At 45.4% G+C, this 57,671-nt stretch carries 42 protein-coding genes and 1 pseudogene; 27 read left to right on the forward strand and 16 right to left on the reverse strand.

Annotation, left to right across the window (positions count from 1 at the left end; all coding sequences use genetic code 11):
• Nucleotides 1-387: 387 nt before the first annotated feature.
• The 7 genes from K4039_RS15860 to K4039_RS15890 all read left to right on the forward strand — a co-directional run bounded on the left by K4039_RS15860 (nucleotide 388) and on the right by K4039_RS15890 (nucleotide 7,031).
• A complete protein-coding gene (locus tag K4039_RS15860) occupies nucleotides 388-633 on the forward strand; it encodes a hypothetical protein (RefSeq protein ID WP_265236419.1) in 246 nt (81 codons plus the stop codon).
• A gap of 343 nt (nucleotides 634-976) precedes the next feature.
• A complete protein-coding gene (locus K4039_RS15865) occupies nucleotides 977-1,321 on the forward strand; it encodes a hypothetical protein (RefSeq protein ID WP_265236420.1) in 345 nt (114 codons plus the stop codon).
• 263 nt (nucleotides 1,322-1,584) lie between these two features.
• Nucleotides 1,585-2,610, forward strand: a complete 1,026-nt coding sequence (locus K4039_RS15870; RefSeq protein WP_265236485.1) for an ABC transporter permease — start codon at nucleotides 1,585-1,587, stop codon at nucleotides 2,608-2,610.
• A 431-nt stretch (nucleotides 2,611-3,041) separates the two neighbouring features.
• A complete protein-coding gene (locus tag K4039_RS15875) occupies nucleotides 3,042-3,764 on the forward strand; it encodes a hypothetical protein (protein WP_265236421.1) in 723 nt (240 codons plus the stop codon).
• A 92-nt stretch (nucleotides 3,765-3,856) separates the two neighbouring features.
• A complete protein-coding gene (locus K4039_RS15880) occupies nucleotides 3,857-4,927 on the forward strand; it encodes a hypothetical protein (protein WP_265236422.1) in 1,071 nt (356 codons plus the stop codon).
• A gap of 164 nt (nucleotides 4,928-5,091) precedes the next feature.
• Entirely contained in the window at nucleotides 5,092-5,865 is a 774-nt protein-coding gene (locus tag K4039_RS15885; protein ID WP_265236423.1) for an ABC transporter permease, read from the forward strand.
• 260 nt (nucleotides 5,866-6,125) lie between these two features.
• On the forward strand, nucleotides 6,126-7,031 hold the full coding sequence (locus tag K4039_RS15890) for an ABC transporter ATP-binding protein (RefSeq protein WP_265236424.1): 906 nt from the start codon (nucleotides 6,126-6,128) through the stop codon (nucleotides 7,029-7,031).
• A 176-nt stretch (nucleotides 7,032-7,207) separates the two neighbouring features.
• Here K4039_RS15890 and K4039_RS15895 read toward each other — a convergent pair whose 3' ends face one another.
• Nucleotides 7,208-8,167, reverse strand: a complete 960-nt coding sequence (locus K4039_RS15895) for a GNAT family N-acetyltransferase (protein WP_265236425.1) — start codon at nucleotides 8,165-8,167, stop codon at nucleotides 7,208-7,210.
• A gap of 758 nt (nucleotides 8,168-8,925) precedes the next feature.
• Here K4039_RS15895 and pap point away from each other — a divergent pair.
• Nucleotides 8,926-10,413 (forward strand): polyphosphate:AMP phosphotransferase, encoded by a 1,488-nt coding sequence (pap, locus tag K4039_RS15900; RefSeq protein WP_265236426.1) that lies wholly within the window; start codon nucleotides 8,926-8,928, stop codon nucleotides 10,411-10,413.
• Between the two features lie 262 nt (nucleotides 10,414-10,675).
• On the opposite strand, the gene K4039_RS15905 is transcribed toward pap, so the two are convergent.
• Nucleotides 10,676-10,867: a hypothetical protein gene (locus K4039_RS15905; RefSeq protein ID WP_265236427.1), complete on the reverse strand. Its 192-nt coding sequence runs from the start codon at nucleotides 10,865-10,867 to the stop codon at nucleotides 10,676-10,678.
• Nucleotides 10,868-10,906: 39 nt separating this feature from the next.
• On the opposite strand from K4039_RS15905, the gene K4039_RS15910 reads away from it, so the two are divergent.
• Nucleotides 10,907-11,896 (forward strand): YdcF family protein, encoded by a 990-nt coding sequence (locus K4039_RS15910; protein WP_265236428.1) that lies wholly within the window; start codon nucleotides 10,907-10,909, stop codon nucleotides 11,894-11,896.
• Between the two features lie 38 nt (nucleotides 11,897-11,934).
• Here K4039_RS15910 and K4039_RS15915 read toward each other — a convergent pair whose 3' ends face one another.
• Nucleotides 11,935-12,237, reverse strand: a complete 303-nt coding sequence (locus tag K4039_RS15915) for a hypothetical protein (protein WP_265236430.1) — start codon at nucleotides 12,235-12,237, stop codon at nucleotides 11,935-11,937.
• Nucleotides 12,238-12,688: 451 nt separating this feature from the next.
• Between K4039_RS15915 and glsA the strand changes: the two genes are divergently transcribed.
• Nucleotides 12,689-13,612, forward strand: a complete 924-nt coding sequence (gene glsA, locus K4039_RS15920) for a glutaminase A (RefSeq protein WP_265236432.1) — start codon at nucleotides 12,689-12,691, stop codon at nucleotides 13,610-13,612.
• 160 nt (nucleotides 13,613-13,772) lie between these two features.
• On the opposite strand, the gene K4039_RS15925 is transcribed toward glsA, so the two are convergent.
• The 3 genes from K4039_RS15925 to K4039_RS15935 form a co-directional block, all read right to left on the reverse strand.
• On the reverse strand, nucleotides 13,773-15,584 hold the full coding sequence (locus tag K4039_RS15925) for an adenylate/guanylate cyclase domain-containing protein (protein WP_265236433.1): 1,812 nt from the start codon (nucleotides 15,582-15,584) through the stop codon (nucleotides 13,773-13,775).
• Nucleotides 15,585-15,763: 179 nt separating this feature from the next.
• Nucleotides 15,764-16,858: a FecR family protein gene (locus K4039_RS15930; protein WP_265236434.1), complete on the reverse strand. Its 1,095-nt coding sequence runs from the start codon at nucleotides 16,856-16,858 to the stop codon at nucleotides 15,764-15,766.
• A gap of 249 nt (nucleotides 16,859-17,107) precedes the next feature.
• Nucleotides 17,108-17,536, reverse strand: a complete 429-nt coding sequence (locus K4039_RS15935; protein ID WP_265236436.1) for a hypothetical protein — start codon at nucleotides 17,534-17,536, stop codon at nucleotides 17,108-17,110.
• Here K4039_RS15935 and K4039_RS15940 point away from each other — a divergent pair.
• The 3 genes from K4039_RS15940 to K4039_RS15950 all read left to right on the forward strand — a co-directional run bounded on the left by K4039_RS15940 (nucleotide 17,530) and on the right by K4039_RS15950 (nucleotide 19,926).
• Complete coding sequence (locus K4039_RS15940) at nucleotides 17,530-17,730, forward strand: DUF2862 domain-containing protein (RefSeq protein WP_265236438.1); 201 nt, start codon at nucleotides 17,530-17,532, stop codon at nucleotides 17,728-17,730. The genes K4039_RS15935 and K4039_RS15940 overlap by 7 nt on opposite strands.
• A gap of 230 nt (nucleotides 17,731-17,960) precedes the next feature.
• Nucleotides 17,961-19,055: an ArsA family ATPase gene (locus K4039_RS15945; RefSeq protein WP_265236440.1), complete on the forward strand. Its 1,095-nt coding sequence runs from the start codon at nucleotides 17,961-17,963 to the stop codon at nucleotides 19,053-19,055.
• 154 nt (nucleotides 19,056-19,209) lie between these two features.
• Nucleotides 19,210-19,926, forward strand: coding sequence for a Uma2 family endonuclease (locus K4039_RS15950; protein ID WP_265236442.1), 717 nt, complete (start codon nucleotides 19,210-19,212; stop codon nucleotides 19,924-19,926).
• Nucleotides 19,927-20,423: 497 nt separating this feature from the next.
• Here the strand turns inward: K4039_RS15950 and K4039_RS15955 are convergent, their stop codons facing one another.
• On the reverse strand, nucleotides 20,424-22,490 hold the full coding sequence (locus tag K4039_RS15955; RefSeq protein ID WP_265236444.1) for an elongation factor G: 2,067 nt from the start codon (nucleotides 22,488-22,490) through the stop codon (nucleotides 20,424-20,426).
• A 448-nt stretch (nucleotides 22,491-22,938) separates the two neighbouring features.
• On the opposite strand from K4039_RS15955, the gene K4039_RS15960 reads away from it, so the two are divergent.
• Genes K4039_RS15960 through K4039_RS15970 form a run of 3 tightly spaced genes read left to right on the forward strand, consistent with a single transcriptional unit; the run spans nucleotide 22,939 to nucleotide 26,959 of the window.
• Nucleotides 22,939-25,881 (forward strand): CHAT domain-containing protein, encoded by a 2,943-nt coding sequence (locus K4039_RS15960; RefSeq protein WP_265236445.1) that lies wholly within the window; start codon nucleotides 22,939-22,941, stop codon nucleotides 25,879-25,881.
• A gap of 20 nt (nucleotides 25,882-25,901) precedes the next feature.
• Complete coding sequence (locus tag K4039_RS15965; RefSeq protein ID WP_265236447.1) at nucleotides 25,902-26,573, forward strand: hypothetical protein; 672 nt, start codon at nucleotides 25,902-25,904, stop codon at nucleotides 26,571-26,573.
• Nucleotides 26,570-26,959: a HEPN domain-containing protein gene (locus tag K4039_RS15970; RefSeq protein ID WP_265236448.1), complete on the forward strand. Its 390-nt coding sequence runs from the start codon at nucleotides 26,570-26,572 to the stop codon at nucleotides 26,957-26,959. Before K4039_RS15965 ends, K4039_RS15970 begins: the two co-directional genes overlap by 4 nt.
• Before the next feature lie 89 nt (nucleotides 26,960-27,048).
• Here K4039_RS15970 and K4039_RS15975 read toward each other — a convergent pair whose 3' ends face one another.
• Nucleotides 27,049-29,121, reverse strand: a complete 2,073-nt coding sequence (locus K4039_RS15975) for a heavy metal translocating P-type ATPase (protein ID WP_321161617.1) — start codon at nucleotides 29,119-29,121, stop codon at nucleotides 27,049-27,051.
• Nucleotides 29,122-29,203: 82 nt separating this feature from the next.
• On the opposite strand from K4039_RS15975, the gene K4039_RS15980 reads away from it, so the two are divergent.
• On the forward strand, nucleotides 29,204-30,304 hold the full coding sequence (locus K4039_RS15980; protein WP_265236451.1) for a precorrin-8X methylmutase: 1,101 nt from the start codon (nucleotides 29,204-29,206) through the stop codon (nucleotides 30,302-30,304).
• Between the two features lie 103 nt (nucleotides 30,305-30,407).
• On the opposite strand, the gene K4039_RS15985 is transcribed toward K4039_RS15980, so the two are convergent.
• Nucleotides 30,408-30,620, reverse strand: coding sequence for a hypothetical protein (locus K4039_RS15985; protein WP_265236452.1), 213 nt, complete (start codon nucleotides 30,618-30,620; stop codon nucleotides 30,408-30,410).
• Between the two features lie 230 nt (nucleotides 30,621-30,850).
• On the opposite strand from K4039_RS15985, the pseudogene K4039_RS15990 reads away from it, so the two are divergent.
• A pseudogene (locus K4039_RS15990) lies at nucleotides 30,851-31,077 on the forward strand (molybdenum cofactor biosynthesis protein MoeB); the annotation flags it as partial.
• A 46-nt stretch (nucleotides 31,078-31,123) separates the two neighbouring features.
• On the opposite strand, the gene K4039_RS15995 reads toward K4039_RS15990, so the two are convergent.
• From K4039_RS15995 to alaS, 4 genes are all read right to left on the reverse strand, one after another.
• Nucleotides 31,124-32,674 (reverse strand): hypothetical protein, encoded by a 1,551-nt coding sequence (locus K4039_RS15995; RefSeq protein WP_265236454.1) that lies wholly within the window; start codon nucleotides 32,672-32,674, stop codon nucleotides 31,124-31,126.
• Nucleotides 32,661-33,035 carry a hypothetical protein gene (locus K4039_RS16000; RefSeq protein WP_265236456.1) on the reverse strand — a complete coding sequence of 125 codons (375 nt, stop codon included), beginning with the start codon at nucleotides 33,033-33,035 and terminating at the stop codon, nucleotides 32,661-32,663. The genes K4039_RS15995 and K4039_RS16000 overlap by 14 nt, the downstream gene beginning before the upstream one ends.
• Nucleotides 33,036-33,418: 383 nt before the next feature.
• Nucleotides 33,419-36,631: a CHAT domain-containing protein gene (locus tag K4039_RS16005; RefSeq protein ID WP_265236458.1), complete on the reverse strand. Its 3,213-nt coding sequence runs from the start codon at nucleotides 36,629-36,631 to the stop codon at nucleotides 33,419-33,421.
• A gap of 532 nt (nucleotides 36,632-37,163) precedes the next feature.
• Nucleotides 37,164-39,815, reverse strand: a complete 2,652-nt coding sequence (alaS, locus tag K4039_RS16010) for an alanine--tRNA ligase (RefSeq protein WP_265236460.1) — start codon at nucleotides 39,813-39,815, stop codon at nucleotides 37,164-37,166.
• 1,204 nt (nucleotides 39,816-41,019) lie between these two features.
• Between alaS and K4039_RS16015 the strand changes: the two genes are divergently transcribed.
• The 7 genes from K4039_RS16015 to K4039_RS16045 all read left to right on the forward strand — a co-directional run bounded on the left by K4039_RS16015 (nucleotide 41,020) and on the right by K4039_RS16045 (nucleotide 53,948).
• Nucleotides 41,020-41,628, forward strand: a complete 609-nt coding sequence (locus K4039_RS16015; protein ID WP_265236462.1) for a hypothetical protein — start codon at nucleotides 41,020-41,022, stop codon at nucleotides 41,626-41,628.
• 6 nt (nucleotides 41,629-41,634) lie between these two features.
• Nucleotides 41,635-44,481 (forward strand): OmpA family protein, encoded by a 2,847-nt coding sequence (locus K4039_RS16020; RefSeq protein WP_265236464.1) that lies wholly within the window; start codon nucleotides 41,635-41,637, stop codon nucleotides 44,479-44,481.
• Nucleotides 44,482-44,483: 2 nt separating this feature from the next.
• A complete protein-coding gene (locus K4039_RS16025; protein WP_265236466.1) occupies nucleotides 44,484-45,020 on the forward strand; it encodes a Rab family GTPase in 537 nt (178 codons plus the stop codon).
• Nucleotides 45,017-46,561, forward strand: a complete 1,545-nt coding sequence (locus K4039_RS16030; protein WP_265236468.1) for a PAS domain-containing sensor histidine kinase — start codon at nucleotides 45,017-45,019, stop codon at nucleotides 46,559-46,561. Before K4039_RS16025 ends, K4039_RS16030 begins: the two co-directional genes overlap by 4 nt.
• Before the next feature lie 346 nt (nucleotides 46,562-46,907).
• Entirely contained in the window at nucleotides 46,908-49,706 is a 2,799-nt protein-coding gene (locus K4039_RS16035) for an adenylate/guanylate cyclase domain-containing protein (protein ID WP_265236469.1), read from the forward strand.
• Nucleotides 49,707-49,840: 134 nt separating this feature from the next.
• Entirely contained in the window at nucleotides 49,841-52,831 is a 2,991-nt protein-coding gene (locus K4039_RS16040; protein ID WP_265236470.1) for a PAS domain S-box protein, read from the forward strand.
• Between the two features lie 4 nt (nucleotides 52,832-52,835).
• Nucleotides 52,836-53,948: an ATP-binding protein gene (locus K4039_RS16045; RefSeq protein WP_265236471.1), complete on the forward strand. Its 1,113-nt coding sequence runs from the start codon at nucleotides 52,836-52,838 to the stop codon at nucleotides 53,946-53,948.
• Between the two features lie 76 nt (nucleotides 53,949-54,024).
• Here the strand turns inward: K4039_RS16045 and K4039_RS16050 are convergent, their stop codons facing one another.
• Nucleotides 54,025-55,221, reverse strand: coding sequence for an FAD-binding oxidoreductase (locus tag K4039_RS16050; protein WP_265236472.1), 1,197 nt, complete (start codon nucleotides 55,219-55,221; stop codon nucleotides 54,025-54,027).
• A 210-nt stretch (nucleotides 55,222-55,431) separates the two neighbouring features.
• Here K4039_RS16050 and K4039_RS16055 point away from each other — a divergent pair, with 210 nt between their 5' ends.
• On the forward strand, nucleotides 55,432-55,710 hold the full coding sequence (locus tag K4039_RS16055) for a hypothetical protein (protein ID WP_265236474.1): 279 nt from the start codon (nucleotides 55,432-55,434) through the stop codon (nucleotides 55,708-55,710).
• Between the two features lie 52 nt (nucleotides 55,711-55,762).
• The gene (locus tag K4039_RS16060; RefSeq protein ID WP_265236476.1) at nucleotides 55,763-56,302 is read left to right on the forward strand and encodes a DUF2231 domain-containing protein; all 540 of its coding nucleotides are present in this window, start codon (nucleotides 55,763-55,765) and stop codon (nucleotides 56,300-56,302) included.
• 48 nt (nucleotides 56,303-56,350) lie between these two features.
• Here the strand turns inward: K4039_RS16060 and cutA are convergent, their stop codons facing one another.
• Both cutA and K4039_RS16070 read right to left on the reverse strand, forming a co-directional pair.
• The gene (gene cutA / locus K4039_RS16065) at nucleotides 56,351-56,695 is read right to left on the reverse strand and encodes a divalent-cation tolerance protein CutA (protein ID WP_265236479.1); all 345 of its coding nucleotides are present in this window, start codon (nucleotides 56,693-56,695) and stop codon (nucleotides 56,351-56,353) included.
• Nucleotides 56,696-56,764: 69 nt separating this feature from the next.
• The gene (locus tag K4039_RS16070; protein WP_265236481.1) at nucleotides 56,765-57,664 is read right to left on the reverse strand and encodes a pentapeptide repeat-containing protein; all 900 of its coding nucleotides are present in this window, start codon (nucleotides 57,662-57,664) and stop codon (nucleotides 56,765-56,767) included.
• Nucleotides 57,665-57,671 lie beyond the last annotated feature (7 nt).

Consider the following 57,671-nt stretch of genomic DNA (forward strand, 5'->3'; position numbering starts at 1 on the left):
CCTTAATCGTTCACTGTTCATTTAGGGAGTGGATAGGTTTTATTTTTCACCCTCATTCTCTCCCGGCGCGGTGGCTCTAGTTCTTCTTTTGCCACCGTTCTCATCTTTAGTTAGTCTAAACTACAGTTTTTTAATAACACTATAGAATAATATTCTATGATCATCGATTTTTACTCATTTTTCAACCATGCAGGGGCGGGTTCACCGAGCTATTTGACACCCACTGACAAATGATAAAAACCCGCCCCACCCAGAAGTTAACAATTAATTTAATTTAACCGTTACGAGGAGAAGGTTTATAACAGTTATCAGTTGGGTTGAGGCGGGTTTATGAATGTTATCGATGGGTGACAAAATTTATCATTGCGGTAGCCGGCTGCTCAAAACTTGGCTGAGCTTTCAACCGCTACTGCAAAAACTTGTAATATTAATCATGGCACTATTTGGCTGAATCTGGCGATCGTCGCGATCGAGGACTCGCGCCCCAAAACTCACACCAGGTCAAAAAAGAATACAACTGCTTTGCCCGTGCTGCAAACCCTTAATTCATCAGTCATTCCCAATTCTACAATCTTTAATCTAACATCGTATCACTTGATCTGGGTGCAGGTGGCTCACCTTACCGCTGCTTAATAAAAATTAAATTTGAATTTTCAAGGGCTGGGTATCTCAAAAATGTAAGTTATTTGACAACAGTCTGTGAAAAAATTTGCTATTGATAGAATAAGCCCGCAAAATTGCGATCCACGCCAAGAGGGTAATTGAAGCATCTCTGGTTCATCGAGGGCAGCAACGTCAGTCGATTTGAGATTTACTCCACAGATTTATCTGGGAGCTTGAACAGGAGTCTCAAATTTTGGGTTCGACTCTCCCATGAGCGTCGGCTGCTTGTACCTATTTTTGGGTAATGTCAAGTGTTTTTGGCTTTTTCGGACGCGATCGACCTTTGACCAAAATAATACTTCTGGAGGATGACATGAGCTATACATTTGAAATCCTGGGCGTATCTCCAACTTTAACGTTTTTTAACCAACAGCAAGAATTACTGCAACAAAAGCAGCCGTCCGGTGTAGAATATTTGGGAAACCGGAAGTGTACTCTCGATTCGTTTGTGACATCCGTAGAGATAGTTTCTCCCTATCGTGGCTGGGATGTCGATCGAGTCGTAAACACCGTGATTAGTTTCTGGATGAACAACTCGGAGAGCATCCAGTATTGGAAGGATAGGCTACAGGATGCCGGCACCGAAAACTTGTTAGTCGCCAGAGTAGGCGATATCAAGTCTTTGCAAGCCGCATTTGAATCGCTGTTGGGCGAATAGGAAGGAAGCATCTCATTTTCGTAAAAAGCATTTTTTTGTTTGAGTGCGATCGTTCCCGGTCGCTTATTACAATACGCGATCGGGACAGCACTATCAAAACAAAATTGAGATGCTCCCAATCAGAAAATTGGGAATTGGGAAAAACTCGATCGACAATCGCTAAAATCAACTCAAATTTCTATTCCCAATTCCCGATTTCCCATTCCCAATTCCCAATTCCCAATTCCCAATTCCCAATTCCCAATTCCCAATTCCCAATTCCTATGTCTCGTTCAAAAGCCCTGCAATCTTATATTTTTCTCCGCTTACTCCTCGCACCGCTAATGTTGTGGACAATCACCACAGCAGTATTTTTGCTGCTGCGAGCCACTCCGGGCGACCCCATAGATGCGATTCTCGGCTCACGAGCTCCCGCAGCCGCCAAAGCAGCAATGCGAACCCAACTCGGCCTCGATGCACCGCTGTGGCAACAATATCTCAAATACATGAAAGACTTGTTGGGCTTAGACTTAGGAACCTCCATCACTACTCGCGGACAAACCGTTTGGCAAATTATCGGAGACTATTTCCCCGCCACAGTGGAATTAGCAGTTTGTAGCATGGCCATAGCTTTAATTGTCGGCATCAGTATCGGTTCCCTGGCAGCATCGCGCCCCAATACTATTTTCGATGCTGCTGGCCGTTTGTTTGGCATTATTACTTACTCGCTGCCGGCTTTTTGGGCCGGCATGGTTTTACAATTAATTTTCTCGGTGCAGTTGGGCTGGTTTCCCTTGGGAACTCGCTTTCCGGTGACATTAAGAGCCCCCCAAGGCTACACGGGACTTTACACTATAGACAGTCTTCTGAGCGCTAACCTTGGTCAGTTTTTCACAAGTTTGCATTATTTGGCACTCCCAAGTTTGACGCTGGGCATTCTTTTGAGTGGCATTTTTGAGCGAATTGTTAGGGTAAATCTGAAGCAAACTTTGCAAGCAGATTATGTTGAAGCAGCTAGAGCTCGCGGCATTCCTGAATTGCAGATTTTATGGGCTCATGCTCTGAAAAATGCGCTAATTCCAGTGATTACTGTCTTAGGATTAACTTTTGCTGCTCTGTTGGGTGGTGCTATTTTAACTGAGGTTACTTTTTCTTGGCCGGGGCTGGCAAATCGACTGTACGAAGCGATTAGCTTGCGTGATTATCCAACAGTACAAGGTATTGTGGTGTTTTTTGCGGGAATTGTGGTAATTGCTAGCATTGCAATTGATGTTTTGAATGCTTACATTGACCCGCGAATTCGGTACTAAATTAATGAAGAGTTGACAGTTGATAGTTGACAGTTGATAGTTGACAGTTGACAGTTGACAGTTGACAGTTGACAGAAGGAATAATGAAGAAGCAAGAATGAAGATGTTCGCCCTCTCCCCCTCTCCCAATCTCCCCCTCTCCCGCTATCTGCTCCTTTGATATGCGTGGAAAATTATCAGGTGCGATCGACTAAAATATGGAACTCATATCAACAAGTAGAATTAGTTGCAGCACTGAATGATTTTGCCAGAAGAGGCGACTGTGGCAGTCTCAGCTTTTTCTAGCTGTACTTTCTGCGTGCGCCAAATGTTGCAGCCAGGATTAGCCCCTTAAGAAACAGCGATCGAAAATATCGGCTTTTAGACTCAGGACACTTTGCAGTTTATCGGCAATACTAGAGCAATAAAAAGCAAAATTTGAGGAAACGCTGATGAAATTATTACAAATAACAGTCGCTCTATCGGCTGCTTTGACCCCACTAATGGCTGAAGCTGCCTTTAGCCGCCCGATAGTGGACGCAGGCGACTTTCCCAGAGCCTCAAACCCGCGAGTAAACGTGCCGGTTTGCTTCATCGAAACCCCAAGCGGCACAACTTTTGATTTAGTCAGATTGTGCGGCACCAACGCCGATCCCCAAAAGATGGCTCCCGCAGCCGGCAACCCCGCCAATGCTCCTGCAAATAACCCCAATGCAGCGAATCCGGCAGCCGCCCCGAACCCCAACAGCGTCACCAGAGATGCTGCCGGCACCCCGATAACTACTCCTGCGGGTACGAATCCCAACAATCCCAACAATCCCAGCAATCCCAACAATCCCAACAATCCCAACAATGTCAATCCGGGAACTTCGCCGAATACCAATCCCAACAATGTCAATCCGGGAACTTCGCCGAATACCAATCCCAACAATGTCAATCCGGGAACTTCGCCGAATACCAATCCCAACAATGTCAATCCGGGAACTTCGCCGAATACCAATCAGAATAATTTGAATCCGGGAACTTCGCCGAATACCAATCAGAATAATTTGAATCCGGGAACTTCGCCGAATACCAATCAGAATAATTTGAATCCGGGAACTTCGCCGAATACCAATCCCAGCAACAATTTGTCTCCCAACAGTACCAATGGCAACGGCACGGGCACTTTTTGAACGGCCGCCGGATGAGTTAAGCTAAGACATGGAAGTGGCGATTCCCTACCCTTCGGGATAGCTTCGCTCGCGCGTAATTGAGGAAACCTACTGTGTCAAACTTAGTTCAACGACTAGAAATAACCGCTCATCCGCAACTCGAAAAATCCCTCGGCTATCGAGGAGACAGTCGCTGGGTAGCTTGGCGGTGGGAACCCGACATCGACCAACTTATTTCCTGCGACGGCAAAACAGTCGGTACTGGCAATAATATGGCTTGGCTAGTATTTTTACAGCACGATTTAGTTAAGCCTGCTCTACAAGAGTACAACTTTGCTGAGGGCGATCGCTACTGGCTGCTTTTAGACACCGAAACTCGAAATCTATACGTCGGCGAAGGGAAGGCAGTTCAAAGTCTACTAGAACAGCCGGAGAGTTTAGCTTTGTTAGCCTGTCTCGATGGCGGAAATGCCGGAAAAACTGCTGAAAATTGGCAGCAAACGCTATCTCAACTAACAACAACAACCGCCTTTCGCCACCTAACAAATGCCATTCCTTTCGGAATCGCCGCCGCTTTAATAGGTGCTTTAGGAATCGGAACCGGATTGTGGGTAGTCCCGACAGTGCAACAGAAACTCACCCAAAAAACAGCTTTTACTTCCCCAATTAGTTCAGCAGCCAACTGCGGGATTGGCGGTTCCGACGATTTTTCAGCTTATGTTGGTTCGTCGAGCTCAGATAAAGAACTTCACTTAATCGGCGTTTACGAAGCTAATTCGGAGCACGGGAACGGAAATTTGTCGAAAAGTGCGTTAGCGAAGCCAACGAAGAGGATCGAAATCAACGTAGAACCCCGAAACAAGCCAATAATTCTCGCACTTTCAGCCTACGAACCTGTCAACTGGAACATAAATGTAGAACCCGGAACTGTTATCGAAAAAATCATTGTTAACGGATACCATAACCAAACAGTTTCAGGAGTTTCTGGAATTCCAATAGAAGAGTACAGCTACGAAGAAACCGGAAACTATATCGGCAACTTTATCTACAAGTGGGGTGCTACCACTGAAAGTCCCAATACTCCCTCCCTCGTCACTAAATTGGAACAGATAAACCGCACAAGTTTAACTTCTTTTCAAGGATGCTACAGAGGTACTAACTTTAGTATCAAATCAGAACCGTGACAGACAGCGAAAAGTTAAAAACAAGTCCGCTAAAATCACAAAACCCGCATCAGCGGGTTTTTTGTTGAGAGTGAAATTTGACATTTTTATGGTATAATATGCCGTGGCATCATGCCAATTCTCAATTCCGAATTTCCAATTCTAACAATGCTAATAAAATCACTATGAAATACTGGTACGAAACCATCGCAGTAGCGCAGCGAATTTTAATTGAATTAGGGAGGCGGCGACGCAGCTTAGTTTTGTGGAGTATTTTTCCAGTTTCTATCTTGCTAATTAACGGTTTAATCTTAAAAGAACGCGCTAATCTCACCACGGCAAAAGCCTTTGAAAGTGCTGCACCCGCAAGTTTAGTAGGAGCCGCTTTATTTTTTAGCTGTCTCGGCGGCAGCGTCGCAACGGTAGTATCAGAACGAGAACAACATACTCTCAAACGCTTATTTATTTCTCCCTTGAGCGGCACTTCCTACTTTTTAGGAATTTTTATTGCTCATAGTTGCATCGGCATCGGTCAGGTACTTTTAGTATACACGATCGCAGCGTGTTTAGGAGCACAATTTCAAGGATCTATTTTGTTAGGGTGTGCGATTATTTTACTGAGTATTGTATCTTACGTAGGCGTGGGCTTTATTCTCGGCACGCAGTTTGCGAGGCGCACTGAAGATGTCAACTCGCTAGTAGCAGCTTTCGGCGTTCCTTTGTTGATTTTAGGAGGCGCATTTTTGCCGACTGCGCTGTTTCCCAAAACTCTGCTGGATCTCGCCCAGTACAATCCAATTTATCACATGAACGAAGCCCTAATAGGCGTGTGGGCTAACGGCAAAGATTTTGCGGATATTGAATCGCACTTCTGGTTTTTATTAATATTTGCTATTTTAATGATAGTGGCAGGGTGGCTGTCTTATCGGCGGATGTTGAACACGGAAAGAAGACTTTAAACAGTTGACAGTTGACATTTGACAGTTGACATTTGACATTTGACATTTGACATTTGACATTTGACATTTGACATTTGACATTTGACATTTGACATTTACTGGGTACCAGGCGCAGGCTGGTAATCAGTTAAAAGATATCCGTAGGGGCGAAGCATTTCGGCAGTAAATATCTGCTTGTTACTAATAATTTATCTGCCGGAATGCTTCGCTCTCTACCAAAGCTGTTAATAATATAATTAAACTTAGGGAGATTTAAAACCTTGCTGCAAATTGAAAAGCTAAATAAGTCTTATGGCGAACGTTCAGTGCTTAAAGATTTAACACTGCACATTCAAGCTGGCGAAATTTATGGTTTACTTGGGCCAAACGGTGCTGGTAAAACTACAACTATCAATATTTTATGCAATTTGCTAAATGCCGACAGCGGCAAAGTTTCCATCAATGGCGAACCTGTTTCGGAATCGACTAAACCGTTAATAGGTGTAGCACCCCAAGAAAATTTGCTTTATAAAAGCCTTAGTTGCGAAGAAAATCTCAATTTTTTTGCTCAAATTTATGGTTTAAATCGCAAACAGCGCAGCTATCAAGTAGAGCAATGTTTAAAGGCAGTAAATTTGACTGATAGAGCTAAAAGTCCGGTGGAAACTTTGAGTGGAGGAATGCAGCGACGTTTGAATATTGCGGTGGCTTTGGTGCACAAGCCTAAATTAGTAATTTTAGATGAACCGACAACGGGTTTAGATATAGAAGCTCGTTATGAAATTTGGGAGTTAATTCAGCGTTTACAATCGGAAGGAATTACGATTTTGCTGACAACTCATTTGTTGGATGAAGCTGAGCGTTTGTGTCAGAGAATTGGGATTTTAAAAAATGGTAGCATTGTGGCTGAGGGTAGTTTGGAGGAATTACAAAGACTGATTCCGGCTCAAGAAATTATTGTTATTAAAACTACTGAAGAAGAAAAGACGATCGTCCGCGCTGAAAAATACAGTTTTATCCCCCGTCGCTACGGTAGTGATTTGGCTTTTTGGCTGCCGGAATGTTTGGAATTAAAAGAGATTATTTTGCTGTTTGATGGGATTTCTATTGATTCAATTGCTCGATATCCGGTGCGGTTAGAACATATTTATGTTGAGGTGACAAAACAAAGCGAACTAGGTTTGTAGAAGACCGGGCGGTTGAAACCGCCGTCTGCATCTACTTTTTTACCCGAAAGAATTGGTTTAAAGCCTTTCCCTTCTAGGGGGAATTTAAAATCAGACTATTCATTACTCCAATCCTCTTCCTTCCAGGTATAGGTCGCCGTCAACTGTCAACTGTCAACTGTCAACTGTCAACTGAATTAGACGGCTTTTGCCCAGGATAGCCAAGTTTCCATCGGGCGAAAACCTACTGATTGATAAAGCTTTGTCGCGCCTGTCAAACTGTCAGCATCGACGCTGAGTTTGGCTGTATTTGCACCCGCCGCTTTTAAGGTGTGCAATCCGGCTAATAACATTGCTTTTCCTAATCCCATTTTCCGAAAGTCGCGTCGCGTACCCAATAGTTCAATCCAACCGTCTTTTGTGTCGCTACGGTGGTTTTTCTGGGGTTTGATTTGACAGTCGCAGAAAGCTGCAAATCTACGATCGCCCGAAACAGCAATTAAATCTAATTCCGGCTGATAATTTTCGTCTTGCATCCAGTATCGCACGGTTTCGGCAGTTAAATCGTGGTGGTTCCAGTGATCGATAAATGACTGGTTGAACATTTCTACCCAGGGTTGGATGTCTTTTTCTCCCGATACGTGCGTCAGCGCAAAGTCTGCGGGAAATTCGGGTGCGGGAATTGGTTCGGCGAGCGATCGCGCCATTGTGAGAAAATAGCGATCGACTGCAAAGCCCTGTTTTTCTAATAGCAGCATTCCATCGGTTCGATCGTCGCGGTTGTAGGTACGCAATTTTGCGGGCAAATTCCGTTGCTTCCCGACTTCGCCCAGCCGCTTTTCGCCCCATTTAACGATCTCTGTTTCTAAACCTTCACCGCGCAGGTTTGGATGCACGTAAAACCAGAGACAGGCGTCTATTTCATCCTGGGAATCGGGCATATCTAGGAGTGCTAAACCGATCAATTTGTAATTACCGTCTTCCCACAACTGCACGTCGCGGGCTTTGTCGAGTTTAGGGGCATCTAGTACGAGCTTGAGTTCGCTGGCTGATACTTCTTCGCCGAGTCGATCGACTGTTTCGCAAGCATCGATTAAATTTGCGATCGCACACCAGTCACTTTCGCCCTTGTAGGAGCGTGTTGTCAAGATATTCATAAAAAACTTTGCAATCCGTAATTTCGGACTGTTCCTCTTAATGGGTATTGGCAAATGAGTACAGTAATTCGGACATTTTGCACAAATGTCAGTAACAGGCTTTCTGGCCTGTTCCACAAGAAACAAGTATTGTTTTCGGGCGGCTAATCTTAGCCCGCACCTCAACAGCTTTTAGTATTAGAGAATGGTGTTGATAAAACTCAGAAACCTGTTTATATCACCCAGGCTTTCAGGTTTTATCTCATAGCGCAATCATAAAAATTGGTTAGCCCATTTGGGCGGTTTTTTTTATTGGAGTCTGTGGCCAGAGGAACGCCAAACCTTTGCAAGCAGCGCCCTCGAAGTTATCAAAGCTGGTGCTTGACTAACTGTTGTTTAAATAAATTTGATGCAGCTAAGTAAAGAAGTTTTCACCCCCACCGGGTAGTTGATTTTTACTTTTGCTCTGTTTTACAAAAAATCCTGTTTCAGGGATTTGTTGCTGCTCCTGTTCACTCACCCGATCGGGCGAGGGGAACAGTTGAAGTTCTTAAAAAGTTCCCTAATTCAACTATAACCGCTCAGGTTTTTTTTGGCAAGTTCGATCTGAGGAAACTTTTGTTAGTATTAGCCCGATGCTGGGTTCGACGGCAGAAGCACCACGCTTTTAAGCGGTCATAGGTATAGTTTTGATAACTTTTTGCCAGACTTGAAGATTTAATTTTATCCAAACGTTAAACTGACGTTAAACTGCTTTCTGGGATTTGTGTGAGGTAAATATGCTTGACAACCTCGATTTAGATATTTCGCTGGATAAAGAAACCTATGAGGCCAAAATTGAAGTTTTAATGCAGCAGTTGCGATCGCTCCAACAAACCTGCTGGGAAAAAAAAATGCCCGTAATCATCGTACTCGAAGGTTGGGCCGCCGCGGGCAAAGGCGCACTCGTCAAAAAAATGGTGGGTTACATGGATCCGCGCGGCTTTACCGTTCACCCGATTTGGCCGCCGTCAGAGGCAGAAATGGACTATCCTTTTCTGTGGCGGTTTTGGCAGAAACTCCCAGCCCGCGGTCGGATTGGCTTTTTTTATCACAGTTGGTACACTCATCTTTTAGAAGACCGGTTGTTCGAGAGAGTCTCCGAGGCCGAAGTACCGACAATCATCAGACAAATCAACGCCTTCGAGCGCATGATGGTAAACGACGGCGCGGCAATTGCCAAATTTTGGATTCACCTGAGCAAAAAAGAACTCAAACATCGGCTCAAAAAACTAGAAGACGATAGCTTACAAGCTTGGCGAGTGCGGCCGGAAGATTGGAAACAAGCCAAAAAATATCAAGAATACACGACTTTGGCCGAAGAAATGATAACTCAAACCGGCACGGGCCCGGCACCTTGGACGCTAGTAGAAGGCGACTGTCAGCGCTGGGCGAGAGTCAAAGTTTTAACGCAAATGGCAGCCAAAATTACAGAAGCCCTAGACAGACTCCCCACACAATCTGCACCCGTTCCATTGCCGCCTCAAGAAAAGTTGCAACCCACCGAACCAGACTTGCTCGCCCAAGTAGATTTAACTCTATCCTTGTCGCCAGACGAATACAAACACGAACTTCGCGAAGCACAAACCAGTTTTGGTGAACTGCAACAAAGCATCCACGAAAAGGACATCCCCGTGTTAGTGCTGTTTGAAGGTTGGGATGCGGCCGGTAAAGGAGGAGCGATCAAACGTTTGACGGACATCCTAGACCCCCGCAGTTACTCCGTCAATGCCTTTGCTGCGCCGACGGACGAAGAAAAAGCTCACCACTACCTCTGGCGCTTCTGGCGGGAGTTGCCGACTGCTGGTAAAATCAGCATTTACGATCGCAGTTGGTATGGTAGAGTGCTCGTCGAGCGAGTCGAAGGATTTGCCACCGAACTCGAATGGCGTCGAGCTTACCAGGAAATCAACGAATTTGAGGAGCAACTCACCAGTTTCGGTTGTATCTTAGTTAAATTCTGGCTGCACATCAGTCCCGAAGAGGAACTAAAGCGGTTTACAGACCGACAAAATAATCCATTTAAACAATACAAACTCACTCAAGAAGATTGGCGGAATCGAGAAAAGTGGAATTATTATGAAGTGGCGGTGAATCAAATGATTCAGCGCACCAGCACGCCGACAGCTCCCTGGACGATAATTGCGGCCGATAACAAGTATTATGCTCGTGTTAAAGTAATTCAAACGGTAACGCAGGCAATTCGGAATCAACTGAAACGCCGATAAATTGGGATTGGTGAATGGGTAACAGGTAATGGGGAAAATACAGGCAGCACAAAGCAGGCAAGATTGCCAAGTCAATTTCACCTGCCGCCAGCTCCATCCATTATCAATTACCGATCGACCATTACCAGTGATCAATTACCAATTATCTGTCAGCAATCTGTGACCATCCCCAAAAGGGGTGCAAGCCACCGACGCTATGAGTATGGAGATCCTAAAATTTTAGATCAAAGTTTAAACTCCCAGATTCATCTGTGGAGTCAATCTAAAATCTCAAATCTAAAATCTCAAATCGACTGACTGGAAGTAGCGAGCTCGATTGCCTGTAACCAATAGTTGATAGCTGACTGGAATCGAGGATCAGGAGAAATGCGATCGCAGTGCGCGATCGGCGAAAGTTAACAACCCAACCGATGCCGGCATTGCCTACCGCAGCTAAATTCGCGCTCGCTTCCACAATTCCGTACTAATTTATGAAGACACAGAATATTGCAAGATGCCTGAACTATTCGCTCGCATTCTATTTCTATTCCTCCTCTTCTCACTGATCAAATCGTGGTGGGATCAATCGGGAGGTAAAGACAATCCTTTAATAGATCGGCTGCGCGTTTTGCTGCTGATCAGCCTTTTGTTCCTAGCTTTTTTTGCCCCAGACACGCCAGTCGGAGCAGCGATTTTCGGCTTAATAGCCTTTTTCTTTAAGCCGCTGGGTTTTTCGATTACGTTACTGGTGATTGCATCGGCGCTGATTACGAACGGGGGCATCCGCAACCCGGCGCCGAGAATGATCCTGGCAGCACTGCTAGTTTTGATCCTTTCGAGTATGCCAGTTGTGGCTTACTGGTTCGCCGATCAAGCAGAACGGGATGCGGCTGCACGCACCACAGTTTGCTGCGATGAAACAGCCGCGGCGATCGTCCTGCTGGGCAAGGGAACGACTAACAGTCACACCGCCAACCGAGAAGCGATTCAACTGGCAGACACAGGGAATCGCCTGCCCTACGCTGCCGTTTTGTACAAAAAACAATTAGCACCTTTGGTGATTGTTACAGCCGGGCCCAGAGCAGATTTACAGAATTATACTGGCGAAGCTAAAGATATCGAGACTTTGCTGGCAAGCAACATGGGCGTGCCGCGCAACAGTATCGTTCTCGACGATAATGGCAGGAACATACGCACCAGCGCAGAGGAAGTGAGAAAGATCCTCGACAGTCGCGGCGTCGGGCGCAAAGTAATCCTGGTAACATCTGCGATTCAGATGCGGCGTGCCAGCCTCGCTTTTGCGAATATGGGAATCCAGGTGATTCCTAGAGCTACGGACTTCTACACTTACCAGCCCGTATCAGGAGGTAGATCCCGACTGCGCTTAGACGCGGCAGATTTCCTGCCCAGTGCAGAAGCTTTGGTAACTACGACACGAGTATTCGATGAATATTTCGGGTCTATTTATTACTATTTGCGTGGCTGGCAGGCTCCCAGGGCCTAAAGCGGCAAGTTGGTGGTGTTTTTCTTAGGCAACACCGACTACTCCCCAGATTGGTTTAACATCTCATGAGAATGTGACCTTTGTGGGGAGCTGTAATTTCTGAGGCCAGCGGGGTCGCCGATGGCAAAATTGGCCGTTAATAAGAACACCGCCCAAAATATAGGAGCCTCCCACTCGGATTTTTTTTGGGCTGGCGCTTCTTTAGCTTTGGCGGAGGTGACGATGACTTTGAGGTCTAGTTTGCCTTCAATTTCTTTGCCTTTGAGAATTCCTTCGCTGCATACACCCTTAAAAGCTAGCGGATCTGGTTTTGGTGCTTCTGCTTTCGCTTCATCTGGCATTGTTTTGTCCTGATTTTGGTCGATCTGGTTGGATAGTAAGTTCCCAGAGGTTCGGGGGGTTTCCGGATCGGATTGCGCGAACTCTGAAAAATTTAAATTAAATATGCACCCCGCCCCTTACTGGGGCTTAAATATCAGAGCCTGAAGGCATTTCAAGCGAGTGGTGGTTTGTTGGGTAGCAGCGTTGCCTGGAAGCTGCTACTTATCTATCTGGGTGAAAGGGAGATTTTTATGCAAAATACAGGTTCTTCTGAAAAATTGTGAATAAATTTATTATCTCTACGCAAGCGAAAACGTCAATACCATTAAGGCTGAGTTTGGTTTTATTACCTCATAAATTCTATTTCTTGTAGGAGCGGAAGTGGCGCAATTACTGGAAAAACTGGGTTTATGGCTGCATTGCCCGATCGAACTACGAATCTAAAATCTCATACGCTCTAAATCATCGACAGTGAAAACATCCACCAGCAAACTATCTTCCCTGCAACCAGAACAACTGGCAGCTTGGGCAACAGAGGCAATTAATCGCAGTAAATCTGGTCAAATCCCCACGTACATACCTCTGCTTGCGGGAGCCGACAGACAATGCTTTGCCGTGCAAATTAGGGCAATTGACGGTCAAATTTTGAGCTGGGGCAGCGTCGATAAAACATTCCCGCTGATGAGCGTAGTCAAGCCGTTTGTGCTGCTTTATTTGCTGTGCGAGTTGGGCGAAAAAGCGGTTTTTGATTGCGTGGGCTGCGATCCTTCGGAAATGGCTTTTAATTCCCTGACTCAACTGGAAATAGATAAAGGGAAGCCGAGAAATCCGATGATTAATAGCGGGGCGATCGCCCTGGCATCTTTGATTCCCGGTAAAAATGCAGTTGAGCGCTGTCAAAACCTGGGAAATTGGCTGAATCAACAAGCAAACAGTCAGTTATTTGTTGACGAGTTAATGCTCGATTCAGTGAATGCAATGCCGAATCAAAAAAATTGGGATCTTGCCTTGGCAATGGTAGAATCGGGTTATATTGAAAACTCGGAAATTGCGCTAGAAACTTATAATCGCGTCTGCTGTTTATCGGGAACTGTGGAAGATTTGGCAAAGCTGGGAGTGGTGTTGGTAAATGGTGGTGGAGCGATCGGGGAAAACTGCCGTACTGTGAAAGCGCTGATGGCTACTTGCGGTTTGTATGAAGCATCGGGCCGCTTGGCGCTGCGGGTGGGATTGCCGGCTAAGTCGGGAGTTAGTGGGGCTTTGTTGTCGGTTATTCCGGGTGAAGGGGCGATCGCATCTTACAGTCCACCACTGAATAAAGAGGGGAATTCTGTGGGCAGTTTATTTCTATTGGAACAAATAGCTAAAACTCTGCGGCTGAGTGTATTTGATTAAATTTGGAATTTGGAATTGGGAATTGGGGAATTGGGAATTGGGAATTGGGAATTGGGAATTGGTTATTAGAAAAATCACTAACAAGTAACCACTAACTATTACCCATGCCCAATGCCCGATGCCCGATGCCCCATGCCCGATGCCCCATGCCCACTGACTATTACTTTTCGCCCAAAATAGCATAAACCACCGTTTCTTCTTTTTTGCCGCGCAATTGAATCGATCCTACTTTTTGGCCTTCGTAGCGATCGCGCACATAAGCAAAAGTCCTCCCCGTCACCAACAAATTAAAAGGACTATCAGACACAATTTCCTTATTCATCGCCTCCAATCTAGCAGCAACATTGACAGCATCACCGATCACAGAATAATTTAAACGTCGGGAACCGCCGACACTACCAGCAACTAACTGTCCAGTATGCAAACCAATACCAAACTTAATTAAAGGTTTGCGTTTAATTCTAAGCTGCTGATTAATTTCGTTTAGCTTTTCGTGCATGGCGATACAAGCCGCAACTGCATTCAAAGCATCTTGTTGAATTTCTGCATATTCGCTATGGCAAAAAGGCACACCAAAAACTGCCATAATTGCATCACCGATGTATTTATCAACAACGCCACCATGATCCATAATACAGTTGGTCATCGCTTCCAAATAATTGTTCAGCCAGTTGAGCAAATCCCGCGCTGGCATTTTTTCGGAAATCGAAGTAAAATTGCGAATATCCATAAACAGCACAGTTGCTGTAAGTTCTTGAGGTTCGAGTTCTCCCTGTTCAAATATTTCAGCTTTGCGTCGCCAAATAAGCTGAGCAGTTTCGGGTGCGACGTGCTGTTCAAATAACCTCATCAACTGCTGTTTTTCGTACTGTTCCCGCAGTTGCAAAGCAGTGCCAGATAAAATAAGAGTGCCGATGGGTGCGGCAATGGGAAGCCACCAAAAATAGAAGCCAAATAACAAAGCAGCAGCCGTAACCCAAATTACAGGCAAACCGAGGGCGATCGCAATTCTGTCTTTAACACCTCGGTTGCACAAAACCGAAGTAGTCAGCGGGCCAATCGCCAATAATAACAAATTTTCTAGCTGTATCGGCAGCCGCCGCAGCAAGCGTTGATTGAGCAAATTGTCAATCAACGCTGCATATAAATAAACCCCACCCGTAGTTTTGTTGAGAGGCGTAGATATCTGGTCAAAACCAGTAGCAACTAGGCCGACTAAGACTAATTTATTGGCTAAAGCATTTTCAGGAATTCTACCTTCTACAACATCTACAAAAGCATAGGTACGTAGATTTTCTGTTTTCCCCGGCCAGTTAACCAAAACTGTTTGTTCCTGCATCTTTTGTAGTTGCGGCAGCAATACAGGATTTTGCGGGTTAGCAGCGTTGTACCTCTGAGTCATTGCTAAACCGAAGTTAGGAATGGAGTCGAGAAATATTTTTAAATCGCGGCTAATGCCGTCGCTGTTGGGTTCGTGTATTATATGTCCGATACCTGCGGCGACTGCTTTTAAAGATGCTACTGGTTCTTCTTTGGTGGTTCTTGGGAGTACAACTTTGCCGTTGCTGGCGATCGCACCGGCTAACATTTCATCTTTGGGACTCGGATCGAGGAACAGAATATCGAAACCAACTGCTGTGGGGGGAGATTTTTTCAGGGCTGATAAAAGTTCGGCGTAGCGATTGCGTGGCCAAGGAAATTTACCGTATTCCTGCAAGCTTTGGGGCTCGATCGCAATTACTGCAATTCTGTCATCCCACCCCGGATTTGGCAACATTCTCGATTCTCGAATTTGAAATAGGGTTTTGTATCCCAAATATTCAAGGGGTTTCCAGATTCCAAATTGCAGCATGGTTGCAGACAGGATACCTGCGGCGGCGCCTGTCAGCCAGGGAGGATTTGTGGTGATATATTGCCGGATGCCGATCAGTTGATTTTGTTTGAGGTACTCGATCAATTGTTTGAATTTCATTCAATTAATTTGATGCAATAATTGACCTTCGATTCCGACGTTCGAGATGTTTCAGAAGACCGGGCGGTTGAAACCGCGTCTATATAAACAAAACCCGCCTCCGCGGGTTGAAGACCAAATCGATATTCCAGATGATAATACCGGGCGTTTAAAAGCGCCGTCTGATCTAGATAAGTTGTTTAGGGAACTGCGATGCTGTAATGCCTTTCTGTGACTGACGGGCCTCGAACTACGATGTTGATGCGGCGGCTTGGAGGTAAAATCCCTTGGATTTTGAAGTTTCCCTGTTGATCGATCTTAATTGTTTCGTTGTTGACATAAATTATGTCGATCGGGTTAATTTGACCGCTGAGGCGATAGATATTGCCACTGAGTCTCGACAAATTGCGGACTTTGAGTTGGGTTAGACGAGGGCTGGCTGAGGGCGCGACGGGCGAGGTTTGAGGGAAAATTGTCGTGGCGTTGCCGCGGGTGACAACTACTTGCGAGTCGGTGCGCCCCGATACTTCGACTGTACCTTCAATAGTTTCGACTGAGGTTTTGCCGTCGCCGACGCTAACGCCAAAGGATGTACCCCGGACTCCGGCCACGCCTTCGGGGGTTTCTACCCTGACTGGGGCGGTTCTGGGAGATTTTTTTTGTTGGGCAATTTGACTGGTTTCGGCAATTCCGCTGAAGGTATTTAAGGCGGCAATTTGCTGGGGCGGGATAATTGTTGAGCTGTTGGCGGAGGCTGTTGGCGCAGCAGTTTTGCCGATCGACAATCTGACTCGCCCCCTGCTGACAAAAATAGCTGTGTCATTTTCGCCTGCACTGCTTGACAAATCGGATATTTTGACTGCGGTTTTTTCGGCTACTTCGACGATGCCGATGTTGTTGTCGATCGCTAAACGGGCTGTGGAATCGGGGCCGGTGATGATTTCGTCTCCGGGGGCGAGTAGCCGATCGCCCACAACTGCTGGTCGCCCTTTGAAGGTGACAGTACCGCGAATTTCTTGAATTTCGAGCGATCGTCCGGCTGCTGTTCCCTGAGCCTTTAGAGCCTGGGCTGGGGATGGATTCGCCGCCGCTGTTTGCGGATTTTTGGGAGACTTTGAGCCTGTTGGGGCTTGATCGACTGAGATAATTTTAGTAGGGTTAGACTGCTGTTTGGGGGATGGAGAGAGCGGACTGGCGATCGTCCCGCGAAATGTCGGCAGACAGGCCAGCACAGCTAAGGACAAACTTATGAGTGGAATTTTGGTCGATCGCCAGCACGTACACATTTTATTCATTATTTCAATTTTGTCATATTGAAGTTTGTAGACTTCATTTCCTCTAGCAGACGCCCCAAATCCGGAAATCGTTCCATTTTTTCTGCCGTAAAACAGCAGCAAAAATAAACTTTATCAGCCTGAAATTTTACCATTAAAACTTATTTTTTTTGTCGGATTTTAGTAAACTGTTACAACATGGCACTTTACTAAAATCTGACCTTCGGGAAATTTGGCCAACCAGACTCAAAGTCTTTTACAGCATGAAAATTAGCCGTTGTCAACGTCAGAAAGGGCAGATTTATATATAGCAAACATAAAATTAATTACTGCTTTTGAATGCTTTTTGGCTTCTGCCTGAAGGATGACTAATTGGGGATAAATCCTGTAGTTGTGGCAATTAATAAAAAGATTCTTTTTGCGAATCAATAAAAAATAATTATCTAAGTGGTGAACAGCCTCTGCCAGTGGAGCTTGCCGCTGTGGAACCTGATGAAGCAAACCCAAGCGAATCATGGTAGACGATCGACCAACTCCGACTAGAATACCGTTTTTTAGGGAAAGTTGGTCGAAATTTCGAGGGAAAATCATGGCGGGCGATCGGGCTTGGTGGTGTTGCTGCTCGATCGAGACCGCCAAACTGTAAAATGGACGCTTGTATATAGGTTTTGTAGAGCAGGAGAACAATTTCAGTGGCAATAGAAGTAGGTCAAAAAGTTAAGGTGCGCCGTCTCAGAGATCGGATACCTGCAAATATGGTAGGGATGATAAAGAAGAATCCAGTAGGCACTGTGGACGGATTCAGAATGGTTGACGGTAGCGGAGTAGGCGTGGTTGTCAAGTTTGACGGTTTTGCGACTTGGTTCTTTGAAGATGAGCTAGAAGCCGTTTAACAGAAGGAAGAAGGAAGAAGGAAGAAGGAAGAAGGAAGAAGGAAGAGGGAAGAAGGAAGGAGGAAGAAGGAAGATTTTTCCCACTCTCCCATTCTCCCCATCTCCCCATCTCCCCATCTCCCCATCTCCCCTTCTCCCTTTCTCCCCCTCTCCCCCTTTCCCACTCCCCCAATCTCGATGGCCGTTGCGCTTAAATGTTAAAGAGTAAGCTTTGGCAGTGAGAACAGAAAATGGCTTTGATTTTGACATTTTTGGGCAAAGGCGGCACTGGCCGCAGTACGATCGCGATCGCAACAGCTAAAAAATATGCGGCTCAAGGCAAGCGAGTTCTGCTACTCGGCCAAGATCCGGGCCCTGCATTGGGTATTCTGCTAGGAGTTCCCCTGACTCTCAGCCCGCAGGAAATCGCCCCCAACCTGAAAGCGGTACAGGTGAACAGCGCGCCCCTGCTAGAACGCAGGTGGGACGAAGTTAAACAACTAGAAGCGCAATATGTGCGTACTCCTTTTTTCAAGCAGATTTACGGGCAAGAATTGGGAGTGTTACCGGGGATGGACAGCGCCCTGGCGTTGAATGAACTTCGGGAATATGACGACAGCAAACAATACGATGTGATCGTTTATGACGGCACAGGCGGTATGGATACGCTGCGGATGCTGGGAATGCCGGAAATTCTGAGTTGGTATATCCGCCGCTTCCGCCAAGCTTTGGTAGATTCGGATTTGGGTAAAGCGCTTTCGCCTTTTATTCAACCGGTTGTCAGTACCGTGTTGACGGTGGATTTGTCGGGAGATAATGCTTTTCAATCTACTAAGCAAGTAGATAATCTGTTGGATAAGGGTAAGGAAGCACTGGCCGATCCAAACCGCACGGCGGCTTATTTGGTGACGACTGGGGATGCAAGTGCGATCGCCACTGCGCGCTATCTTTGGGGAAGTTCTCAACAAATTGGTTTGACTGTCGGTGGTGTAATTGTGAATCAATCACCGATTACAGAAGCTGTTGCTGCGGATTTCGATCCTTTGACAGCAGTTGCGGTGCCGGCGCACAGCGACAATAATTGGCAGCCGTTAATTGATGCTTTGCCAGATTTTTCTGAAGCGGGAAAAGCTCCTAAACCAATTAACATAAACATTGCACAGCGTCAAGTTAGTTTGTTTTTGCCTGGGTTTGACAAGAAAGAAATTAAATTGATTCAATCCGGGCCGGAAGTGACTATCGAAGCGGGCGATCAGCGGCGTAATATTTTGCTGCCTCCGCAGCTAACTGGTAAGTCCGTGACTGGTGCTAAGTTCCTGAATGGTTACTTAATTGTTTCTTTTTAGCAGTTAAGTTGTTCGGGATTTAAGGTGAATTTGGGAACGGGCAAGATGCCCGTTCCACATTTTTAGGAAAAATATTGAGAAATTTTGGGAAATGCGATCGCCAACAGTTCGTTTATAATAAAATAAAATCCTTAGCCAATTTGGGGAAACAGCAATGGTTACACAACTGCAATCTCCCGATAAATCAAAAATCATCTACCCTGACGACAACGGCGAACCAATGTCAGACAATACGGAACAATTTAGATTAATCGTCTGGATTAAGGAAAACTTAGAACTGTTATTCGCTAACGATGCTAATGTTTTCGTGGCCGGAAACTTGCTGTGGTATCCAGTGGAAGGAAATAACAAAATTTCCCAAGCACCGGATGCAATGGTAGTTTTGGGTAGACCAAAAGGTTATCGAGGTTCTTACCAACAGTGGCTTGAAGATAATATTCCGCCGCAAGTTGTGTTTGAAATTTGGTCGCCGGGAAATCGCCTCACTCCAATGATTCAAAAATTCAAATTTTACGAACGCCACGGCGTGGAAGAATACTATTTGTATGACCCGCAAACGTTAGAACTGACGGGATGGCGGCGTTTGGATGACGAATTAGAAGCGATCGAACAAATGGACGGTTGGACAAGTCCCAGACTGGGGGTGCGGTTTGGATTGTCTGAGTCAGGACTGGAAATGTTCGGGCCTTCAGGCGAACCGTTTGTGAGTTTTGTGGAACTCGCACAACTGCGACAGGATGCAGAAACGCGGGCACAGGAAGCAGAATCACGGATTCAGGAAGCAGAAAGTTTGCTGGAGCAAGAACGATCGCGATCGCAAGCTTTAGAATTGAGACTGCGAGAACTAGGAATCGACCCAAATCAATTGTAGGAGACCGGGCGAATAGAATAGGGCGAATCGAACACGGCGAATTGAACACGGCGGTTGAACACGGCGAATCGAACACGACGAATCGAACACGACGAATCGAACACGGCGGTTGAAACCGCGTCTACACAAACAAAACCCGCCTCCGCGGGTTGAAGAAAAGACGGTTAAAATATCGAACACGGCGGTTGAAACCGCGTCTACACAAACAAAACCCGCCTCTGCGGGTTGAAGAAAATACAATTAAAATATCGAACACGGCGGTTGAAACCGCGTCTACACAAACAAAACCCGCCTCCGCGGGTTGAAGAAAATACAATTAAAATATCGAACACGGCGGTTGAAACCGCGTCTACACAAACAAAACCCGCCTCCGCGGGTTGAAGAAAAGACGGTTAAAATTACGTTATTCTCTTCAGTCCGCGGAGGCGGACATTGTTTGTGTAGACGCGAATTCCATTCGTACGTCTTATCTGTACACGCGAATTCCATTCACCGTCTTATCTTTTATCGTTACCGTTACCATTCCCATTCCCGCCAGTTGTTAGCAAAACCCGCTTAGCCAAAGGTTCCGGTACTTCTTGTAATCGATCGAACTCCCAGTTAAAAAATCCTACACCCATTGTCTGCGATCGCAATTCTACGATCAAATCCTGCATTTCGGCGATCGGCAAATAAACCGAAACAGCATCCCATCCCTTCCAGTCTGCTTTACCTTCGTAGCCGAGAATTTGGCCGCGATGTCCGCTGACCAATTGCAACACCTTTGATGTACACTCGTTCGGAGCGCAAATTTCCACTTTGGCGATCGGCTCCAGTAAAGTTGATTCGCACTTCTCCATCCCGGACTGCATCGCCAACCGCGCCGCCTGCTTAAAAGCTTGTTCGGAACTATCAACAGAATGATAGGAACCGTTAGTCAAAGTCACCGATACATCTACCACCGGAAAACCCAAGGGGCCGCGATCCAAATATTCCCGCACTCCCACTTCCACGCCGGGAATATACTGTTTTGGGACAACTCCGCCGACTATTTTGTCAGTGAAATTGAAACCTTCTCCGCGCGGCTGCGGTGCGATGTCGAGGTACACATCACCAAACTGTCCATGTCCGCCGCTTTGGTGTTTGTAGCGCCCGTGGATGGAAGCTACGGATTTGCGAATGGTTTCTTTGTACGGCACTTGTGGTAAGTGAGTTACCATCGGCAAATTATACTTGCGGCGCAACCTATCTAAAGCTACTTTTAGGTGGATTTCGCCTTGACCCCAAAGTATAACTTCGTGGGTGTCGCCGTGCTGTTCCCAGACCAGAGATGGGTCTTCTTCTAATAGTTTAGCTAAGGCAGAACTCAGCTTAACTTCATCGTTGCGCTTTTCTGGGACGATCGCCAATGCGTACACAGGGGAGAGGATTTCGGCTTTTGGCAATAATTCGTCTGAACCCAGCACATCGCCTGTTCTCAAGCCTTCCAGCCTGCCCACAGCGACAATTTCCCCGGCACTGGCGGACTGCAAACTTTGGGTTTGTTGACCAGTCAAGCGGTACAAACCGTTAACTCGAATCCCGTTCAAAACTGCTCCGTCTGCGAGGGTTCCCCGCCACATTCTCACTAAGGATAACTTGCCTCCCTGCGGCGTATAATAGGTTTTGAGAATTTGAGCCAGAACCTTGTTTTCACCTTGTATAAAACCGCGTCGTTTTGCTGTAGTTTCCGGTGTCGGCGCTTCTCTGAGTAAAGCTTCCAGCAGAGGCCGCACGCCGAAATCTTGTTCGGCGATACCGATGAATACGGGCACTATTAAATCAGCGCCTAATTCCATCTTGAAATCGCGGGTAATCTCTTCAGCGTCGGGGTTAATTTCTTCCAGCAATTCTTCGAGTAAATGGTCGTCAAAATTGGCTAATTCTTCGAGCATTTCCTGTCGCGCGGCGCTTTCTTGTGCTTTGAGGTGTTCGGGAAGCGGGACGGGATCTGCGGGTGCGCCGGGGTGATAGTGGTAAGCTTGTTCGGTTACTAAGTCGATGAAACCGATGATTTGTTCGTTTTTGCCGATCGGGTATTGGTGAGGTACAATTGGTCTGCTGGAAACGGATTTGAGCGCGTTGAGAACGTCGGTGAAGTTGCTACCGCAGGTGGTTTCGTCTGTGCACGCGCGATCGATCTTATTGATGAAAACTAGGTGGGGAATTTCCCAATCGTCGAGGAATTTGAACAGCGGGGCGAGGGTTAAAGTGCGATCGGCAACTGGTTCGCAAACAATCACGGCGGCATCGACACCGATAAGTGCATTGTAAGTTTCTTGGGCAAATTCGATCGAGCCGGGACAGTCAAGAAATGTGAAGCGGACGTTTTCGTATTCGGCGGTGGCGCTGTTGACTTCTACGCTCATTTTGCGATCGCGCGCTTCAGCAGAACCGTCACCTATTGTATTGCCATCTTTAGCATTACCTTTGCGAGTAATTGTGCCTGTCACAGACAGCAAACTTTCCAGCAGTGCGGTTTTTCCGCTTAAATAAGGGCCAACAATTGCAACATTTCGCGCGGCCCCAATGACTTTTTCGTTCATAATAGCCTCCTACACAAAGTGAAGGGGAAGGGGAAGGAGAAGATGATGATTCAGGAAAAAAACTTGTGTTTGCCGGTTTCTCCGATCTCTTCCCTTTTGAACGTAAAAACTTTTATTTGTAGTTTCTCTTAGTTTAAGCTTAAATAGATCCCGGCAATCATTAATTCCTATGAACTATTAAGTAGTTTTGTAAATCAATTTGAGTTGTGAAAATGCTAATCCCAGAAACCCGGTTTCTTCCTAGATTTCTCGTACTCAACCGAAAATCTTCATAGAAACCCGGTTTCTTAGCCTCACAAGTAGCCAGAAAAGTAGCCAGAAACCGGGTTTTTTCCACATTATTAGCAGCCAAAATTAGGAGACTGCACGTGCCGTGTCCCTACCGGCAATAATATTGTAGGGACACGGCACTGCCGTCTCCTCTTTATCATAAGGAGCGTTACCGGAATTGATATCACCGCCAAAATCTGCTACAATTTTTAACAACACATCAACTGTCAACTGCCGCACCTTGAGCATAGTCGAAGGGCAAGATAAACTCAGTCAACTGTCAACTGTCAACTGTCAACTATTAACCCAGCCAATGATCCGAAAAATTTGGCAAACAATCCTCAACCTGTGGCGGAAAATTTTCCCGCAACCCAAACCACCAGCACCCCCACGGCCAACTCCGATTCGCTCTTTTGGGGAATACGAACAGAAATTCATGGAGTTGTTAGAGGGTGTTGAACAAGGCTGGAGTCGCGGCCCAATTCAAGGCTTTTTAATCGCCAGCAAAATCAAAGATGCTGAGTTGGCAAATTGGCTGCAAGAATTTGGAGAAAGGTTGCTGGTATCCCCGGAAAATAATTTAGAATTGGGTAGGCGCATGGTGCGGCTGGGTGAGGCAAATTGCGGGATAATCAGTGAGGTTGCTGGCAATATCGGCAGGCAATTGTTGGCTGGGGAGAGTTTGAATCGGACTCCTGCGGATGATTCTTCATCTATAAGTAAAAATATTGTTAGTGAATTGTTGGCAAGTGAGAGTTTGATTGTTTATACAGATAATTTATCTGCGGCTAACCAAAGTAACTCAACCTCGCAGTCAGAATCTATAGCAAGAGAAATAAGTAAAGAGGTAATAGAATTATTTAAGCAAGGAAAGGAACGTTATTATGCAGGAGATTTAGAAGGGGCGATCGCAGCCTTCGAGAAAGCCTTAGAAATTGAGCCCAAATTCCACATTACCTGGAACGGGCTGGGCAATGCCCTAAATGATTTGGGTCGCAAAAGAGAGGCGATCGCAGCCTACGAAAAAGCCTTAGAAATTGAGCCTAAATTCGACTATGCCTGGAACGGGCTGGGCAAGGCTCTAAATGATTTGGGTCGCAAAAGAGAGGCGATCGCAGCCTTCGACAAAGCCTTAGAAATTGACCCTAAATTCGACTATGCCTCGAACAATCTGGGCAATGCCCTAAATGATTTGGGCCGCAAAAGAGAGGCGATCGCAGCCTTCGAGAAAGCCTTAGAAATTGACCCCAAATCCCACTATGCCTGGAACGGGCTGGGCAATTCCCTAAAAAGTTTGGGCCGCAACAGTGAGGCGATCGCAGCCTACGACAAAGCCTTAGAAATTACAGGCGATCAATCATGGCAAGCCTGGGCCAATCGAGGTTGGGCATTTTTCAACTTAGGGATCTACATTGAAGCCATTGAAAACTGGGATGAAGGCTTACAGAAATATCTACCCAGCAACCGCGACTATCGCCTCGCTTGCGGCAATTTGCACTATCAAAAAGGCAAGGCACACTACCAACACGGCAAACAAACATTCACATATTTTGAATCTTTCCACAAAGCTAAAGCCAGCTACGAACAAGCCCGCGAATTTTTGATATTGCCCCTGATTCCCGAAACTTATTTAGAAGTAATGCAAGGCTTAATTACCGTCTGCCATAGTTTGGGAGAGGCCAAAACCAGCGACTACCTTACCGAAGCTACAACCGTCTTAGAAAATTTACTTTTAGACAATCAAACTCACCCCGAAATCAAACAGCAACTCCAGCGCAAATTTGCCGGACTTTACCAGTTAGAAGTCGATACCCTCGTCGAGTCTGGCGACAAGGTAAATGCACTGGAAAAAGCCGAATTGCGGAAAAACTTTTGCCTGCAATGGATGCGCGCAGGTTGGCAAAACCGCACCGAAAGCCCGACTTATCCCCAAATCCGAGATTTACTGGCAAACACCACCGAAACGGCGATTATTTACTGGCATCTCAGCCCAGTTTCCCTGACTGCTTTTATCATTACCCTAGAAAAGTTTGAAGTTATTTCCACACCTCTGTGCGACTTATTCCCAAAGGACAACAGTCAGAATTTAGAAAAATGGCTGAAAAACTGGAAAACCAACTATCAAAATTACAGCAAACTTAGCAAAGAACAAAACAAAGAATCCCATTCCTGGCGGCAATCAATGACAGCGCAATTGCAAAAACTCGCTGACATCCTCAAAATCCCCGAAATTTGCACCCACCTCACCAATATCCAACACTTAATCTTAATTCCCCACCGCGACTTGCACCTGTTGCCGCTGCACATTTTATTCTCCGATCATCTTTTCACTATCACCTATCTGCCCAGCATCCAAGTTGGGATAGACAGACTAGACAGAAAACCCTCACCTTCAATGTCTCTGCTGTTAGTAGAAAGCCCCGATCCATTACTTTTTGCTGAAATAGAAGCGCCCGCGATCGCGAATTTTCACCTTAACTGCAATACCATCTCCAGTTCACAAGCTACCAAAAACAATCTTAAAGAAGCTCTGCAACAAGCTGCTGACATATTCCATTTTACAGGTCACGCCTACCACAACACAAAACAGCCGTCCCAGTCAGCGTTAATCCTGAAAAACAAACAGCCCCTAACTTCACAAGAAATCGCCAAATTCGATTTAAAAAGCTATTATCTAGTCTGCCTTTCCGCTTGTGAAACAGGGATAACAGGAAAAGAAGAACTGATAGATGAATTTGTCGGTTTAGCCAGCAGCTTTTTAGCGGCGGGTGCTGTTTATGCCCTCAGCACTCTCTGGATAGTTGATGAGATATCTACCGCCTTAATGATGATTCGATTCTATGAAATTCTGAACGAACAGCGTTGCCCAAATAAGTTACATCCGGCACTAGCCCTAAAAAAAACGCAAAAATGGCTCCGAACTATTACTTACAGCGAACTATCCGACTGGTATCTGGAATTGTCTGAAATAACGAAAGATAATTCCGCTTGCAGTCAAGATTTGAGAGACGAAGCTAACCTAATCCGCAGAAATGATGCTAAAATGGTGTCTCAGGAACCTCCTTATGCCGATCTCTATTACTGGGCAGGTTTCACGATTACTGGTAAAGTTAATCCCTAACTTCCCAACCCTCGACTATTATGAAAGCAACAGATATTATTCGGCTACAAGCGATCGGGGCTACTTTAGCTCAACTAGATTCATCTATTGAACTTGGCGAGTTGGAAGATAGTATTATAAGCTCTGCGATATTGGCTTTTGAAAAATTAGCCAAACAAAACACTGTGATCGACGAAATTTATACAAGAGAACGCCTCGACTTAAAAGAACAGTACCAAGCAAAATCAAAAGATAAACGCTACCAGCCGACAAGTGACAGCATTTACAGCACTGATGCTGGAAACTTAAGCCCTTCCTTTCCTCAGCCACAAGGAGAAGCGGAGAGTCCCTCTGAAATAGCTACAGCCTTTGACAATTTAATTGCATCATTTAATCAAATCAAAAGCCTGTACGCGGTTGAAAACCCCGTAGAAAGTTTTAAAATCATTATCGAACAAGAAGCGATCGCACTTTTGATTTTAGAAGCTCATTCTAAAGTTAGAGAACTATTTCCTAGCGAAAGATTAGCTTTGGAAGTGAAAATCGATCCAGAAATTGCCAATTGGCGATCGCTCTGGATTACGATCTATTGTACTAAACTAGAAGTCGATGAAGCTTTGGCAAAGTTACAAACTCTCGATCGCACTTGGTGGCTAGACGCGAGCCTTGTCATTCCTAAAAATAAATTAAACATTGACTTGGGGTGGGAATGAAATTTGATTGGTCAGAATATCTTAATTTAGCACAAGAGCTAGCCGCCAACACTGAAGAATCAAAATTGCGTTCTGCTATAAGTAGAGCATATTATTCTGTGTTTTGCCTAGCACGGAATTACTTGCGCGACATTGAACAAGATCCCAGACTCTCGCGCAATAAAACTTACGATATCAACGACCATCAATATGTAGCTGAAGAATTTATTTACAATCGATCGAAATCCCAGAAAATTACAGAGATAGGTAGAAATTTAACTCGATTGAGAAAAATCAGGAATCAGGCTGATTACGAAGATACTATATTTCAGTTACAAAAAGAAGTGGTAAGAGCGTTAAGTTTAGCTCAGGATATTATTTCCGCTTTAAGGGAGCTATCAGATTAGTTTGTAGTGAGGACTTGAGTCATTTGAATTTGCGGACTGAAGTCCTCACTACGAACCGTCGATATAACTTTAAGAAAAGCTCGATCGCCCTAATGTCTCAGCAACCGTAAACCGCTCAATGTTACCAAAACTGTAGACCCTTCATGACCGATGACGCCGATCGGCATTGTGATACTTCCTAAAAAATTAGCAGCCAATAATAGTATAATGCAGCTTAGTGCAAAAACAATGTTTTGTTTTACCACATTTTGAGCGCGGCGGCCTAAACTAATTGCTTTACCTAGTTGTTCTAATTTATCTGCCATTAATACGATATCAGCAGTTTCTAAAGCGACATCGCTACCGGAAATTCCCATCGCAATGCCGACGGAAGCTTGGGCGAGGGCTGGTGCATCATTGATGCCGTCTCCTACCATTGCGACGGTTTGATACTGGGTTTGCAGCTTTTTAATTAGGTGCACTTTGTCTTCTGGTAAAAGTTCGGCGTACACTTCATTGATTCCTAATTGGCGGGCGATATATTGAGCGGTTTGCTCGTTGTCGCCTGTCAGCATTATGATATGTTCTACGCCTAAATTTTGCAAGCGTTTTACTGTGGCTGCTGCTTCGGGGCGGACTGTATCTGCTACTGCAATGATTCCTAAAAGTTCATCGCCCTTTGCTACCCAAACAACTGTTTTTCCCTCTGCTTGCAATTGATGGCTGATGTGAGTCAACTCCGAAGTTGCTTGTACAAAATCGGCTTTACCAATGGTAATCGTTTGATTGTCAACTTTGCCGACTATTCCTTGACCGATTTTTGCTTGTACGTCGATCGCGCTTGACAATTGTAACTGTTGCTGCTGGGCGGCTTGGACAATTGCTTGGGCGATCGCGTGTTCGGAATGAGTTTCGATGGCAGCAGCCAATTGCAGAACTTCTGTTTCAGTATATCCGGCTGCTGGTACAATTTGGATAACTTCAGGTTTTCCCGTGGTGAGGGTTCCGGTTTTGTCAAAGGCGATCGCCCGAACTTTACCAATTATCTCCAATTGCGCGCCACTTTTAAACAAAATTCCCTGTTTCGCCCCGTTAGCCATACCCGAAAGCAGCGCCGGCATAATCGAAGCCATCAGCGCGCAGGGGGATGCGACTACTAGGAAAATCAGCGCCCGATAGATGGTATCTTCCCAATTCCAGCCTAAAACAAAGGGCGGCAAAATTGCCAGCAACAAGCCTAAACCGACAATTAATTTAGCATAACCGCGCTCGAACTTTTCCACAAATTGCTGAGAAGGAGGCGCTTCTGTTTGTGCTTGTTGTACCAGCCGAATCACTCGCTGAATCAAACTGCTTTCGGGAGTTTTGTGAACTTCCAATTGTAGCGCGCCTGCACCGTTAATCGTGCCTGCATAGACTTCATCGCCAGCAACTTTTTCCACGGGCATCGATTCGCCTGTAATCGAGGCTTGATTGAGATTGCTGTAGCCTTCGATAATTATCGCATCTGTGGGAATAATTTCTCCGGGCTTGACTAAAAGCCGATCGCCAATTGCCAATTTGTCGATCGCCACCAACCGTTCCCCATCGTACATTATCACCCTCGCAGTATCCGCCGTCAAACTCATCAAACTGCGAATACTACGTTCAGTCCGCTGCATAGCATAACCTTCCAGCGCGCCACTAACTGCAAAGATTAAAATTAGCACCGCACCATCCACAATTAAATGATATTCTCGCCGCCACAGCCCCAAACCAGCCGCGCCCAAAGCAGCAACAATCATCAACAAATCTACATCTAATTCATGTTCTTGAAAAAGCGTAGTTAAGCCTTCGCGGGTGCTAGAATAGCCGCCGATCACATAAGCAGCGGGCAATATTAACACCGCTAAGCCCAGCCAACCGACTTGTAGGGCGATCGAACCCAAAATTACCAGAATTCCGCACAGGGCGGCGGTTACAGCATCTGGATGTTCTTCTGCTAACTGGGAGATGCGAGAAATTGAGATGGAATTCGGAGTCATTGGGAAAATTTGATTTGATAGAATGTCTCCTGCATCGTAAACCTTGACATTAATGTCAATGTCAAGAGTAAAACCAAAATAAATTAAGCAGCGGCGGTTCACAAACGGTTCGTAGTGCGGACTTAAGTCCGCAGCCGAAGAGCGGACTGAAGTCCGCACTACGAACGAATCTGCCGAAAAGCGGACTGAAGTCCGCACTACGAACGAATGTGAAAATCCCAAAATCCTGTGAAAAAATTCAATGCAAAAATACCTAACAATCAAACAACTTACACAAGCTGTCAAAGGCACAATTACGCCTCGGATGGTGCGGCATTATCACGCTTTGGGGCTACTTTCTCCGGCCGTGCGATCGACTTCTAACTACAGACTTTACACCCGCAGCGACGTACAAAGACTGCAAAAAATTGTCGCACTCAAACAGCAAGGCTTTCAGCTTTCCCACATCCGCAAACTCTTGGAAACTGACGCGGATGCTTCCCCTGACGCGCTGATGGGGGCGCTACAACAGCAATATTTGTCTGTCACGCAACAGATTGTTCGCCTCCGACAAACGGCTTTAGCACTGGAAGGATTGCTGGGACGGGATCTTTCGTGTCAAGCGGTGCAAGCGGACGCACTCGCGCAAATGAGGCTGTTACAGGCGGAAAATGAGGGGGGATTGGAAGAGTTGGAACAAGTTTGGGATAGTTGGGATGCGGTGGCGCACTCTCACCCGGAGGCGTTTGGGGAGTCGTTGCAGCATTTGTTGCCGGATTTGTCCGATCGCTCGGAAATTGAGGTAGACTTGCTTTCTAAACTGGTGTTAGCCTGCGGCGATTGTTCGCTGCTGCCATTTGTGAAGTTGAGCGAAACGGCGATTAAATCGGCGCGGGAAGCTTTGAAAAATAAATGTCAAATTGTGGCTGACGTGCCGCCTGTGTTTGCGGCTTTGGATAACACAAGATTGGCACATTTAGGAACAAGTATTGCAACTTTAATTGACGATCCGCACATCAATGCTGCGGCGGAAGCGGAACAGGAATTCTGGCATGAGCGTGAGTGGTTTGAAAAGTTGTTGAAATTGGAAAAAGGATGTATATTGGTAGTAGGATATGCGCCATCTGTGCTGATGGCGGTTTGTGAGGCGATCGCAAATGGGCAACTGCAACCGGCTTTGGTGATTGGAATGCCGATCGGTTTTAGTCATTCTCCGGTGGCGAAACGTCGGTTAGTGCGATCGGGCATTCCTTATATTACGACTGTGGGGACTTTTGGCGGTGGCTTATTGGCGGCGGTTGCTTTGAATGCTTTGGTTGAGTCTTTGATTGCCAAGCCGAATTGTCACTGTCATCTCAAGTGAAGATGGGATGGAAATTAATTGCGGCTTAATTTGTATTTTGCCGCTTCCTACTCGATTTTGTTTCAATCCCTAAAAGAAGTTGAGATTTATTCCGGCGAAATGATTACTGTGATGATTTGCAATGAAGCCCGAAGACTTTTAATTCCCAATCATCTGTACTGCTTTTCATCGGCGAGTCTTGTTTGATTAAATAAGGATCACTTCCAGCCACCACTTTCGCCACGCCCAAGCCAAAGCCCACAGCTTGAATTTTTACCTCTAGTTTCGCATCCCGGTAGACTTCTTCGATCGCCACAATAGCTCGAATTGCTTCCATTGCTTTGTCTAGCAGGCCGGCACCGTGTTTGAAGTGGCATAAGTCTGCTTAGATTTGCGCTGGAAACTATGGCGATGTTTTTTTGCTTAATAATTTGATCAAGCTTAAATTGCAATCAATATAATTATACCGCTTTCCAGCTTTGATGTCAAGACTTATTTGATTTATCTTGGTAAGTTTTGGCATGAATGGCGATCGTATTTTGCCTACCTAAATTCCAAATACATCAGCAAATTTCTGGGTCATTATTGGTTCCTTTGCCGGATATTAAACACTACGAAGGTGTTGCCAAAGTCAAGGAATTATTGCACAGGCACCGCTTGATTGCTGCAAAATGGGAATGCGTTCTCCGAAAGCCTTGGGCATTTTGAAGGAAGCGGGAATTGAGGAGATTAATGTTAAAGGCGGGATTACTGCTTGGAGTCAAGAAGTAGATTCGTCTGTTCCTCAATATTAAGCTCAATCTTTTTCTGGGCGGGTGATTTCCCCGCCCGGAACCTTGATCATTGCGGCGGTAACTGCTTATTTTTACCTAGTAGATTCTTCAACTTACCTAATAGATTCTTAGAATTTGCCCCCAACATAACCAAAGACCAAACCACAACCCCCGCGCCGATACTAATCAACAAAACCAACGCAAAAGAATTGATTCCCACCTTCAGGAAAGGCAAAGCAATCACCTGATTCGGAGGGTCTTGTTTGATCAAATAAGGAGAACTGCCAGCCACTACTCCGGCGACTCCCAAACCAAACCCGACAGCTTGAATCGTGACTTCTAATTTTGCATCCCGATAAGCTTCTTCAATGGCGACAACGCCTCGAATTGCTTCCATTGCTTTGTCTAGCAAGCCGGTGCCGTGGGTGAAGTAGCCTAAGTCTGCTTTGATTTGCTCTTGAAACTGCGGCGAGGTTTCTTTGCTGAATAATTCGAGAAAGCTTAAATCGCATTCACTATCATTATACTTCTTCCTTGATTTTAAGTCAAGACTTATCTGATATAATTTATTTTCGTAGTTTTTGGCGTTAATTGCGATCGTATTTTGGCGAAATTCCAAGTCCATCAGCAACCGCGCATAATTCACAGCGCGCGGCGGCATCTCGATTGTCTGACGTTCCAGATGTTCTAGTTCCTCTTGTTTTAAACCCGCACCTTTCAATTGCCTCTGCTGAGCTTTATCTCGCTGCAAATACTTAAAAGTCGCGTCGATATTGAGTTCAATGTGTTTGTATTCCTCGCGAGTCACCAAGTAAGTTTTGCGGGTATCGTGATAAGCGCGAAGAATCTTATTGCGGTACAAAAACAACTCGACAAAATCGCTGTACCGCGTTTCATCCCAGATTTCATCAGTTGCAGAACTGTTAAAAAACCAGACTATAATGTGGCATTCAGTATCTTGCCGACTGGGGTGGCCGTATTCTAAAATCGGGCTGCCGAATAACTCGCCTTGACGGTAAAAACTCGGCTGATTGTCACCGGAAATGAATTTTTCTAGACACTGTTGGGCTAGTTTTTTCAGAAACAGCGCATCTTCCCGCGCCGCTTGATTTTGTTCTACACTCAGCCAAGCCGTAAGCAGCAGAGTTTGCCCGAAATAGCTTTGCACAAAATCCGGCAGCAAGCAGTTATCGGGATTAAATTCCTTGAAGATGCTAACATCGACAGCGGGCGTTTTAAGGTTGTTAACTTTTTCGGGAATGCGAATTTGCAAACCCAAAGCATAGCAGTCATCAATCCGCAGCGGTTGCGCGAAACCTTTGAGGCTAATTTGCTGGTTGTCAAGGGAAATATTCTTAGCAAAAGGCAGAGAATTGCGATTACCGACAACTTGTTTGTTAATCAGGTTAACTCGCCATCCGGCAGGTTCATCTTTTTTGGACAAGTAGCTGCCGTTGAATGCCGTACCGAATGCTAATTTAGCTTGCAATATCTCGTGGCACTTTTCCCACAGTTTGGCGAATTCTTCAGGGGAAATCGACTCGGATTCTAGGGGTTTGCAGAGGTGATAGGCAAATAGATAGACGTTGGGGGCATAGATTTTACTATTTTGAGTCATTGTCTGTATTTGATTGATTCTCTGCATCGAGTTCTTTCTGAAGTTTTTTGTACCTATCTTCAATGCTTTGACGCAGAACTTGAGTGATATTGGTTAGCGGCTGCATTGTAGTTGGGGTGGGTTCGCCGGCATCGTCGAAATCTTTTTTATTTTTGACTACATCTTCTTTTAAAGTTTCTCCTAATCCATGATTGGCGCACCACTTACTGATAGTCATCGCAATCGGAAATAATTCATCATCGGCTGATTCTGCTATTTCTGTCTCTAGTTTGGGTAAATCTTGCCATGCTGTCGGCATAAAAATATTCGGATTTTCGCGCAGCCATTTGAAGAAAACAATGATAACTTTTTCGGGTTCCATAAAACAATTCTCCGTTAATAAAATGTCAGGGTTGGTTGGTTGGGTGGGGGCGGGTTTATGTAAATTGTTTGTGGGAATCTTCGATTGTTGGTGAACCCGCCCCTACGGCATTTGGTAATACAATCATACATCTAAAACACCAAGATTTGTAGGGGCCGGTTCGCCGAAATTTATATCATCAAATCGCAGTGGGGGCGGGTTTATGTAAATTGTTTGTGGGAATCTTCGATTGTTGGTGAACCCGCCCCTACGGCATTTGGTAATACAATTATACATCTAAAACACCAAGATTTGTAGGGGCGGGTTCGCCGAAATTTATATCATCAAATCGCAGAAATCGAAAACCCGCCCCCACCCATCGCAGATACCCAAAAAGTCTTCCCCTAATATCCAGTAGCACAAAATGCCGCCCAATACTTGGGATGGCTAAACGGCTGTTCCTCTGGGGATAATGCTAACCACAGTTCCACACTTTGCCCCAATTTTTTATCTAAATTTAAGGATTTAACCCAAACTCTAAAATCCTCCTTGCTGACGGCGCGCATCCAGTTTTGGGCGGCGTTCAAAGCGACGGCTACTGAAACTTTCGGTAGCAATTCCTGATAAAATTTTATCATCAAAATCGCCGTCGCAAAATCATCGACAGACCATAACGTGCTCACAACACTCAGACTCCCAGCATACAAGAATCCGCTGGGTAAACCAATGTACTCATCAGTCATTTCTGTTGAACTGGTTAACCCGGTTTCGCAGGCGGAGAGTGTCACGAGATTGCAATTACTTAACTCTAAATCGGCAAAGATTTCTCGCAAAGTTAGGCATTTTTCCGGGATGGCTTTTCGCCCGCTTCGCATTGTCACATAGCGGGGAGTTTCGGGCGATTCGGGCCTATCCTCTTGAAGCCCCCCCTTAGCAAGGGGGGGTTGGGGGGGGTTAATTTCTGAGGTTGATTCTAAACAATCGGCTAGGGCTAGAAGGGACAGCAGCGGATAGTCAAAGTTAAAGACTCCGTGACAGGAAAAGTGGATGTAGCTCGCATTGGAGAGGTTTTTGAGGTTTTCGTTGAAGGCGATTTTTGTGGCTTGTTGTTTGATTAAAATGTCATGGGTGTCGAATCTTTGTTTGATGATTTGTACTTCCATGTCGGCGTTCGATAAATCTTCGGTGGGATTCTGAATCGCAAATAATGGCTGAAGTTCGGGGGCGGGAGATGTGCGGGTTTTGAGGCGGTTTTGTACGAGTTCTAGTAGTTGCAAACTGGGGGCGTATTTCACGCCGCTGGAGAAACAGTCTAGGAGGTTTCCGCGAAACAACATTGTTTCTTGGGTGAACCGGGTTTGTGATGTGAATGGTAGGGCGTGGAGGGGGAATAAATGTAGGTAGCGATGGGGTACTAATATTAGTTGGTGGCAATGATTGGGGATTTTGGCGACTATCTCGTTGAGGCGCAAGATTTCGGAGAGTTTGTGCAGTTTTGCGGATAGGGTTTTTTGCCAGATTTTTTGTTTGGCTTTGTCGCGGTATTCGTTGAGATAGTCGTTTTTCCAGGTTTCTAATTCTGCTAATTCGGTGGCGGTTATTGGTATTAAGTCTATTTTGTCGCGGGTGATGATGAAGGCTGATCCTCCCCAGTATTTGTTAAATTTGGGGTTGCCGATGTACCATTCTACAATTGCTGTTTCTGGATCTAATGTTTGTTGGAATTCGGCGATGTCTATGGGTACGACTTTTTGAGTTAGAACGAATTCTGGTTCTTGCTGTTTTATTTGTTTCAGCAATTGTTCTAATTGCTGCAATGCTTTTGCTAAGTTGTCTTTTTCTTGTTGAAATGATTCGGGGCTGAGGCTGCGGGTTTGAGTTGGGCGTTGTGTGTCGGAGTTTTCTGGAACCCCCCCCGGCCCCCCCTTGGTAAGGGGGGGAGGAAGAGGGGGAGTCGATGTTTCTGTTTCTAGGAATTGTTGGGCGGCGGCGATTTGGCTGCGTAAGTTTCTGAGTTGTTGTTTCTCGGATTCTGTGGCTGTTTTGGGATAGATTTCGCGGTTGGTGAAGAGTTCGAGTAGGTAGCGGGATTTGCTCCGTTCTACGGTTTGGACTGCTTTGTGATATTGTTTGTGATTGATGCAGGATTGCATCATGTTTTCGTAGATGTTGAGGTTTTCTTCTATTATTTGTCGTTTGCGGGTTTGGGATGTTACCCACTCGCGGGTTTTTTCGACTGCTTCGATGGCTTTTTCGTAGCCGAAGATGGCTGTTTCCCACAAGCTTTCGGTAACTCCTAAATCGCCTAAGTTTCGGCCTGTTTGCAGACAGTCAAGGGGTAAGGTGGTAGGAGTACGGAATTCTAAAGCAGCTTTATGAGATTTAATCGCCCTTTCTAAATTATCACCCCTGTCTCCCTTGATTCTGTCACCGTATGCTTCTCCCAAATTATTTTGAATGGTTGCCCATTTTTCGGGAAAAGCTTGGCGGGTGTAAACTTGTAAAGCAGTTTCAAAAAATGCGATCGCCTTTTCTATATTCTCTCCCCTGTCTCCCTGAATTCTGGAATAGTAAGCAGTTGCCAAATTATTTTGAGTCTGAGCCCAATTTTCGGGAAAAGCTTCGCGGGTACGAACTTGTAAAGCAGCTTTATGAGATTTAATCGCCTTTTCTATATTCTCTCCCCTGTCTCCCTGGATTCTGTTACAGTAAGCATTTGCCAAATTATTTTGAGTCTCTGCCGAACCTTGGGGAAAAGCTTCGCGGGTACAAACTTGTAAAGCAGCTTCATAAAATGCGATCGCCCTTTCTAAATTATCACCCCTGTCTCCCTGGATTCTGTCAGAGTAAGCATTTGCTAAATTATTTTGAGTCATTGCCCAATCTTGGGGAAAAGCTTCGCGGGTACGAACTTGTAAAGCAGCTTCATAAAATGCGATCGCCCTTTCTAAATTATCACCCCTGTCTCCCTTGATTCTGTCAGAGTAAGCAGCAGCCAAATTATTTTGAGTCGTTGCCCAATCTTGGGGAAAAGCTGGGCGGGTGCGAACTTGTAAAGCAGCTTCATAAAATGTGATCGCCCTTTCTAAATTATCACCCCTGTCTCCCTTAATTCTCTCACAGTAAGCAGCAGCCAAATTATTTTGAGTGCCTGCCCATTTTTCGGGAAAAGCTTGGCGGGTGTAAACTTGTAAAGCAGCTTCATAAAATGCGATCGCCCTTTCTAAATTATCACCCCTGTCTCCCTGGATTCTGTCACTGTAAGCAGTTGCCAAATTATTTTGAGTTGCTGCCCATTTTTCTGGATCATCATATCGGTTAAAAAAATTCATTCCCACCTCATATCCTGCAATGGCAATTTCCATATTGCTGCGTTTGCTACCGAGTGGAAACTCTTGAATCAAGTTACTGAATTCTAAAATATTAATAATAATGTCTCTAGCGTGGCGGAAATTATTTCCTGCTATGATTTTAGTTGCCCACTTCCGTAAAAATCCCGCAAAGTCATCATCGATCCGTTTTTCCTTGGATTTCAGGATGGCGATTTGTGCTTCCTGGTTGGGGGAGTCAATCAGGGATTCGATTAGGTCGAAATAGGTTTGTTTTTGGCTTTTCATTGCACTACCCATGTTTGGGATATTGTACTTTTTTGGCGCGGGGAAAACAAGGGGTTTTTTGGGTGTGCTTCTGGGGCTCAAGAAACCGGGTTTTTATCGAGATTTAGGGTTATTTGCAAGTATTTGGGAGAAAAATCCGGTTTCTGGGTGGGTGGCTGGGTTCTGGGATAGACTTCTGTTTACCGCCGAGGCCAGATCCCCCCTTAGCTTGCCCCCTACTCCCCCTTAAAGAAGGGGGGGACAAGATTCCGATCAAAGTCCCCCTTCTTAAGGGGGATTTAGGGGGATCTGGCCTCGGCTACAAACGAGAGATAAAAAGAGTTTTAATTACAGGTTTTCTGTTTACCGCCGAGGCCAGATCCCCCCTAGCCCCCCTTAAGAAGGGGGGGACAAGAAGCACTCAGAGTTCTGCTTCTTAAATAGGGACAATATTCCGATCAAAGTCCCCCTTCTTAAGGGGGATTTAGGGGGATCTGGCCTCCGCTACAAACGAGAGATAAAAAGAGTTTTAGTCTCCTACACAAAACCCAGATCAACCCAAGCCTTCAACTAACAAATTGCGAGCACTTTCCAACGCTTCCTGCAACTTACTTACATCGCGTCCCCCAGCCTGCGCCAAATTAGGCCGCCCGCCACCTTTACCGCCGCAAAGTTGAGCAATTCCCCCAATAAACTTGCCAGCTTGCAATCCTTTCCGATTAACTTCAGGACTAAAAGCAGCCACCAAACTCACCTTATCCACATCAGCAACCGAAGCCAAAACAACCGCAGCATTTCCCAACTTTTGCTGCAATCTTTCCGCCGCAGTTTTCAGCGCTTCTGCATCCACATCTCCCAATTGAGCTACAATGATTTTGAAATCACCGAGATCCTCAGCCGCATTTAACAACTGGTCAGATTTCGCGATCGCCAATTCCGACTTCACAGCAGCCAACTGCTTCAGAGTATCCTTCAACTCATTCTGCAAATTAGTAATCCGGTTGGGTAACTCTTCCGGCTTCGCCTTAAATCGATCGCCCAAATCGCGCACAACCCTGTCACGCACATTCAAATAATCCAAAACAGCCTGGCCCGAAACCGCCTCAATCCGGCGAGTACCAGCCGCCACCCCAGCCTCCGAAACAATCTTAAACAGCCCGATTTCAGCCGTATTGCTGACGTGAGTCCCACCGCACAATTCCATCGAAACGCCGGGAAAATCGATAACCCGCACCACGTCGCCGTACTTCTCGCCAAACATGGCTGTAGCGCCTTTTTCCCTCGCTTGGGCGATCGGCATTTCGGCAACTTCCGCAGCGTGGGCTTCCGCAATCCAACTATTAACTAAATCCTCAATTTTCTCCAACTCTTCTGCTGTCACAGCGCGCGGAGAATTGAAATCAAATCGCAATCTTTCCGTCGATACCAGGGAACCAGCTTGGGAAATCGAATCATCCACAATTTTTCGCAAAGCTGATTGTAATAAGTGAGTTGCTGTGTGGTTGGCTTGAATTCGGCGGCGGCCACTATTGTCAATTTTCGCAGTCAAACTATCGCCAACTTTTAGAGTTCCCCGTTCCACCAAGCCGAAATGCACAAAGAAATCCGATTCCTTCTTCACATCATCAACTCTCACCAACAAACCATCACCATTTTCTCCGCTTTTCAAATAACCTTTATCCCCAAGTTGTCCGCCGGATTCTGCATAAAACGGCGTTTTATTCAACACAATTTGTACCTCGGTTCCCGCCTCTGCTGATTCCACAGCTTGGCCGTCAACCAAGATAACTTTTACCTCAGCTAAACTAGATAATTCAGCATAACCAACAAACTCTGTTTTGTGGATAGTCTCAGCCAACTTATCCAAGGAACCCTGCACCGTCAAATCGATGGTTTGATGAGCTTCTTTGGCGCGAGTTTGCTGTTCCTTCATCGCGACTTCAAAGCCGTCTAAGTCAACAGTAATTCCCTGTTCTTCCGCAATTTCTTGGGTTAGTTCTAAGGGGAAACCGTAGGTATCGTAAAGCGTGAAGGCATCTTGACCGCTGATTTGTTTGTTGGCTTGCTGTTTTGTGCGATCGACAATTTCTTCCAGCAGCTTCTCTCCCCGTTCCAAAGTTTTGAGAAACTGCGCCTCTTCCCTTGCCAATTCTGCCTTAATTTGAGCTTCGCGCGATCGCACGTTCGGATAAGCAGCTTCCGAAAGGGCGATCGCACTTTCGGCCACCCGCACCGTAAATTCACCCTGAATCCCAATCAGCCGCCCGTGGCGCACCACCCGGCGAATCAACCGGCGCAAAATGTAACCCCGGCCCACATTCGACGCGCGAATTTCGTCCGCAATCATGTGTACCACAGCCCGAATATGGTCGCCAATTACTTTCAGCGAAACCTTGACATTTTCATCGCTATTGTGGTAATCAATTTCGGCAATTTCTGCGGCCGATTGAACGATCGGAAAAATCAAATCTGTTTCGTAATTGTTGGGGACTTTCTGGAGGATTTGCGCCATCCGTTCCAATCCCATCCCAGTATCAATATTTTGATTTTGCAGCGGTGTTAAATTGCCCTCTGCATCTTTATTGTACTGCATGAAAACCAGGTTATAAAATTCGATAAACCTGCTATCATCTTCGAGGTCAATATTATCGCCTCTTTCCGGGTGGAAATCGTAGTAAATCTCGGAACAGGGGCCACAAGGGCCTGTCGGGCCGGATTGCCAGAAATTGTCTGCTTCTCCCATGCGCTGAATGCGATCGCCCGGAATGCCAATTTCATCGCGCCAAATCGCAAAAGCTTCGTCATCTTCGCGGAAAACGCTAACAACTAAATTGGACGCCGGTAAACCGAAAACTTCCGTAGAAAGTTCCCAAGCCCAAGCGATCGCCTGTTTCTTGAAATAATCCCCAAAACTGAAGTTACCCAACATCTCAAAAAACGTGTGGTGGCGGGCGGTGCGGCCGACGTTTTCGATGTCGTTGGTGCGGATGCACTTTTGCGAAGTCGTAGCGCGCGGTGATTCTGCGGTGCGCTGGCCGAGAAATATCGGCTTGAATTGTAGCATTCCGGCGATCGTCAGCAACACTGTCGGATCTTCGGGAACCAAAGAAGCGCTCGGTAATATTTTATGTCCGCGATCGGCGTAAAAGTCGAGGAATGTTTGGCGAATTTGACTACCACTGAGAAACTTAGGAGAAATAGACATGACAAAAATTGTTAAGTATGTAAAGATGTCGCAACAATAGAATTTATAGGACTTACGCACGGATGTCCAGAAACCGGGTTTTTCAACCAGAATACTTGCTTAAAATCCTCAATTTCGGTGAAAAAACCCGGTTTCTTTGTTCGGAGTGCGTGAGTCCTAACTTACATCTATGTGGATATTCATATCATTATACTTAGTAATGTAAAGACCCATCAAGTTTTGCAAATTGTGCTTTACTCCTCCCAAAGCTCGTGCTAACTTAATAATAGACACCGGGACAGAAAGAAACAGGAGGTCGCTATACTTAGAAACAAAGTTCGAGGATATAGGCATGGTGTCTCCGGTCTAGATTCCCAAGAGCAGCCGAAATTAACCGAACACAACTTGGAATAGTGGTAGAACTGCCGATCGCGCAGTCAAGCCAAACCGCAGTCGAGTCAGACTTATTGTGCTTGCGGATTAAAAGTAAAGTTGCACAAGTTGTAAACCCTAGTAAGAAGTAATTGTTCTTTACCGGAAACACATCTCGTTTGTTACAAAAAACAAAGATCTCATATTATTGGGTCTGGTCGTTGTCGATCGGGCCCTACGCTTTTTTATAGGGAAGGGGAAGACGGGGAGACGGGGAGACGGGGAGAGATTTTGAACTCTACTCTTTAGTCCGCGGAGGCGGACGAAAGTTTGTCTTGGCGCGGTTTCAACCGCCGACTTTGATCTTTCAAGTGATGTTTTATACATAATGGCACCTGTGCGATCGCCCCCGCCCGTTTTTTGCCGTGGCCAGGCCCTCTGGCCCACCGGCACTGTCAATATGGGATATCATAGAAAAATCTGTACAAAACATTAAAACCTACGTCGCTGGCTGCGAGACAGTCTACAATTGAGCAGCTTGCTGCAAGGCAAGCATAGCAAACCGCTATTTTCGGGAGCCTCGTTGTGGCTCTGATGATTGCCTCCAAGAACCTGAATTTCAGGAGATTTAGAGTGAAATTTCTCAAGAATCTCATCCCCGACGAAGGGGTGGGACTGTCTAACATTCGAGCTATGCCAAGTCAAAAAGCCCCTATAGCTGACAACTCTCACCAATCACAGTAAAAGTCGGCAGTACGTCTTTTGAGCCTGCTCAAACAGTTCGACTAGCCGTTTAACAAAAAATATAGTACAGTTCTTAAACTCACAATTTTTGGAGATTCGAGGTAAAATCATGGCCGAAATAACGAAAGAAGAAATGCGCGAACGCCTGGGAAATATTGACCAGATTCGCGATATAATTTTCGGGGCGCAGCTTAGAGAATACGACAATCGCTTTGATAAAATAGATTCCGAGATGTCGATGATGCAGCAAGATATGCACGCTCGCATCGAACAAGTGAAAACAGTTCTGTCCACAGAAATGAGGGCCGCAGTTGATTCGTTAGAAAAAAAAGTTAAATCGCTCACCTCAAACACGCAAGAAGAAACCACCGATCTCCGGCAGCAAATCGATCGCGTTAACCGCAAATGCTCCAGCACCATCGAAGCCCTCGACGAGGCGATAGACAATCAAACCAGTTCCATTCGCGACGAACTCTCCCAAACCAGAGAGCGACTCTCCGAAGAAACTCGCACTTTGAAAACACAGGTTTTTGAAGAACTCGATCGCCGCTTTTCCATGCTCAGAGATGTTAAAGTTTCCAGAGACGACATGGCAGAAATTCTGTTTGAACTAGGCATGAGGCTCAAAGGAACAGAATTTGTCCCCGAACTTAAAGGCGTTACTGATAATAAGTTAAATAACGAATTCTTGTTGCCGGAGCGCCACAATCACGGATAATAACGCATGGCTTTACCGAAAGAAAATCCGGAAGTTGAAAATCAGCTAGAGGGTTTTGTTTCTCAACCTGACGAGTCTGCTGCTCATGCAGCAACCCAGCTAGAACCCTTGCTGAATCTGTTGCTCGATCTCAAAATTATTGCTGGTTCAAAACAGCAAAATCCAGAGTCCGAAGCTGACAACAGCGACAACAATAATCAAGCTGGGGCCCTCGGCGGGTTGATGGATTTGTTAAGTATTTCCTCCGCAGAGCCAGAGGAAATTACAGCGCAGCAAAATCCAGAGTCCGAAGGTGACAGCAGAGACAAAAATAATCAAGCTGGAGCCCTCGGCGGGTTGATGGGTTTGCTAGGTATTTCCTCCGCAGAGCCAGAGGAAATTGCAGCGAGTGTCCCAGAAACTGGCTCTCGCCAACCGGATTCCACTGCTTCCCCGGCTGTTGCAGATGAGTCCAAAAGTAGGCTATTCGCTACTCACAAACTCAACAGTTCAGACCTCGAGAAAAACTATTCCTCAGCTAAAACTATAGATGTTTTAGCAGATGTTTCTGCGATCGCTCAGACGGATTTTGAGCAAGCATCGCCACCGATAACAGAATTGCCCAACTCGAAAAAATCAGATTTTCCCCAGTACGTACAGGCGGAAAAATTCCAGGATTTTGACACCGCTTTAGAGGATTCGCCCACTCCCCAAACTGTGGCATCACCCGCAGCAACTGATCCGAATTGCGCCGTTCCCACACTTTCACAGCCGTCAGAAAAAATATATTTTGATGCGGTGGTTGCTTCGCTACCGTCAATGCCAGACTTGCAAGAACAGGCGACACCGATATCCCAGCGAGCAGAAATATTAGGCGAAATTAAACAAGACTTAAATGAAGCCGACAACGCGATGGGAAGGCTGCAAAATCTCATTTTTGGCTCGCAAATGTCGGATATCGAGCAAGTGAAAAATCTCCTCGCACAAAATGACTTGCCGGGGGTGCGCCACCTGCTGACAACCATCGACGATAAATTAGGAAAACTCGAACACCAAATCCACGATCCCCAAGAGCTGATCGCGCTGATGCTGCCTTGGATCGCAGAAATTCTTAGCCGCAAAATTACCGATTCCAGAGAAGAAGTTGTTAAGGCGATAGTGCCAATTATTGATGAAGTAATTAGGGCAAAAACGGTAGAAAACAGGCCAGCAATGAGTTCGGCGATCGCTGAATTGCTCCCAGACGCCCTTGCTCAACAAATAAAAAATTCGCCCCAAGAAATTGCTAAGGCGATCGCCCCAGAAATCGGCATGGCAATTAAAGAGCAAATTCGCCTCGACCAAGAGTCGATCGCCCAAGCCCTCGCCCCGGAAATGGGCAAAGCGATTACAGCCCAAATAGCACTCGAACGCGACTCTATGGTGGATGCTCTCTATCCCGTCATTGGCAGCACTATTTCCAGATACATGGCAGAAGCTATCAAGACAATCAATGAAAAAGTGTCAAATGCCATGAGCATGGAAGGAGTTGGGCGCAAAATTCGCTCCCAAGTACAAGGAGTCTCCGAAGCTGAATTAATCCTCAGAGAATCAATACCTTTTACAGTCCAAGCAGCATTCTTAATTCACAAAGCATCAGGCTTGGTAATTTCCGAATCTCAACACTCAGGCGACTACCAGTTAGAATCGGAAATGGTAGCAGGAATGCTCACAGCTATTCGCAGCTTTGTTAACGAGTGCATCGTTCAGCCCGGAGAAATTTCCGAACTAAATCAAATTGAATACGGCGATTCAAAAATTATATTAGAAGTAGCGGGATACTGCTACATGGCAGTGGTAATTAAAGGAGAACCGCCAGACTCGTTCATCAACAAAGTCCGACAAACAGTTAGTAAACTTATCCTTAATTACGCTAAATTAATTCACGAGTTTAACGGCGATCCCGGTACTATACCGCAGTCATTGCACCCGTTGATCCAAAGTTTATTAGACCCGCCCAACAAGGAAAAATCAACAAAACCCCCCTTGATGCTGCTCGGCCTGAGCATGGCAGCGCTGAGCTTAATCTTAGTACCTTGGGGAATTTATCAGCACCGCAGCAGCATCGACCGCCGCCTCGAAGCAAATGCCGCTTTAGCTCTAGCCTCGACCCCAGAATTAGCGGTTTACCGCTTAAGCGTCGACGTTGAGGGCAACACTCTTAAGTTAACCGGAAAATTGCCAAATCCAGAATTGCGAGCAAAAGCCGCAAAAATAGCCGCATCAACTGCACCAAATCTGAAATTAGACAATCAAATTATCGCTGTAGATGTACCTCCCGATCCAGTTTTGACGGCGGCTGAGGTGCAGCGGATTACTGTTGTTTTGAACCGCTTATCGGGCGTTTCTATTTCTAGTCAGTATGGCGATCGCAAAGTTACAGTAGAGGGGACAGTCATGGATGATGCAGACTCACAAAAAATTGCTCAGTCCCTCAAGCAAATTCCCGGCGTTCAGTCCGTCGTCAGCACTGTTAAACTAGATCCGCTGAAGATTTCCAGCCGCATCTACTTCGACCAAGGAACGACAACATTAAACTCAACATCTGGAGACATCATCGCCAGTGTCAAAAATTTCATGGATCAATATCCTCAAAAACAGATTAAGATAATTGGACACAGCGATCGCACTGGGGAACTTGTCACAAATCAACGGTTGTCGCTCCAGCGTGCCGCAGCAGTGCGAGAGGCTTTAGTGCGCGTCGGTGCTGACCCGAAACGCCTCCAAGTGGTTGGTAGCCAAAATCCTCCCGCAGGCGTGGAACCCAATCAACCGCTACTTTTAAGCAGATGCGTGATATTTGAACCAATAACTAAGACCATCAACAGCAAATAATTATGTCAGTTACTATATCTAAAAAAATGTGCATGATCGGCGACTTTGGCGTCGGCAAAACCAGCCTAATCCGCCGTTTAGTCGATCAGCAATTCAGCGACGAGTACCTCTCCACTGTCGGAGTAAAAATTTCCCGCAAAACTATCATATTAGAAAACACCAAACAGCAGGAAAATGTCACAGCAAAGTTGCTGATTTGGGACTTAGAAGGGCATACAAAATTCAAAGGAATTGCACCGACTTACTTGCAAGGAGCTAGCGGCGTTTTAATCGTTGCCGATGTCAGCCGTTCCGAAACAGTTGAGCGAATCTCCGAACACATTAAGCTTTTCTCTTCAGTCAATCCCAAAGGATCAATTATCATCGCTTTGAACAAAGTAGACTTAATTGACGAGGAAAAATTGGCACTGCTAGTAGAAATTTCTCACTCAATTGGTCAAGACAAAGTAATAGCAGTTTACACCACATCGGCTAAAACAGGCAAAGACGTTGACGAAATTTTTCATAAACTAGCTTACACAATGGTAGAACAAGTATGAACCCCCTTTTTAGAAAGCTCTTGGGCCAGCGACAAACAGAGTATTTGATAGTAAATCACAATTTCATCATTCAAGAAATCTCCGCCGAAGTCCAGCATTACGCCGATACTCCCGGTGAGGCGCTCCCCGGTGCAGATGCTCGCATCAGTTTTCCCGAACTGATTGGTATTGAAAATATCCTGATGTCCATCGCAATGGGACGGCGGCCGAATTTTGAACTCAAAGGTATCGCTCGGTTTACCGACAACAACCGCCCTTTATACTTCGATATGTTGGCTATAGAACATGAAAACGAACAAGATATGGCAAGTAATTTGCTAATTTTGATTGAAGATGCCACCGAAAAAATGGTGATGAAGCAATCCTTGATTCAAAGAGCGAATGAAGCTAATCTTTTGCTGAGCGCCTTAGCCGCTTCTAAAGATTATATAGATAAAGTTATTGGCTCGATGGGCGATGCTTTGTTAGTGACAACAACCTTAGGAATTATCAAAACAGTCAATCAATCGGCACAATGGTTATTTGGGTACAGCGAAGCAGAATTGATCGACCATCCCCTCTCCATAATAGTAGTCGAAGAAACCTTGCTTTACCAAGCTCGCCACCGCTATATCTTGTCTCAAAAAGAGCTGCTTCGAGAACTCGAAGTAGTCTGCACTACTAAAGCAGGAGCAGAAATTTGGGTAGAATTTTCCTGTTCGGCAATTCAGACAGAATTAAAGGGGCTGTACGATTTTGTCTATATCGGCAGGGACATCACAGAACGCAAGCAAAAAGACATGGAAATTCGCCGCTCTTTGGCAAAAGAGCAAGAACTCAGACAGCTAAAATCTCGTTTTTTCTCGATGCTCGCTCACGAATTCAGCAATCCTTTAAATACAGTATTATTTGCTACTCAAATCCTTAAAGAATACGGCGACGAAATCACCCAAGCGGAAAAACAAGAATATCTCGAACACGTTAAATCAGCATCTAAATATATGGCTCAGCTATTAGATGATGTGCGGTTGCTCAGCAGCGCCGAAGCAGGAAAACTCCAATTCAATCCCGCACCAGTTGACTTGCAAAATTTTTGCCGCGAGTTAGTAGAGTCCATTAAAATTAGTTACGGACAAAATCATAAAATTAACTTTACTTGCCGAAAATCTCTTCCGCCCGCGAAACAAACTGATCGGGAGTTGGAGGAAACAGAATACTGGCCCGCACTGGATGCCAAATTGCTGCGACACATCTTGACAAATTTGCTTTCAAATGCTGTCAAATATTCGCCGATCGACAGCTATATTGATTTTCAATTAAATTGTCGTAATGAAGAAGCTATATTTAAAATTAAAGACGCAGGCATTGGCATTCCTATAGAAGACCAAGAACAACTGTTTGAATCTTATTACAGAGCCCAAAATGTCGGAAAAATACCCGGTACAGGACTGGGTTTATCCATAGTCAAGCAGTGTGTAGACTTGCACGGAGGTCAAATCGAATTTTCCAGCGACACAGGGTTAGGCACTACATTTATAGTCACCATTCCCTTTTACAAATAGAGGTAATACAATTTTCGTATTGAAGCATTGAAGATTTTCGATTTGGGCATCACCCCGCCCCAAAATGGGTACTTGCTTTCCGACGCGAGCGTCAGGGTCGAACCCAAAATTTTAGACAAAAGTTCAAGCTGCCAGATTCATCTGTGGAGTAAATCTAAAATCTAAAATCTAAAATCTAAAATCTAAAATCTAAAATCTAAAATCTAAAATCTAAAATCTACAATCTACAATCTACAATCTAAAATCGACTAATGACTAATGACTAATGACTAATGACTAATAACTAATAACTAATGACTAATGACTATCACGAACAGAGGGCGCGTTCACCAATAAAAAATCCAACATGACAACCCTGTTAAAAAAACTGTTGGTTCCCCACCACTTGGAGTACCTATCACTGGATCAAGACTTTTTCATCGAAGAGATATCTCTCAATGTGCAGCGCTTTGCTGACTGTCCCGATGAAGTAGTTGCCGGCAACGATGTGCGCCTTCCCTTTCCCGAATTGGTGGGAACTGAAGAAATTTTAATCGATATTTTGGAAGGGCGGTTGCCAAACTTTGAATTTAAAGCGATAACTCGGGTATTAGAAAATGGCTCGCGGCTTTATTTTGATATGTATATCGTCGAACTCAAAAATGACGAGAACGATCACAGATTAATTGTATTTTTTGAAGACGTAACCGACAGGATGGGTTTGGAACAAACTCTAGTCCAAGCTACCAATGAAATGAATATTTTATTGAGTACCTTAGCCGCTACTAATAATTATGTTGAAAAAATCATTACTTCAATGGCCGAAGTTTTGTTGGTGACAACGGGATCGGGAAAAATCAAAAAAGTCAATCAAGCGGCTCAAGATTTGTTCGGTTACAGCGAATCAGAATTAGTAGGCGAGCAAATAGACACCCTTGCTGCTGAGGGCGCATCTTTGCAAGCAGTCAGCCAAGAGCCGCTTCAACAATCTCAAACTAGCACTGAAGTAATTTGCACGGGAAAAACCGGAGAAAAGCTCACAGTTTCGTTTTCCTGTACGGCGATTCCGACTGATATTAAAAGCTTTTCTGAAGCAAGGGCTGCCATCGAAGATTTCGTGTACATTGGCCGCGACATGACAGACAGACAGCGAGCCCGCAAGCGAAAAGTAGCTCAGTACGTCACCACTCACATCCTCTCTACATCCGAAACAATCAAAAAAGCTCTAGCAGCAATTCTCCCGGCAATTTGCGACAGTTTGGGATGGGATACTGCCGAACTTTGGATGCCGGAAGCTGGGAAAAAACTGCTGTTAGGAAGTAAGAGAATAACTACGATTTATGACACCAATTTGCTGCGGTGCGTCACGAGTTGGACAAAACCCTCAGTTTCTATCCCCAAATTTGCCGAATTGGCCGAACAAATGACCTGTGGATTCGGGGAAGGATTGTCTGGTCTCATTTGGGCCAGCGGTTCCTCGGAGTGGATTGCGGATGTCACAAAAAGTGACAATTTTCTGCGCCGAGAAATCGCCGCCGAAGAAGGACTGCACGGAGCTTTTGGCTTCCCTATTTTGGGTGACTACGAACAGGAAAATTCTGAAAGATCTGTGTTGGGAGTGATGACTTTCTTCAGCCGCGAAGTGCAGTGTTTTGATGAAGAATTGCTCCAGACAATGGCAACAATCGGCAGCCAAGTTGGTCAATTTATCAAGCGCAAGCAAGCCGAAATAGCTTTGCGGGAAAGCGAAGAACAACTGCGAGACTTATTTGAAAATGCTACTGATTTAATTCAAAGTATTGGAGCCGACGGTCATTTTTTGTATGTGAATCGGGCTTGGCGGGAAACTCTGGGCTATAGCGAAGCAGAAATTGCAAAAATGACTGTTTTTGATATTATTCATCCTAATAGTTCCCAAGAGTCTATTGATATATTGTATCAAGCTATTGTCAAAAAAAACATCAATAAAAATACATTTTATCCAGACTATATTCAAGCAATATTTATCACTCAACAAAACGAACAAATTTTGCTAGAAGGTAGCATAAGCTGTAAGTTTTCAGAAGGATCGTTAGTAGCGATTCGCGCTATTTTGCGAGATATTACTGCTCGAAAGATGGCGGAAGATGCTCTAGCAAAATCTGCGTCCTTGCTGCAAGCAACGTTTGATTCTACTGCTGACGGTATTTTGGCTATTGACAGGAACGGGAAAATAGTCACTTTCAATCGAGAATTTGTGGAAATGTGGGGCGTACCTAGCGACGTGATGGCGCTGCGAGACGACGAGACAATGATCGCTTTTGTGCAGAACCAACTCAAAGACCCTCAAGCATTCCAAGAGAGAATAGAATCGCTTTACGAGCAGCCCGAAGCCGAAAGTTTTGACTTGTTGGAATTTCAAGACGGCAGATTTTTTGAACGCTATTCGGAACCGCAGCGGCTGGGAGATAAAATTATCGGCAGAGTCTGGAGTTACCACGATATTACGGAACGCAAGCAAGCAGAAGATGCCTTGCGGGAAGAACAAGAAAAATCAGAAAAGTTGCTGTTAAATATCTTGCCCAAGGCAATAGCAGAACGCTTGAAGAAAAACGAAACTACTATTGCCGAATACTTTCCCGAAGTGACTGTTTTGTTTGCAGATATTGTGGGGTTTACAGCTTTGTCTGCGGTCATGAATCCGATCGACCTCGTGGTACTCCTGAATCAGATTTTTTCAGGATTCGACCTGTTGTGCGAACGGCATGGCTTAGAGAAAATCAAGACTATCGGCGACGCATATATGGCGGTGGGAGGGCTGCCAAGTCCCCGCGCCGATCACGCTGAGGCGATCGCCCAAATGGCCTTAGATATGCAAACAGAGATAGCTCGGTTTAATGCTAACAATAATAAATATTTTAGCATCCGCATCGGGATTCATAGCGGCCCGGTCGTTGCGGGAGTAATTGGGATCAAAAAGTTTATTTACGATTTGTGGGGCGACACGGTAAATATTGCTTCCCGGATGGAATCTCACGGTTTGCCTTGGCGGATTCAAGTCAGCGAAACTACTTATAAGTTATTGGAACACAAATATTTGCTTCAGGAGCGGGGAACTATTGAAGTTAAAGGCAAAGGGGGAATGAAAACTTATCTGCTGGTTGGTAAAAAAACAATTAGTCATTAGTCATTAGTCATTAGTCATCGGTCATTAGTCATCGGTCATCGGTCATCAGTCATGAGTCATCAGTTATCAGTCATCTGGCTGAGGACTAAAAGTGTTGCTAAAGTTAGTTAATAATACTTTTTAGGTCTAGACTGATGGAATTTGCTAATTTGTTGACAAATTTACGATCGCCCTTAGCAGCTATCGATCGCCATCCTGTGACGGTTGCGCCCTCAACTTCCGTCGGGGATGCGATCGCCCTGATGCGTCTGGCGAGAAACCCTTGTCCGCTGCCAGACTCAAACGCAACGGTAAAACCATTGATTAGTTGCGTCTTAGTTGTCGAGGAAAATCAGCTAGTCGGACTGCTAAGCCAAGGTGATATGCTGAACCTAGCCACCGAATCAGGATGGCAAGAAATGAAAGTTGTCGATGCAATGACGCGGAATTTAATTATCTTAAAAGAATCAGAATTTACAGATATTTTTAGCGCATTTAAGCTATTTTGTCAACACTCGATCGATTGCTTGCCAATTGTGGACGAACAAGGTCAACTCATAGGTTTAGTCAGCGAAGAAAAGATTCGCCCAGAAATTTACAGCGTCGTCAAAATGTTGGAGCAAGAAGTTGTAAAACTTCAGCAAAAACAGTGTGATCTCTTAGCAAACAAGTCAGAAATCGAAAAACAAGTTAGCGATCGCAAACTTGCAGAAACCGCTTTGCAACAATTCAACGTAGAGTTAGAACAGCGAGTCCAGCAACGCACTGAACACTACGAACAGGCCGTATTAACAGGTAAATTGACCGCAGAAAAATTGCAAAACTCCGAAGCTGAACTGCTGGCGCTGTTTAATGCGATGACGGATATCGTGCTGGTTTTCGATGCCAGCGGCCGCTACCTCAAAGTCGCCCCCACGTCTCCCCAACTGCTCTACAAACGGGCTGTTAAAGCGCTGGGCAAAACCCTCGCCGAAATGTTGCCGGAAGCGGAAGCTAATTTTTGCCTCAGCCACATTCACCAAACCTTGGCATCTGGGGAAACCCACAGAGTTGAATACAGCATGGAAATTGGTGGGAAGTTAATCTGGTTTGATGGCAGTATTTCGCCACTGGGAGTCGATCGAGTGATCTGGGTAGCGCGGGATATTACTGCTCGCAAACACGCAGAAGCTGCACTGCAAAAGAGTGAGGAAAAGTTTCGCAATTTGTTTGATGATGCTCCAATTGCGATCGGTTTGGCAAGCGTGCGCGACTACCGCATGATCAAGGTGAATGAAGCTCACCGCCAGATGTTGGGCTACGGCGATGTGGACTGGGCAGCAATGAGTTTCGCTGATGTCACCCACTCAGAAGATTTACAAGCAGAATTCGAGCAAATCAAGCAGTTGGTCGATGGCAATATTTCTCGCTTCCAAATGGAAAAACGCTTGACGAAGAAGAATGGCGAGTTGATGTGGGCAAACTTGACGGTGACGCTGATTCGCGATCGCGATGGCATTCCTGTTTACAGCATGGGGGCGATCGAAGATATCAGTTGCCGCAAGCGGGCAGAAATGGAATTGCAGCAGTTAAAAGAACGCCTGCAATTTTTACTTGCTTCTAATCCAGCGGTAATTTTCACTGCCACACCGACGGGGAATTTTTGTATTACTTACATCAGCGACAACGTTAAGGCAATCGTTGGCTACGACCCCCAAGAGGTGTTAGCAGATTCTGACTTTTGGTCGAGCCGTATTCACCCGGAAGATCGAGCGCAATTTATCGTAAATTTTTCTGATTTGTCCGAGAGAAAAAATTGCATTTGCGAGTACCGCTTTCTGCACGGATACGGATTTTACCGCTGGCTGCGGACGGAACTAAAAATATTGGTTAACAGCAGCGGTATTCCGATCGAAATTATTGGTTACGCCGCCGATATCAGCAATTCTAAATGCGCTGAAATAGCTTTGCGACAGCAGTTCGAGCAAGAACGGCTGGTAGAGGCGATCGCCCGTCGCGTCCGCCAGTCCTTGCAATTAGAGGAAATTCTCAATACCACGGTTGCCGAACTCCAGCAAGTCTTGTTAGCCGATCGAGTTTTGGTTTATCAAATTTTACCGGAAAAAAGCGGCCGAGTCATTGCCGAAGCGGTGGCAGAAGGATGCAGCCCACTGGTGGATAGATGTTTTGGCGAAGAGGTTTTTCCGGTTCAAAATTATCAGCTTTATTTGCAAGGGCGAATTTGTGCGTTATCCGAACTAGATCACCCCTCCATTGCACCTTGTATGGTGGAGTTTCTGAAACAAATTAAAGTTAGGGCAAAGTTAGTAGTGCCGATTATTCAGCACAGCCAACTTTGGGGATTGCTGATTGCGCACCAGTGCGATAAGCCCAGAGAGTGGCAAGAATGGGAAATCAATTTATTTCACCAGTTGGTGAATCAATTGGCGATCGCCATTCAGCAATCTCTACTCTACCAGCAACTGCAAACGGAACTGAGCGATCGCAAACAAGCGGAAGCAAATTTGAAAAACTCCCTCAAAGAAAAAGAGATTTTGCTCAAAGAAATTCACCATCGCGTCAAAAACAACCTCTGCGTAGTTGCTAGTCTGTTAGAATTACAATCTAACACAGTTGCCGAACCCCAAATAGCCAAAATGTTTGAAGAAAGTCAGAATCGCCTTTATTCTATGGCTCTGATTCACGAGAAACTGTACCGCTCGACTAACCTGGCGCAAATTAATTTTGGTGAATATCTAGAAGATTTGGTCAGTAACTTGTTTCACTCTTACAATATAAGTGACAACCGGATTCAGTTGCAGGTATTAGCTGAACCAATCTCCCTAAATATTGAGACTGCTACTCCCTGCGGTTTAATTGCTAATGAATTGGTTTCAAATACCCTGAAACACGCTTTTCCTCACGGTACTAGCGGGACAGTTAGTGTAGAATGCTATCAAACGAGCGATGGAGAAATCCACCTTTTCGTTAAGGACAATGGCGTCGGCTTTCCTCAAAACTTAGATTTTAGAAAAACTAACTCTATGGGCTTTCAAGTTGTCTGCACTTTAACCGAGCAGTTAGAAGGAACCATTGAACTGTCAAGGCAAATCGGCACAGCATTTCACTTAACATTTAACGAATTAAACTATTCTCAGAGGTTGTAAAAACATGGATTTACCAGCAAAAATTATTAATATTTTGATTGTCGAAGATGAATTATTAATCGCTAAAAATTTATCTAAAAAATTAGAAAAATTGGGATATCAAATCGCCGACATCGTTTCTTCTGGAGTCGATGCCATACAGCGCGCAGCCGAAATGAGACCAGATTTAATTTTAATGGATATAGTCATCAAAGGCGACATTGATGGCATAGAAACAGCAGCAATAATCAATCAAAAATTAGATATCCCAATTATCTATACAACTGCCTATGCCGACGACGAAACTTTGCAGCGAGCCGAAAATACTGGTTCTTATGGCTACCTCCTCAAACCGTTTAAAGAAAGAGAGCTACACGCCACCATTAAAATAGTGCTGAGTAAACATCAAGAAGCAGTTAGGCTGCAAAAAATAATTACATTGGCAGCAGCAAAGAGCGAAAATAGAGCGCGATTTATTTCAATGGCATACCACGATTTAAATACTCCGTTGACTACCATACAGCTATCGGCTGAAATGCTGGAAGATAGCGAATTGCAGAGAACGCCAGGAAGTACAAATAAAAATGTCGCTCGCATCAAAAAAGCCGTCCGCAATATGAGCGAATTGCTGGAGGATATTTTAATGCTCAGCAAAGCCGAATCAGGCAAACTTTCCTTGAATTTAAATCAGCTAAATGTAACGGAGTTCTGCACCTATCTTTTAGAAGAACTACAACCGCTCGTCACCGACAAACACCTGGTAACTTTCCGCGCCCCAAAAGAGCCACTGCACGCCAATCTCGATGCAAAATTGCTGCACAACCTCCTGACTAATTTGCTTTTAAATGCTATTAAATATTCTCCAAATGGCGGCAATGTCAGTTTAGAATTAAGCTGCGAAAACCAGCAAATATTTTTTTCCGTTCGAGATGAAGGAATTGGGATGACAGCGGAATATCAGGGGAGATTATTTCAGCAGTTTGAACGGGGTGCTAATGTAGGCAATATTAAAGGATCGGGGTTGGGACTTTGCATTGTTAAACACATAGTTGATCTGCACGGGGGTACAATAAGTGTGGAAAGTGCGATCGACAAAGGTACTACATTTATTGTCGCGCTGCCTTTTCTTAGTCATTAGTCATTGGTCATTGGTCATTAGTCATTGGTCATCAGTGATATGATATCCGATCGTCGCATTATTCTTGTATTTCATTTTAAGCAAATCTATTGGGAGACAAAATCTCGTTAAGCGAAGCTATCCCGCTCTTAATCGCCCAATCTTTTGATCCTGCTGCCGAATCAGCAAATCGCTCAGCTAAAGCAGGTACAATCGCCAAAGGATTGCTCAAACCCGAAAAAACGTGCAATCCAGGGCGAGAACCAATTTCCCCAACTATGGGGAGCTTATCCGCGCTAAATGCCACAATACAATCGTGCCAAGTTGCGGGTAAATCGGCCAAAGCTGGCAAAACCTTGCCGATTCCGGCACGAATTGCGGTTTCGCTGGTTTCGCGATCGACTTTAGCATTCAAATCGCTCAAAGTTCGAGACAATTGCCCGATCCGCAAACTGCCATCATTAAATTGAATTGCACCAGCATCTAAAATCGGTGGTAACAACTCATTACCCGGTTCATCCCACAGAAAATTTACCTCAATTTTACTCGATTCAGCTTCCAATTCAAAACGTTTTAATACCGCGGGCATCACCAAAGTCCTGAGTTTCAAATCGACAGGTTCAGTCTCCAAAATCTCGGCGCGACTAAAATAAACTCCCGCAGAAATGCCAGCCGCCTTGAGCAAAGTTCGACTCCAACCTCCAGCACAAATCACCGCATTTTCGCAAGCATAACTTTCGTGTACCGTCTTGACTCCCGAAATCCGATTTCCCTCTGCTATTAAACCAGTTACTTCAGCAATTTTTATAGTTCCTCCCAACCGCGCAAACCCTTGACAATAAGCTATATTTGTGGCTGTCGGGGAAATGTGACCGTGACGCACAGTTAGAGCTCCGGCGATCGCACTTTTATTCAGTAAAGGTTCCAACTCGCCAGCTTCTGCAACGCTCAAAAGCTGCGGAGGTATCGCAAAATGCGCGTAATTTTCTACTATTTTTTCAATATCAGCGTCCGCATCAATTGTCAGCAACAGATCCAACTCGCGAAACTCAGTATCAGCGTCTAATTCCGCCGATAAATTGCGGTGGCGTTCGATACCTTCCCGACACAATTGACGAGTTAAATCAGTCGTGCCAGACCAATAAGCTAAGCCGCCATAACTAAAACGAGTCGCATTTTGCATGGTAGCATCTCGCTCCAAAAGCAGCACAGCAAAACCTTTTTTTGCCAGTTCGTAACTCAGGGCTGCACCCGTAATGCCACCGCCAACAACAATCCAATCGTAACTTTTCATGAGCAACTCAAAGGGAAGGAAAATATCATGCTTAGATTTTAGCTTAGGTTGTTTCGGAACAGGCCCAAAAGTCTCTACCTACAGAAAGAGGTGATGCGCGATCGGCATAACTGCAACTTACACCCCTTGGGAGATGTTACCGCAGGCACATTTTTTGTTCAATAGTAGCAATTACAGACAGCACAAAATTAGAAACACCACAGAGGTTTTATGAGTATCGACAAACCGGGCAAAGATATGCGCCGTACTGTCAATCCGGGCGATCGCATTTCCGACGAACCGCAAAGCATCGAAGAAAAAGCTCAGCAATTAGCAGTTGACCACGTGCCCGACATCACGGGAGATGTAGTTACAGTTCCAACTTATGTGATCGTAGAAGAACCGGACGGGGAAAAGAAAGCTTTGCACCACGTCAAAGACGCCGAGGAAATTTCCGACGTAATTCGACAGGCCCGCGTTGACGAAAATGGCGAGCGAATTTGGGATTAAGCTCAATCCAATAAAACTGGCTTTGTAGGTAGAAAACTTATCGCTAGAAATCATGGAAACAAATCAAACAAATAGTACGCCCTATCCCAATATTCCGCCGATTCTAGAAAGTGACGACACAGAGTATCGCGACGCCGGCATTACGAGTACAGTTTCAGTTGCAGGTCATCCCCTCCACCCAGTGCTGATCGTGTTTCCGATCGCCTTTTTAGTCGCAGCCGCCGGTACAGATATCGGTTATTGGCTGACAAGCGATCCATTTTGGGCGAGAGCTTCGGTTTGGCTGATTGGTGCAGGCTTTGCTGCGGGGATTTTGGCGGGAATCACGGGCTTTTTAGATTTTACGAGAATTAAAAGAGTGCGCGATCGCAGTGCCGGTTGGTTGCACATGGGCGGCAATGTGGCGGCTCTGGTACTTTCGCTGATTAACCTGGTGTTGCGCCAAGGAAATGCTGCTGAGCCGATCGTCTTTACAGGTTTAGCACTGTCGGTCGTCGTTGCCAGCTTGCTGGGCGTTACAGGCTGGTTCGGCGGCGAACTAAGTTTTCGCCACAAAGTCGGTGTTATCGGCCCTAGCAGTCAAAATATGTAGGTTTCTGAGCGTTTTTAGTAGAAACTTCAGTCCGTCTTCATAGGTGGATCATGAAGGAATTGCATTCCCAACGCTCGAACCTAAAGATTGTCCCAGCCAATTCAGATAAGCCTCGCTGCCAGCGATAATGGGAATAGCAATAATTTCGGGAACTTCATAGGAATGGAGTTCCTGAACTTTTGTTTTTAAAGCCTCAAATTTAGCCAAATCAGTTTTAATCACCAACTGCCACTCCGACTCGGCATGAATCTCGCCTTGCCAAGTATAAATCGAGCGAATTGGCGACAAACTAACACAAGCAGCCAGCTTGTGTTCAACTAGAGTTTTAGCGATATTCTCCGCATCCGCCTCCGATGCAGCAGTTACCAGCACCAACCCAAAATTAACAGTCATAAGGATTTTAGATCCGATATCAACGGATTTGATACTACCAATTACCAATTACCAATTACCAATTACCAATTACCAATTTTTAACTTCCGAAACTTCCCAAGAATTGACTTTGCACGCCCCAGCTAAGGAAAAGTAGCGCCTAGTGGATTCGGGCAAAATAGCTCCAGTCAACAAAGCATTATCTAAATTGGCTCCTATTAACGTCGCCTCGCTCAAATCTGCCGCCATCAAATCAGCTTGACACAGCTTTGCCCAATTCAGATTTGCCCCGATCAAACAACTTCCTCTAAACTTAGCCCCAGTTAAGTTTGCTCCCGCCAATTTAACGCCCCGCAACTGAGCCGCACTGAAATTTGCTCCCGCCAAATTCGAGCCTTCCAAATTAGCTCCCATCAGTTTAGCTTCGCTCACATTAACGCCGCTCAAATCTGCACCGCAAAGATTCACGCCTGTCAACTGCGCTCGTCGCAGACTGACTCCGGTTAATTGAGCTCCAAAAAGTTTGGCACTGTTGAGCTTTGCACCGTAAAGGTTTGCCCATTTAAAATTAGCTCCCGTCAGATTTGCGCCGAGGAAGTTAACTAATTGCAAGTCGGCGCTGCACAAATTGGCATTCCACAACACAGCACTCCGTAGGTTGGCGCTGGTTAAAGTTGCGCCGCTTAACTTTGCTCTCGGTAACTTTGCTTTTACCAAAAAAGCTCCGCTCAAATTAGCTTTTGTCAAATCTGCGTCTGAGAGTTGGATTTCGCCCATTTTGGCAAAACTCAGATTTGCTCTGTGCAGCAGTGCGCCTTTGAGCGTTGCTTTGGTGAGAAATGCTCTGCTGAGGTTCGCCCCGGAAAGATTAGCTCGCGAAAGGTTGACTCCGATTAAGATTGCTCCGCTGAGGTTTGCCCCGCCCAGATCGGCTCCAGCAAAGTCTCTTTGTCCTTTTTCGTAATTGTTGAGCAGTTCGCTAACTTCCATAGGGCCT

Origin of the sequence: Lyngbya sp. CCAP 1446/10, assembly GCF_026130175.1 — a bacterium.
In the GTDB taxonomy this organism is placed as follows: domain Bacteria; phylum Cyanobacteriota; class Cyanobacteriia; order Cyanobacteriales; family Microcoleaceae; genus Microcoleus.

Coding starts and splice junctions, on each gene's coding strand:
- K4039_RS15970 (WP_265236448.1), top strand. CDS start 26,570: ATGAAATTTGATTGGTCAGAATATCTTAATTTAGCACAAGAGCTAGCC.
- K4039_RS15945 (WP_265236440.1), top strand. CDS start 17,961: ATGGCTTTGATTTTGACATTTTTGGGCAAAGGCGGCACTGGCCGCAGT.
- K4039_RS16040 (WP_265236470.1), top strand. CDS start 49,841: ATGGAATTTGCTAATTTGTTGACAAATTTACGATCGCCCTTAGCAGCT.
- K4039_RS16005 (WP_265236458.1), bottom strand. CDS start 36,631: ATGAAAAGCCAAAAACAAACCTATTTCGACCTAATCGAATCCCTGATT.
- K4039_RS15995 (WP_265236454.1), bottom strand. CDS start 32,674: ATGACTCAAAATAGTAAAATCTATGCCCCCAACGTCTATCTATTTGCC.
- pap (WP_265236426.1), top strand. CDS start 8,926: ATGCTTGACAACCTCGATTTAGATATTTCGCTGGATAAAGAAACCTAT.
- K4039_RS15930 (WP_265236434.1), bottom strand. CDS start 16,858: ATGAATAAAATGTGTACGTGCTGGCGATCGACCAAAATTCCACTCATA.
- alaS (WP_265236460.1), bottom strand. CDS start 39,815: ATGTCTATTTCTCCTAAGTTTCTCAGTGGTAGTCAAATTCGCCAAACA.
- K4039_RS15955 (WP_265236444.1), bottom strand. CDS start 22,490: ATGAACGAAAAAGTCATTGGGGCCGCGCGAAATGTTGCAATTGTTGGC.
- K4039_RS15915 (WP_265236430.1), bottom strand. CDS start 12,237: ATGCCAGATGAAGCGAAAGCAGAAGCACCAAAACCAGATCCGCTAGCT.
- K4039_RS15895 (WP_265236425.1), bottom strand. CDS start 8,167: ATGAATATCTTGACAACACGCTCCTACAAGGGCGAAAGTGACTGGTGT.
- K4039_RS16070 (WP_265236481.1), bottom strand. CDS start 57,664: ATGGAAGTTAGCGAACTGCTCAACAATTACGAAAAAGGACAAAGAGAC.
- K4039_RS15870 (WP_265236485.1), top strand. CDS start 1,585: ATGTCTCGTTCAAAAGCCCTGCAATCTTATATTTTTCTCCGCTTACTC.
- K4039_RS15910 (WP_265236428.1), top strand. CDS start 10,907: ATGCCTGAACTATTCGCTCGCATTCTATTTCTATTCCTCCTCTTCTCA.
- K4039_RS15950 (WP_265236442.1), top strand. CDS start 19,210: ATGGTTACACAACTGCAATCTCCCGATAAATCAAAAATCATCTACCCT.
- K4039_RS16015 (WP_265236462.1), top strand. CDS start 41,020: ATGGCCGAAATAACGAAAGAAGAAATGCGCGAACGCCTGGGAAATATT.
- K4039_RS15925 (WP_265236433.1), bottom strand. CDS start 15,584: ATGAAATTCAAACAATTGATCGAGTACCTCAAACAAAATCAACTGATC.
- K4039_RS16055 (WP_265236474.1), top strand. CDS start 55,432: ATGAGTATCGACAAACCGGGCAAAGATATGCGCCGTACTGTCAATCCG.
- K4039_RS16045 (WP_265236471.1), top strand. CDS start 52,836: ATGGATTTACCAGCAAAAATTATTAATATTTTGATTGTCGAAGATGAA.
- K4039_RS16000 (WP_265236456.1), bottom strand. CDS start 33,035: ATGGAACCCGAAAAAGTTATCATTGTTTTCTTCAAATGGCTGCGCGAA.
- K4039_RS16050 (WP_265236472.1), bottom strand. CDS start 55,221: ATGAAAAGTTACGATTGGATTGTTGTTGGCGGTGGCATTACGGGTGCA.
- K4039_RS15985 (WP_265236452.1), bottom strand. CDS start 30,620: ATGGAAGCAATTCGAGCTATTGTGGCGATCGAAGAAGTCTACCGGGAT.
- K4039_RS16060 (WP_265236476.1), top strand. CDS start 55,763: ATGGAAACAAATCAAACAAATAGTACGCCCTATCCCAATATTCCGCCG.
- K4039_RS15875 (WP_265236421.1), top strand. CDS start 3,042: ATGAAATTATTACAAATAACAGTCGCTCTATCGGCTGCTTTGACCCCA.
- K4039_RS16025 (WP_265236466.1), top strand. CDS start 44,484: ATGTCAGTTACTATATCTAAAAAAATGTGCATGATCGGCGACTTTGGC.
- K4039_RS15865 (WP_265236420.1), top strand. CDS start 977: ATGAGCTATACATTTGAAATCCTGGGCGTATCTCCAACTTTAACGTTT.
- K4039_RS15885 (WP_265236423.1), top strand. CDS start 5,092: ATGAAATACTGGTACGAAACCATCGCAGTAGCGCAGCGAATTTTAATT.
- K4039_RS15980 (WP_265236451.1), top strand. CDS start 29,204: ATGCAAAAATACCTAACAATCAAACAACTTACACAAGCTGTCAAAGGC.
- K4039_RS16020 (WP_265236464.1), top strand. CDS start 41,635: ATGGCTTTACCGAAAGAAAATCCGGAAGTTGAAAATCAGCTAGAGGGT.
- K4039_RS15965 (WP_265236447.1), top strand. CDS start 25,902: ATGAAAGCAACAGATATTATTCGGCTACAAGCGATCGGGGCTACTTTA.
- cutA (WP_265236479.1), bottom strand. CDS start 56,695: ATGACTGTTAATTTTGGGTTGGTGCTGGTAACTGCTGCATCGGAGGCG.
- K4039_RS16030 (WP_265236468.1), top strand. CDS start 45,017: ATGAACCCCCTTTTTAGAAAGCTCTTGGGCCAGCGACAAACAGAGTAT.
- K4039_RS16035 (WP_265236469.1), top strand. CDS start 46,908: ATGACAACCCTGTTAAAAAAACTGTTGGTTCCCCACCACTTGGAGTAC.